General features: G+C 60.8%; 45 protein-coding genes and 1 tRNA gene. 18 read left to right on the top strand and 28 right to left on the bottom strand.

Annotation, left to right across the window (positions count from 1 at the left end; all coding sequences use genetic code 11):
* Positions 1 to 117: 117 nt before the first annotated feature.
* Positions 118 to 432: a BA14K family protein gene (locus P9236_RS28900; protein ID WP_278077979.1), complete on the bottom strand. Its 315-nt coding sequence runs from the start codon at positions 430 to 432 to the stop codon at positions 118 to 120.
* A 156-nt stretch (positions 433 to 588) separates the two neighbouring features.
* Positions 589 to 756, bottom strand: a complete 168-nt coding sequence (locus P9236_RS28895) for a hypothetical protein (RefSeq protein WP_278077978.1) — start codon at positions 754 to 756, stop codon at positions 589 to 591.
* Positions 757 to 1,028: 272 nt separating this feature from the next.
* Here P9236_RS28895 and P9236_RS28890 point away from each other — a divergent pair.
* Positions 1,029 to 1,104, top strand: a tRNA-Thr gene (locus P9236_RS28890).
* A gap of 108 nt (positions 1,105 to 1,212) precedes the next feature.
* A complete protein-coding gene (locus P9236_RS28885; RefSeq protein ID WP_278077977.1) occupies positions 1,213 to 1,611 on the top strand; it encodes a hypothetical protein in 399 nt (132 codons plus the stop codon).
* Positions 1,612 to 1,618: 7 nt separating this feature from the next.
* On the opposite strand, the gene P9236_RS28880 is transcribed toward P9236_RS28885, so the two are convergent.
* The 13 genes from P9236_RS28880 to P9236_RS28820 all read right to left on the bottom strand — a co-directional run bounded on the left by P9236_RS28880 (position 1,619) and on the right by P9236_RS28820 (position 13,611).
* Complete coding sequence (locus tag P9236_RS28880) at positions 1,619 to 2,047, bottom strand: hypothetical protein (RefSeq protein ID WP_278077976.1); 429 nt, start codon at positions 2,045 to 2,047, stop codon at positions 1,619 to 1,621.
* Positions 2,048 to 2,124: 77 nt separating this feature from the next.
* Entirely contained in the window at positions 2,125 to 2,745 is a 621-nt protein-coding gene (locus tag P9236_RS28875; protein ID WP_278077975.1) for a hypothetical protein, read from the bottom strand.
* Positions 2,714 to 3,424, bottom strand: coding sequence for a hypothetical protein (locus P9236_RS28870; protein ID WP_278077974.1), 711 nt, complete (start codon positions 3,422 to 3,424; stop codon positions 2,714 to 2,716). The genes P9236_RS28875 and P9236_RS28870 overlap by 32 nt, the downstream gene beginning before the upstream one ends.
* 269 nt (positions 3,425 to 3,693) lie before the next feature.
* Positions 3,694 to 4,557 (bottom strand): ATP-dependent DNA ligase, encoded by an 864-nt coding sequence (locus P9236_RS28865; RefSeq protein WP_278077973.1) that lies wholly within the window; start codon positions 4,555 to 4,557, stop codon positions 3,694 to 3,696.
* A 386-nt stretch (positions 4,558 to 4,943) separates the two neighbouring features.
* Positions 4,944 to 5,702: a hypothetical protein gene (locus P9236_RS28860; protein WP_278077972.1), complete on the bottom strand. Its 759-nt coding sequence runs from the start codon at positions 5,700 to 5,702 to the stop codon at positions 4,944 to 4,946.
* A gap of 75 nt (positions 5,703 to 5,777) precedes the next feature.
* Positions 5,778 to 6,086: a hypothetical protein gene (locus P9236_RS28855; protein ID WP_278077971.1), complete on the bottom strand. Its 309-nt coding sequence runs from the start codon at positions 6,084 to 6,086 to the stop codon at positions 5,778 to 5,780.
* A complete protein-coding gene (locus tag P9236_RS28850) occupies positions 6,086 to 6,526 on the bottom strand; it encodes a hypothetical protein (RefSeq protein ID WP_278077970.1) in 441 nt (146 codons plus the stop codon). Before P9236_RS28850 ends, P9236_RS28855 begins: the two co-directional genes overlap by 1 nt.
* A gap of 109 nt (positions 6,527 to 6,635) precedes the next feature.
* Positions 6,636 to 6,998: a hypothetical protein gene (locus P9236_RS28845; RefSeq protein WP_278077969.1), complete on the bottom strand. Its 363-nt coding sequence runs from the start codon at positions 6,996 to 6,998 to the stop codon at positions 6,636 to 6,638.
* A 762-nt stretch (positions 6,999 to 7,760) separates the two neighbouring features.
* Positions 7,761 to 8,342: a hypothetical protein gene (locus P9236_RS28840; protein WP_278077968.1), complete on the bottom strand. Its 582-nt coding sequence runs from the start codon at positions 8,340 to 8,342 to the stop codon at positions 7,761 to 7,763.
* 104 nt (positions 8,343 to 8,446) lie between these two features.
* On the bottom strand, positions 8,447 to 10,807 hold the full coding sequence (locus tag P9236_RS28835) for a DUF5906 domain-containing protein (RefSeq protein ID WP_278077967.1): 2,361 nt from the start codon (positions 10,805 to 10,807) through the stop codon (positions 8,447 to 8,449).
* Positions 10,808 to 10,968: 161 nt separating this feature from the next.
* A complete protein-coding gene (locus P9236_RS28830) occupies positions 10,969 to 11,286 on the bottom strand; it encodes a hypothetical protein (RefSeq protein ID WP_278077966.1) in 318 nt (105 codons plus the stop codon).
* A 155-nt stretch (positions 11,287 to 11,441) separates the two neighbouring features.
* On the bottom strand, positions 11,442 to 12,719 hold the full coding sequence (locus P9236_RS28825) for a site-specific integrase (protein ID WP_278077965.1): 1,278 nt from the start codon (positions 12,717 to 12,719) through the stop codon (positions 11,442 to 11,444).
* Positions 12,720 to 13,047: 328 nt separating this feature from the next.
* Positions 13,048 to 13,611, bottom strand: a complete 564-nt coding sequence (locus tag P9236_RS28820; RefSeq protein WP_278077964.1) for a DUF2569 family protein — start codon at positions 13,609 to 13,611, stop codon at positions 13,048 to 13,050.
* A 124-nt stretch (positions 13,612 to 13,735) separates the two neighbouring features.
* Here P9236_RS28820 and P9236_RS28815 point away from each other — a divergent pair, with 124 nt between their 5' ends.
* Complete coding sequence (locus P9236_RS28815; protein WP_278077963.1) at positions 13,736 to 13,936, top strand: DUF2905 domain-containing protein; 201 nt, start codon at positions 13,736 to 13,738, stop codon at positions 13,934 to 13,936.
* 27 nt (positions 13,937 to 13,963) lie between these two features.
* On the opposite strand, the gene P9236_RS28810 is transcribed toward P9236_RS28815, so the two are convergent.
* Positions 13,964 to 14,578 carry a TetR/AcrR family transcriptional regulator gene (locus tag P9236_RS28810; protein WP_278077962.1) on the bottom strand — a complete coding sequence of 205 codons (615 nt, stop codon included), beginning with the start codon at positions 14,576 to 14,578 and terminating at the stop codon, positions 13,964 to 13,966.
* 93 nt (positions 14,579 to 14,671) lie between these two features.
* On the opposite strand from P9236_RS28810, the gene P9236_RS28805 reads away from it, so the two are divergent.
* From P9236_RS28805 to P9236_RS28775, 7 genes are all read left to right on the top strand, one after another.
* Positions 14,672 to 15,754 (top strand): spermidine/putrescine ABC transporter substrate-binding protein, encoded by a 1,083-nt coding sequence (locus P9236_RS28805; protein ID WP_278077961.1) that lies wholly within the window; start codon positions 14,672 to 14,674, stop codon positions 15,752 to 15,754.
* A 7-nt stretch (positions 15,755 to 15,761) separates the two neighbouring features.
* Entirely contained in the window at positions 15,762 to 16,607 is an 846-nt protein-coding gene (locus P9236_RS28800; protein WP_278077960.1) for an ABC transporter permease, read from the top strand.
* 2 nt (positions 16,608 to 16,609) lie between these two features.
* Positions 16,610 to 17,392 (top strand): ABC transporter permease, encoded by a 783-nt coding sequence (locus tag P9236_RS28795; RefSeq protein WP_278077959.1) that lies wholly within the window; start codon positions 16,610 to 16,612, stop codon positions 17,390 to 17,392.
* Positions 17,389 to 18,453, top strand: coding sequence for an ABC transporter ATP-binding protein (locus P9236_RS28790; protein WP_278077958.1), 1,065 nt, complete (start codon positions 17,389 to 17,391; stop codon positions 18,451 to 18,453). Before P9236_RS28795 ends, P9236_RS28790 begins: the two co-directional genes overlap by 4 nt.
* Before the next feature lie 3 nt (positions 18,454 to 18,456).
* Positions 18,457 to 19,218, top strand: coding sequence for an MBL fold metallo-hydrolase (locus P9236_RS28785; RefSeq protein ID WP_278077957.1), 762 nt, complete (start codon positions 18,457 to 18,459; stop codon positions 19,216 to 19,218).
* 442 nt (positions 19,219 to 19,660) lie between these two features.
* Entirely contained in the window at positions 19,661 to 20,434 is a 774-nt protein-coding gene (locus P9236_RS28780; protein WP_278077956.1) for an NAD kinase, read from the top strand.
* Positions 20,435 to 20,624: 190 nt separating this feature from the next.
* A complete protein-coding gene (locus P9236_RS28775; protein WP_278077955.1) occupies positions 20,625 to 22,166 on the top strand; it encodes a DEAD/DEAH box helicase in 1,542 nt (513 codons plus the stop codon).
* 112 nt (positions 22,167 to 22,278) lie between these two features.
* On the opposite strand, the gene P9236_RS28770 is transcribed toward P9236_RS28775, so the two are convergent.
* From P9236_RS28770 to P9236_RS28735, 8 genes are all read right to left on the bottom strand, one after another.
* Entirely contained in the window at positions 22,279 to 22,887 is a 609-nt protein-coding gene (locus P9236_RS28770; protein ID WP_278077954.1) for a hypothetical protein, read from the bottom strand.
* 251 nt (positions 22,888 to 23,138) lie between these two features.
* The gene (locus P9236_RS28765; protein WP_040969274.1) at positions 23,139 to 23,789 is read right to left on the bottom strand and encodes an OmpA family protein; all 651 of its coding nucleotides are present in this window, start codon (positions 23,787 to 23,789) and stop codon (positions 23,139 to 23,141) included.
* A gap of 102 nt (positions 23,790 to 23,891) precedes the next feature.
* A complete protein-coding gene (locus P9236_RS28760) occupies positions 23,892 to 24,260 on the bottom strand; it encodes a GFA family protein (protein WP_278077953.1) in 369 nt (122 codons plus the stop codon).
* Between the two features lie 280 nt (positions 24,261 to 24,540).
* Positions 24,541 to 24,918 (bottom strand): hypothetical protein, encoded by a 378-nt coding sequence (locus P9236_RS28755; RefSeq protein WP_278077952.1) that lies wholly within the window; start codon positions 24,916 to 24,918, stop codon positions 24,541 to 24,543.
* A gap of 298 nt (positions 24,919 to 25,216) precedes the next feature.
* Positions 25,217 to 25,621, bottom strand: coding sequence for a GFA family protein (locus tag P9236_RS28750; RefSeq protein WP_278077951.1), 405 nt, complete (start codon positions 25,619 to 25,621; stop codon positions 25,217 to 25,219).
* Between the two features lie 126 nt (positions 25,622 to 25,747).
* A protein-coding gene (gene prfB, locus P9236_RS28745) for a peptide chain release factor 2 (RefSeq protein ID WP_278077950.1) occupies positions 25,748 to 26,879 on the bottom strand; the annotation gives its coding sequence in 2 pieces (ribosomal slippage) (positions 25,748 to 26,812 and positions 26,814 to 26,879; 1,131 coding nt in all).
* A gap of 128 nt (positions 26,880 to 27,007) precedes the next feature.
* Positions 27,008 to 29,464 (bottom strand): penicillin-binding protein 1A, encoded by a 2,457-nt coding sequence (locus P9236_RS28740; protein WP_278077949.1) that lies wholly within the window; start codon positions 29,462 to 29,464, stop codon positions 27,008 to 27,010.
* Between the two features lie 233 nt (positions 29,465 to 29,697).
* Positions 29,698 to 30,897 carry an N-acetylmuramoyl-L-alanine amidase gene (locus P9236_RS28735; protein ID WP_278077948.1) on the bottom strand — a complete coding sequence of 400 codons (1,200 nt, stop codon included), beginning with the start codon at positions 30,895 to 30,897 and terminating at the stop codon, positions 29,698 to 29,700.
* Between the two features lie 691 nt (positions 30,898 to 31,588).
* Here P9236_RS28735 and P9236_RS28730 point away from each other — a divergent pair.
* Positions 31,589 to 34,543: an Rne/Rng family ribonuclease gene (locus P9236_RS28730; protein ID WP_278077947.1), complete on the top strand. Its 2,955-nt coding sequence runs from the start codon at positions 31,589 to 31,591 to the stop codon at positions 34,541 to 34,543.
* 191 nt (positions 34,544 to 34,734) lie between these two features.
* Here P9236_RS28730 and P9236_RS28725 read toward each other — a convergent pair whose 3' ends face one another.
* Entirely contained in the window at positions 34,735 to 35,664 is a 930-nt protein-coding gene (locus P9236_RS28725) for a glutaminase (RefSeq protein WP_278077946.1), read from the bottom strand.
* A 6-nt stretch (positions 35,665 to 35,670) separates the two neighbouring features.
* On the bottom strand, positions 35,671 to 36,819 hold the full coding sequence (locus P9236_RS28720) for an aminotransferase class I/II-fold pyridoxal phosphate-dependent enzyme (RefSeq protein ID WP_278077945.1): 1,149 nt from the start codon (positions 36,817 to 36,819) through the stop codon (positions 35,671 to 35,673).
* 212 nt (positions 36,820 to 37,031) lie between these two features.
* Here P9236_RS28720 and P9236_RS28715 point away from each other — a divergent pair, with 212 nt between their 5' ends.
* The 6 genes from P9236_RS28715 (at position 37,032) to aat (ending at position 42,465) form a co-directional block, all read left to right on the top strand.
* Complete coding sequence (locus P9236_RS28715) at positions 37,032 to 38,423, top strand: M48 family metalloprotease (RefSeq protein WP_278077944.1); 1,392 nt, start codon at positions 37,032 to 37,034, stop codon at positions 38,421 to 38,423.
* Between the two features lie 57 nt (positions 38,424 to 38,480).
* The gene (locus P9236_RS28710) at positions 38,481 to 39,284 is read left to right on the top strand and encodes a DsbA family protein (protein ID WP_278077943.1); all 804 of its coding nucleotides are present in this window, start codon (positions 38,481 to 38,483) and stop codon (positions 39,282 to 39,284) included.
* Positions 39,285 to 39,428: 144 nt separating this feature from the next.
* Positions 39,429 to 39,863: a type II 3-dehydroquinate dehydratase gene (gene aroQ, locus P9236_RS28705; protein WP_278077942.1), complete on the top strand. Its 435-nt coding sequence runs from the start codon at positions 39,429 to 39,431 to the stop codon at positions 39,861 to 39,863.
* Positions 39,864 to 39,889: 26 nt separating this feature from the next.
* Positions 39,890 to 40,357 carry an acetyl-CoA carboxylase biotin carboxyl carrier protein gene (gene accB / locus P9236_RS28700; protein WP_278077941.1) on the top strand — a complete coding sequence of 156 codons (468 nt, stop codon included), beginning with the start codon at positions 39,890 to 39,892 and terminating at the stop codon, positions 40,355 to 40,357.
* 19 nt (positions 40,358 to 40,376) lie between these two features.
* Positions 40,377 to 41,720: an acetyl-CoA carboxylase biotin carboxylase subunit gene (gene accC / locus P9236_RS28695; protein WP_278077940.1), complete on the top strand. Its 1,344-nt coding sequence runs from the start codon at positions 40,377 to 40,379 to the stop codon at positions 41,718 to 41,720.
* Positions 41,721 to 41,847: 127 nt separating this feature from the next.
* The gene (gene aat / locus P9236_RS28690; protein ID WP_278077939.1) at positions 41,848 to 42,465 is read left to right on the top strand and encodes a leucyl/phenylalanyl-tRNA--protein transferase; all 618 of its coding nucleotides are present in this window, start codon (positions 41,848 to 41,850) and stop codon (positions 42,463 to 42,465) included.
* A gap of 43 nt (positions 42,466 to 42,508) precedes the next feature.
* On the opposite strand, the gene P9236_RS28685 is transcribed toward aat, so the two are convergent.
* Positions 42,509 to 43,072, bottom strand: a complete 564-nt coding sequence (locus tag P9236_RS28685; protein WP_278077938.1) for a DUF2155 domain-containing protein — start codon at positions 43,070 to 43,072, stop codon at positions 42,509 to 42,511.
* A 196-nt stretch (positions 43,073 to 43,268) separates the two neighbouring features.
* Entirely contained in the window at positions 43,269 to 43,667 is a 399-nt protein-coding gene (locus P9236_RS28680) for an NADH:ubiquinone oxidoreductase subunit NDUFA12 (protein WP_278077937.1), read from the bottom strand.
* A 324-nt stretch (positions 43,668 to 43,991) separates the two neighbouring features.
* Here P9236_RS28680 and panB point away from each other — a divergent pair, with 324 nt between their 5' ends.
* On the top strand, positions 43,992 to 44,831 hold the full coding sequence (gene panB / locus P9236_RS28675) for a 3-methyl-2-oxobutanoate hydroxymethyltransferase (protein WP_278077936.1): 840 nt from the start codon (positions 43,992 to 43,994) through the stop codon (positions 44,829 to 44,831).
* Positions 44,832 to 44,901: the final 70 nt, after the last annotated feature.

Genomic DNA, 44,901 nt, shown 5'->3' with positions numbered 1-44,901 from the left:
GACACCGATTTGCCAAGCTCAATCAACCCCCAAAACAAAACCCCGCCGAAAATCGACGGGGTTCGTCAACAGTCTGAGGGGCTGCGCGCAGCCCCTTTTCAGTGTTCCGGCTCCTCTTTAGAGCCTGCAATAGTGCGGGTAGCCGTCGTAGCCGATATAGGTGTCCGAGCCCGGATCGTAGCTGGGGTAGCGGGCCAGGCAGCGGCGGACATGCCAGGAACCGCCGCCATATTCGTCGACATAGACCGGCTGCGGCTGCGGCTGGGAGAGCAGGCTGCCGAGGACGAAACCGCCGACGCCGGCGGCGATGCCGATACCGATTTCGCGGTTGTGGTGATGGCTATGGGCGGCCGAAGGCTGGACGGTGCCGACAAGCGAGCCGGCAGCGACGGAGGTGGCGATAAGGGTGGAAACGAGTGTGCGCTTGAACATGACGATCTCCTTGGTTTCGTGACCGAGGCGATCCATCCGCCTCTTGACCATCAGTCGCGGCGGTTCGGAAAAAGGTTCGAAGATTTTTTGAGGGATTAGGCAGTAGGGAGATTGAAGTTTTACCACTGCCTACTGCCTAATCCCTAGTCCCTCCCTTCACCCCATCCCCGTGACGTGCCGCAGCCAGAAGGCGAGCACGATGAAGCCAACAAAGGTGGCGACGCCGGTCCAGTCGATGTTGGCCTTCTTCAGATCGCTGACGGCCTTCACCAGAAGAAGCCAGGTCACGACGATGATCGGCAGGATGATGACGAATCTGATCATGCGACACCGTTCGATGCGATTGCACCTGCACGGAGATGTAGGAAGCCCCTCGACGCTTTTCAGCAGGCTGGCTAAGCCGCGCCGTCCATTAGTAACCCAAAACGGAGTTTTGTCTTTACTGGCGCACGAAATGTGCTACCGGAGCGCCGTGCCCTTGTAGCTCAGCTGGTAGAGCAGCGGTTTTGTAATTCGCTGGATCAATCGGCTAAGGGGCTGGAAAACCGCGATGTTTTTCAAAACCGCATTTCAGGGGTATACGTAGGGGTAAATGTGCCGCCTTAGCTCAGCTGGTAGAGCAGTAGTTTTGTAAACTATTGGTCGGGGGTTCGAGTCCCTCAGGCGGCACCACCACTCAAGCGCTGGTGCATCTTTCCGTCGCAACCTTGTCGCACTGTGATAGCGAGGGCAAAGCGGTCGGCGATTAGACCTGTCGATCGGATCATTGAGGCTACTTCTGTGAAGACGCTTCTCAAGGTAGTGGTCGTATGCGCTCTAGGCGCGATTGCCCTATTCTGGTTGGTTGCCAACTTTTCCGCGGTTGAATCGCGGTTTCAGTGCGATGGCCAAGTTGCAGTTCAGGGCAAAAGGCAACCCATGACCCTCTATATGAAATTGGAAGAATACCGGCCTTGGGTGAGGCTTTGGAGTGATTCCGATGCCTCTCTCAACTTGGAGGCCCCCAGCCAGTGGGTGGACTACTACGAGCATTTAGAGGCGATTGGGGATCAGCTTCAAATCTACGAAACCTATCCCCAAAAAGCGCTCAGAGGTAATTTCTCGCGACTGAGCAAAACGCTGGCGCTGGACCTCAAAGTCGGAGGGCTCTTCGACGGCGAATGCAAGACGATGAACTAGTGCTGACCTAGTTGAATACCCAGTTTGACCAATCTCGCGGTGGCCCGCGCTTTTCGAACAATTTCAGCAAATCGCCTCTGGCTGCCAATCGAAAGTTGGCCAAATCTTTCTCTTTCATACCGTCAGGCGCTTCTGCATAGCCAAGGACTGCATGCGCCCTGAAATTCTTTAGTCCATCGTCGACTACGCAGATCGCGCCCGACTTCATATTGCCTAGTTGGATGTCTCTGATCTCACGCGCCGTAGCCCAGACGTATCCCCTGTCAATTTTCGAAGGGTCTTTAGCAATTTGCGGCACGACAATGTTCCTTCTGGCCGCCTCGCCATGTCCGTAATTGCCCCGGCAAACGCTAAGGTCAGATTTCCTGAGTTTATCTTTTGGAATCGCTTTCAAGCTCCCGTTCTCAAATTGAACGGGCTCAATCATCGCATACACTATCGGCTCATCGTCGGAGACACGTCTATAGGAATATTTGCTTTGCCGACGTGATTCCTTCGGGCACTCGCACCGATCTACACCTTTTTCAAATAATTCAGCAAATCTGGCGGGAAGGAATTTAAAGAGCCAGTCTCCCGCCCAGGCGAAAACCGCTCCCCATCCAACATCGCATAGCCAACAGTTCCGTCTTCCTCGATGCTCAGGATCGCGTGACGCTTCCCCCATTTCCATTCGAAAGCGATCTCCCCTTCATCACTCCAAATTGCCGGGAGCCGAGCGTCCTCTGGGAAAGTGCTCCACAGTTGCTTAGCCCAAGCCACCATTTCCTCCGGTGCGTCCAAATCCGGGAAAGCAGGCAGGCGAGAAACGGGAGCAGCCGCGATACGCGCGGGCTGATCGACTATCTGGCTAAAGCGCGTCACTTCCATCAGCGTAGGACGAGACGACGCGCCTAGGACTGAAAAAACATCCGGGATCGTCTCTTGCTCTTCCGTTGAGGAGTCGCGACTTGCCGTGTAAATCCCTCCGACCTGAGCGGCGTGGGTCCTTCCGACCTGTGACGGATGAATACGCAAATGACGCAGCGCCACTCCCGTTTCGGCTCCATAGGCTGCCGAACTCGAAGACATGGACATCAAGATGGCGGCGGAGGCGACCGCTGCTTCAATCGTTTTTGATGAGGTATTCATAGCCACCAGATATGCATTCCCGGGTCTCTTTTACAAGGGAATCGAGCAGCGTGTAAGCTGTAGCTTTATCAATTGGTTTATCCACAGGCACAGAGTTAACATCCACCATCCACCCTAAAACGTGGAAATTGTGGGTGAATGGAACTGTTGAAACATTAGAAAATTGCAATATCTGCCTTAGAGCAGATTCCCACCGCAAAAGTCGATTGAGAATAATTTCACCCTTATCGACCTTCTTTCTGCGGTTGACAGAAAAGCTTACGTCCGTCGAATCCTTTGGAACCTTTATGCCAGTTTCTTTGATAAATGCCTCGCAGGCTGCCTCTGCAGAAGGAACACTCTCGAACAAGCTCAGCACCAAAGCTAGTCTAACGACTTCCGTCTTTTCAATTAGTGTCCGAGCCCTAGGTACCAGAAAATCTAAGCCTGCGTTGAGGTCAATTGACTGCATCGTTGCACCTTGCGCTGGAAGTGGTGCAGCAACTATTTCGAGCCGGCCCGGTTGCGAATGCAAGTTAGCGTTGATGGACTGCAAAGGCGCCGATGTGGAAGAACCTACACCGCTCGGATGCGGTTGCATCGCTGTCGCCGGAACGCCGTATACGTCGCGAAACAGCGCGGTTAGGTCGGAGACGTTCGCCTGCCCGAAAACCACGATATGGACGGAATCAGCTTTGTACGGCATCAGAGATTTTCCCCAAGTTCGGACCGACAACTTATTGCTCAAAGGTTTACAGGAAGGAAAGCGTCTTTCGAAGCCCTACGCGCGGCATCAGCCTAAAGGCGACGGAATCCTCCCCGATGCGCTCTGGCGCAGTTTACCCCTCCATGCACCCCTGCGCCGCATCGCCGCACCGATTGCAACGTTGCGCTTTTGAATTCATTGCGAATTCGCCGTCCGTCCTACTGGCTAGCGTCTGTTTGAATGTTTGCTGCTCATATATATCGCCGGGCTTAACGTCGTTCGTCCCAAAAATCCTGCAACGACGCATGGCGCAAATCTTCCTCTCCGCGCAAATGCCGCACACGGCCAATTAAACCCGGCTTGACCCATTGCGTTGCCGGCCGCTTCATCCCCTTCGGCGGCGGTCCCGCATGCTCTTGGACGCGCTTCCAAAGGCGTTCGCGAACCTCCCGATTGGCGTTAATGAATGCGGAGCCGATATATCGGCCCGTGCCGCGCTCCGCCATGAGAGCAAACGCCGGTTTGCCCGGCTCGCGCTCGACGCCTATCAACTCATATTCATCCACGACGTAGCTCTTGGCCTTTAGCCAGGCGGTCGAGGGACCGCTACGATAGACACTGTCCTTGCGCTTCGACACGACGCCTTCAAGTCCGGCCTGCTCGACAAGATGGAACACGGCGGAGCCGGTACCGGGCAACGCCTCACTGAATTGGATGCGAGCGCCACTTGGGATCATCGCTTGAAGAATGTCGCGCCGGTCCAAAAGCGGCATGTCGCGCAGATCGTGGCCGTTTAGGTGGAGCAGATCAAAGGCGACAAAATATAGGTCATGCTGCCGGCGAGTGATCGCCTTGCGTAGCTCCCCAAAGTCCGAATGTCCGGCATCGTTCAGAACGATGATTTCGCCGTCGATGATGGCGTTTTCAGAATTCAGCGCCGCAGCGGCTTTGGACAGATCGCGGTATTTTGCCGTCCAATCGAAGCCGCGACGGGTAAAAATTCGAACGCCATCGTCGTCCCGAACGATCTGCGACCGGAAGCCATCGAATTTGACTTCATGAATCCATCGGTCGCCCTCCGGTGGCCTATCAACCAACGTTGGCATTAACGGCGGAATGAAACTCAGAGGCATGCACAACGCCCAACAACCGCGATTCAAAACGCGGCGGCTAATTTAGTTCCGGAACATTTTAGGCAAATTGAATGTTCGAAGGGTATGACGAAATTATCGGACCTTGGACCGCCAATCATCGGTACTCGACATGCCAAGCAGCCGGCGTCCGAAGTCGAGCATTTTCATCGCTGCCCCATCTGCGGGCAAGCGGTCGATCGGCGAGACCTGCGCCAAGTCATTTGGCACGAACAACCGGACCATAAGCCACTAGAACCAGATGCCTGAACGGTCATGGCGGAGGACCAGACAGCCTTTCTCGTTGGTTTTGCTGCTTAAATTGTCGCGACTAGCCAAAAGACGTGGCCAACGTGCGCGCGCCTCAAGATGACAGGAGCCTCTCGTCTCTAGTTTTTAACAACGGAGTCGTTGAGGCATTGTGACCCATCGTCAGCCCTTTCACGTTGAAAATCCGTAGAACGAACGGCTAATATGACTTTCTTTACTTCTCCACGGGGAAAAAATAATGTCCTTCCAGTGCAATCGAGAGTGATTACGAAGTCGGAAAGCATCGCATAGACGCCTACCCTGTAACATTTGTCGGTACAAACCTGATCGCTAATTGATAAAAAGTTTTTCTTTAACTGCCCTAACGCGACCCCCATGGCAAATCCGCCCCCAATAATAAAAAAGGCAGCAAGCATGTAGGGCGTGACTATGCCCTTTCGCATGATATAAAGGTACAGGTTTGGAAGAACAAAGCACGTAAGAACATAGCCGATTAAGAAACTGGACATGTACGACGGAAACATCCAGTTGTAAAATATTACACTCATAAATGACGCGATAACGGCGATAAATGTTATCCTTGATACTAATCCGATTATATCGTTGCCAAGCATCGCCGTGTATTTTTCGCGAATTTTGATGCTAGAGTATACAATTCCAAACGTGCACGAGAAAAACATTGCGGCAATGATTGAGAAATTTATAAAGTCGACGTAATTTACTATTTCAATGGCACTCGACCCAATTGGGAATAAATAGCCGGAAGTGTAACAGGCACCAGCAGCAACCGGAATAATAGCGAAAAGAACGTAATGGTCCTTTGCGAACGCAAGCAGCCTCTTTTCATCCATGTTAAGGTCCTCAATGGGCTTTGACATAAGGCGACCTCGTGTCACTATCTCTGCCTGAGTCCGGGCTCTCAGTCACAAGAAAAATCCGGCAACTGGATGCGGCTAGTTTCGTGCCAGCCAATCGCGCCATTTGTTTTGTGCAGTTTCCGGCTCGTCGGTCAGATTAACAACTCTCCCAATTGACGCCATTGCGTTGATCTGGAAAAGCTTCGCGACTAATGCCGCGCCGTCCGCTGTGAGGCTGTAGGCGTATCGGGCGACCGGATCGGGAAGCAATTTCAGTGTAATGTTGAAGGCGTCCAGGAACGCCGCTTGATCGCGGCTTAGCCGTTCGGTCGAGAATTGCCGATCACTCCCGGGCGCCAACTTATCGAGACGTTTAGCCAGGGCGGCGCGAGCGGCTGGACGCATTAGCGCTTGGCCGATTCCAGTTGCTCGACGCGACGCAATAGGTCGGCGTCCTCGATAATTCCTTTGGATGCCGTGATCGCTTCGAGCAATTGCTTGGCTTCATCGGGTGATATCTCGCCGGCCCACGCGGCTTGTAAGACCGTTTTAGCGAGTTGCTCCGGCGTTGGATTTTCTGGAACGTCTGGGAGCTTTACCGGTCGATTTTTCGGCAAGAACGCATCAACGCCGTAGCGGAGCAAAATTTCTGCGGCGCGAATATCGCCAGCCATCATCTTACCGACAAGCATGGTCATCGCTGTGGCTGCATGTTCATTGGCCGTATCGATAGCTTGCCGGGAGACTTTCGACCGCGACCCAACCTTTTTGAAACCCTTGTGACCGGGCAAAAAGCGGCCGGTTACTCGATCCTTGCCGCTTTCTTCATCGTTCTCGGTCGTCATCGTCTTTCGCCATTTTATGGGAAGTTTATGACCGGCCCGGGTCAATTTCAGAGGGACGGAAATTTGATCCGGGCCGGTCCGACACGCTTAAGCAGATCAGGAAAACTGCCTAAGCGGCTTTACCTAGTAGCAAGTCGAACGCTTGTTGCGGATTCAGGTTTGCCGACTGCACGACGAAATTAATTGCGGCAATCAGCAGTTTGTTCGCCGCGTCTACCGCCTCCTCCCGCAGATCGATCGAATCGATCTTTGCTTCGGCGAGCATCCGGACGCTCTCAGAGTCTTGCCGATTTTTTATCGGATCGGCCGGCGTGGAAAAATTGTCGGACGGTTCGTTGCCCATAAGTCGGATTTGTTTCCGGATGGCGAATTCGCGGGCGAGTTGATCCGACAAACCCTTGTCGTCGGCGAAGGGGGTGAGCGCCATTGCCGGAACGACCGCGTTGAAAATATCGATGCCTTCGCTGGACATGATCCACTCGAAAGCGGCCCCGAGGTTGCTGCCAAATTTTGTCCAGCCTCTTTCGGACTTCCTGCCGTTGCAGGGAATCGATAGCTGCCGAGTATGGAGTGGCGTTCGGACGCTCGACCGGCTGAAGCAGAGACACGCGGATGGCTCTCACAGCGTCCCTGTCCGTGATCGCTTGTTGCCGCGTTGCCCGCCACGCAGGGGCCAGATAGCGGCTGGCCGCCTCGGCGGAAACTGTCTCGACCTCCGAAACTTGACGAAAGCGCGTCGCTGCCGCTTCGATCGAAGCGGCAGCGGCGGACAAGCCATTGCCGAGCGCAACGGCCGCATTGTCGAGATCGGCAGCGACGCCGCTGTAGCTGGCGGGCCAATACAAGCTGCCTTGCCCACCGGAGGATACGGTCCAGTTAAAAAGAATGCCCCGTGTGTCGCCAGGCACGCGTCGGAACCCAGAGATAGCCATTGATGTAATTCCTTCTGATTATTTCGGGAATCAGAAATACCTTTAATAGTAAATACAGTCGAATATTAGTGATTATCTATCCACAGCCAATTAATTATTCCGATATTATTTTCAATAGCTACCGCATAAGCACTTTACGGACGCCCGGCGGATTGGTCGTTTTCCGCCAATTTACCCCCGCGATTACCCCTGCTCGCGCCTATGCGCCAACGGGCATTGTTGATTATTGAATTCGTTGCAGAATTGTCGCCACTCCACCTAGCTAGCGTCTGTTCAAACATTTTATGCTCCACTCTCGGCACTCAATTAACGCTCCCGATATTCTTACCCGGTGCGGACCAATTACGCTCATCCCTCGACCGGTAGCCGAGCCGGACGAGTGCTCGGATTATTGCCAGTGGCAGCGCCTTGGTTTCTTGCGCTACTCTCGTCGTCGGGAAATCTCTCCACGGTTGCAACTGGCGATCGAGCATTTCGGACACGATTGCGCTCGATGATCGCTCAAATTGCCAATTGTCGGATTGGTCAACCGAAGCCGAGATAACTCCGTTGATTACCCCGAAGGAAAAATGGGACGAACTGACTGTCATATCGTCGGCACAACCGCCCAAGGTTCCCCAAACAACAAACGGCTGCCCGTCGATCTTGGCCGCGTCGAACAAGAAGGAATAGGACCGGTACGTCCGATCGAAGCTGAACGTCGTCCGGATATTCCCTTCGTAGCAGGAAACCATGTCCAGGCAGTCGTCGCAGTATTGGAACTCTGAGGGGTTGGCCGGCGACGCCCATTCGTGCGCTCTGCTCGAAAGCCACGCAAAAACGTGGTCCGCGATGTGCCTTAGCTTCACGAAATTTGTGTGATCGTTGGCTGCTCTAATTTTCATAATTTGCATCCTTAAATTGCATAATTTTCCATAGACAGGGTTAGACAGGGTCTTAGTCCTTCCTGAGAAAGTCAGGATTTTACCCATAGGCTTTAAGACCCTGTCTAACCCTGTCTGAAGCTATATTTTCCACGAGCATTCACCGCTTCGGCGTACGCCCACTGTGGATTTGTTTCGACTTGCTGAGCGCTATAATCGCGGACGACCACGAACCGATATTTGTTCGTTCCGATGGAAATTCGCTCGACAAGCTTCATCCCGGCTTGCTCGATCAGTTTGTTGATCGTTTTTTCGCCCGGTAACTTGGCGATGCTGACTTGCAGATAACTTATGATGTCGCTTCGTTCGGCGAGCGGTCCCGGCCATTCGTCTTTGAACGCGGCAAGTAAATTATCCAGGTCCGATGCCATCGCGCTAAGCGCCTTGCGCTTGGCCTCGTTCATGTCAGGGATAGCGCCGGGTTTGAATGCTGTTACGTCTAGCAGCTCCAGCCGATTTCGGACCGCCGCGACGAATGCCGGGTTGGCAATCTGCCCGTAAATTCGTTCGTAGTATTCCGGCGATTGCCTGCGCGTGGGATTGGCAATGACGTTGAAGCGCCTATCCGAAGCGTCGAACGGAAGCGCGTCCCAATTGTTGCTGAAAAATAGCCATCGGCAGCAATTCCACTCGACGTATTCAAGACCATGCTTTTCGTTGATCCGGCGCATTTCCGGATTGATCATCGCCTTGAGCTTTTCACTGTGGCTCCAGCGGCTGTAGCCCTGCATTCCGGCTTTCGCCTCGTCCACAACGGCAAGCAATTTCCGGCTCAATCGACCGTTGAATGTCCCGTCGAGCATTTCTTGTATGTCGATGCCGGCAGCGACGTAGCCGCGCAGAACGCGTACAAGGACACTGGAAAGCCAATTTCGACCTATCCCTGTCTCTTCGGTGATGAACAGATAGGCGGATTGGGGAAGCTCTTCCGGGCGCTGGAGAATGTGTGCAAGCCATTGCTCGAAACGAACTCGCTCCGCTTCGATCGGAACAAGGTACGCCAAGTGTTCATTCCAGACTTCGACAAGTGATTGAGCGTTGTCGGGTAGCCGATAGGGCTGAAACCCGCGCCAAGTATTGAACCCAATCCCTTGGCTTTCTGGCGCTTCGCAAATGATCGGTCCGTTTGGCTTCCAAGTTACAACGTCAACGGACTTCCTTGCCGGCGACTGCTCCCACTGATTGAAGACCGGTAGATAGCGCTTTTTGAAATCACCGGTCTTCGGATCAATGGTGTTGGTGGCGACCTCATACCGTGAGGCTGAATATTCGCGCTGAGCCGTCGCGAACGGCAGCACGTTTAGCGTCTTGGAATCGGCAATTGCTCCGCCGGATTTGCTATGTCGAACAAACCAAAGATCGGAGAGCATGTCGTCAACCGTCATGACGCGCGTGTGGATATCGGCTCCGATGTCGCTCCCTATTTTTCTGTTTTCTTCGATCTGTCGGGATCGGCGTTCTCGGTCGTTGCCGGTGTAGACCGTGCGACATGAGCGGATGGCCGAATTGACGGTGGCGTTCCTGTAGCTGGCGCGAGCGGTCCATTTCTCGCGCCTGCCGAGTGCCGATTGGCCGAAGAGACGAATGATCCGCGCATAGTCGCGCCCGGTCCAAAACGCCAAGACATTCGCCAACGCTTGATCGGCGCTCGAATGGTCAAACGGCTTGCCTGTCGTGGACGGAAAGTATTGCGCGAGCGCTCCCGCGTGAGCTTCCCATAGTTGGAGGTTTGTCGGCGACGCCTGGAGCTTGGCCTTTGTGCCTCCTGTCGAGGCGAGGAAGCGCCGCAACAGCTCTTCGTCGTCCTCTGGACCGTTCCAGCGAGGATCGCGCTCTGCGGCCTCTGGCGTGACCTCGGTTTCGCTTGCCGGTCGGTACGGGATCAGGCAGGCCAGCACATTCGTCCAGTCGAGATCGATATTCCCCTGAATGCCACCCGGTCCGAACGCTACGAAGCGTTGCGTTCGGTAGCACTCCAGCCAACCACCCCAGCGGTTCCGGAAATTAGCGAGCGCTTGTTTGTCGCAACGTCCGAAAATGTGAAGACCCTCTTGGCTTTGCGAAAGCTCCCACGCTGCTCCGTTGAATTGAGAGCATATCGCTTGCGCTTCGGGAGATAATTCGCCGGTCGTGGCGTCTCTGCATCCGTCCAAATCCAACAGAAAGAAGGGGTCGGCATCGGTAAACACCCAACCGACTCCGGCATATTGACCGGATGCCAGTGCCATAATTGCCGATGCGTAATCCGACCATGTGGCTGGATCGGTCGTGCTCGCGGCTTGCCCGGTCGTGGGATTGAAGGGAAGCTTGGCCGGCTTTGGTTCGCCGGGTCGCTGCACAAGCCTCCAGACAACGAATTGCGGGTAGGCTTTGAGTGCGCCGGGGACATTGCCAGACAGCGCCGCGGGCGCTATGTGAGCGTTCATTGGTATTGTCTTTCTTGGCCGGCAGCGTTGCAGCGCTCGCCGGCTTTTCTTTGAGCAGCGGTTACGTGATATGCCGCTCTGCTTCTGAAAATTGTTGCTAACTCAATTACTTGCTAAAAACGCAGACCCGCCAAACGTGGCGCGGGTAAGCCACGGGGTGACTAGTCGACCGTCCGGGCGAGCATGAACCGCTCAATTTCGTCGCGCACCCAGTAGCGGCGCTTATTGATGACGCGAGGTTTGGGGAAGTCGGCAACGGGCGGTGTTACCTTTCCCGTTCGGGGATCGCATGAGCCGTTCAGCCAGCGGTAGAGCGTCATATCGGTGATGTTGCCGCAAGCGGCGCGCACGGCGGGCGCGGGAATGAGTTCCACGGAAGACATGGGACAGACCTTGTTAAATGAGGGAATCGCTCGGGAACCTGGCTCGCAACGTCCGTTGCGCAGCGCCGGGTCGTTTCCCGGCTTCGGGTCGTCCAACCCCTATCGCCACGTCTTCCTCGCGGCCTTGGGCCGTCCAGCCCCTCACACCATCGGTCGTCCAACCTTTGGCATGGGCAACTGCCTATAACAAAGGTCAATGGTCAAGAACTGACCGCAAAACACCCTGTGGATAAGTTTAGCCTTCCCCCATCCTAAGCGGTCTTTTTCAGCATTATTACATTGTTTGCGATAATTGCTTTGATGCGCATCGCCAATTGTTCCAACGCATCGCGCTTTTCGTCTTGGTAATCATACCGGTTATAGATCGCCGCAACGCCGGACACTTTACCGGTTTTATGGTTTAGGATTGCTTCGGTCACTTCCTGTTTAATTCCAAGCTTGGCCAGTTCGGTCGCGCAAGTGCGCCGCAGATCGTGCAAATGCCACTCAGGCAGCGCCGGTTCGCCGCAATGTTTGTCAAGCGCTTTCTTACCGTTACTGAATCCGCTGAAAGGCGTCGCCGCTGTGGTAGTGAACACGTATTCGGAAGGGTTGCCGTCCGCGTCGTGCATCTTGGGCAACGCTTCAATTATCATCATTGCCAGCGGTGCGAGCGGAACGATATGGGGTCGTGAATTTTTGGTGCGAGTCGCTTCAAGCGTGATTGCGTCCATGTCGTCAGATATTTCGGACCATTTCAGCTCCGCTATTTCGTCGCGCCTCTGACCGGTGAGCAACAGCAATTGGACCATGGGGCCGAAAGGATAGCCGCATTTTTCCGCAGCTTTCCAAACGGTTTTGATTTCCTCATGCGACAGGACGCGATCCCGGCTTTGTGGCTTTGCCGGCGCTTCCGCCAATTCGACAATGTTCCGCCCCATGGCACGCGCAACCGGTTTCCACCGGAAAAAGGCCGACAGCACCGCAAATGCATTTCGGCGAGCACCCGGTGTCAGCTTCGCCAAGAGCTTTTCAACGTCCCGATAGTCGACCGTCCGAATGTCGGTAACGTGCTTCCAATGCGGTTTGATGTTGGTCGTGATAATCCGATCGTATTCGTCCGCAGTTGATGCCTTCACCGGCCGGCCTTTGAAACCGGTCGTCCTGGCCGTTTTGATAAAATCATCGAACCAAGCCGAAACGCTCGTCTTGTCGATCTTCTGTTGCCGGGGATCGTTGCCGCGCCGCGCATCTGCAACCACCTTTTCGGCGAGCGCCCGCGCTTGGGTGACGTTGAGCGCTTGGGTTGCCGATACGATAATTGCACCGCGTTCGACGCTGCCGGTTTCGTCATAGCGGCCGATTGTGACCTTTGCCGCCTTCCCTTCAATTTTCGTGCGAACCGCCCACGACAAAGCCCCGCTTGGTTGCATGACCAGATAGAGCCCGGATTGAGTGCTGTCCGGTATTTCTTGCCGCGTGGTTGCCGGCTTCAAATTGCTGATGAATGCAGCGGCCTTTTTGAACTGGCCGGGGATCGAATTAAGCATCGGTTTCGGCTCCGGGGTAACATCAGGGGTAAACTGGGGTATGTGATATTACGTTATGGACCGTTATGCAAACCGATGCTCAGCCGCACACAAAGTCGGATTAAACTATGCAAAATCAGTGTGTTGACTGATGCCAGCGTTAGGCAACTTTATGCTTCGGGGTATGCTGGCATAAAATTTGTAAACCGAAGGTCGCGGGTTCGATCCCTGCCGGGGGCACCATCCTTCGCCCTTCGAGCTTTGGATGGCAGGCCACCCGAAGATTGTTGGACGAGGACGGTTCGATTCCGCAAGACAATTGGCTGGCATGCGAACAACTCAGGGCAACCTACGAGGCCGTTGCAATTTCGCCGGCGGCTGTCCCACCGAACGTGTTCCTTACCCTTACCGACTTGAACACATAGGCAACCCAAATCCCGGTCAGAACAAATCCGGCGATAGGTGCGACAAGTGCATCTCCCGCGAGAACCTGACTGATTGGTGCGCCTAGAATCGTGGAGGTCCAAACAGCGTCGAGCGCGAATACAAATGGGATGGCGATCCACTGATAAAGAAACAGCCGCTTGAAACGAAGGCTCCGCCGCAGCATTGCGACAAGAACAACCAATTGCAGCAGTGTAAACCCCAGCAACAGTACGACTTCGCCACAGACGGCCAAAGGGCCATTGGGTAGCGTCATGAGTTGGTGGTAACCCTCGCTCGAGGAAAACAGCTCGACCAGCGTGCGGAACGGCGCCAAGGTCTGGCCGATTGCCAAAAGCAACAACCAGCCTCCAAATCCCACCAAGTTGCCTGGATTCCGCGACGGCTTGGCCGCCGAGCGGACGGCGAAGAAGACGGGCACACCGACCAACAACAGCACGATTGCCCAATGCCAGATAGGAAACTGCATTCAACCCCTCCTTAATGCCCGTTTCGGTTGTAGCAGATTTCAATTTCAACTCAAGAGGAAACCTGCCGGCAAGACCCATCGTGCTATATGTCCGGCAGAATGTTGTTCCGACAGGGATGCCGCCATGTCACGCACTCTGATCGTCGCTGGTCTCTGCATAGTTGCCGTGGGCCTGCTGTGGCCCTGGGTGACCAGGATCGGCCTTGGCAGGTTGCCTGGTGATATCGTGATCGAGCGCGAGAACTTCAGGCTCTACGTTCCCATCACCACGGGAATACTGATCAGCGCCGTGGTCTCGGCAATCCTGTGGCTGATCAACCGTTAGGGGCGCTTCGGCGGCAGCGATTTCGCTTCACACCCCAATCGCCGTCACCACTATCCTATTCTGCCTTCGTATCGCGGCCCTCAGCTCCGGTATCCTCGCCTCGTCGCGCTTCACGAACTCGATGAACATCATGTTCATGTTGTTGAAGATCAACTCGCCCACCGCCGGCCCGTCGATGTCGGCGCGCACGAGACCGATCTCTTGCAGCCGCACGATCAGGGCGCGGATCTGATCGGTCAACGCGCGGTCGAGCGCGGTGTAGGCCTGACCGAAAGGACTGTCGGGCAATTGCGTCGAGATCGCCATCGCCTGCCGCCACATCTCCTTGCTGAGATAATTCAGCGAGTGCTCGATATAGATGCCGATCAGCGTGTCCAGCGCATCGCCGACATTGGCGGGCGGACTGGCGACCACCCCTCGCCCGGCATTCAGCACCTCGTTGACCTCCATCGACACGATGGCGCCGAGGATGTCGCCCTTGTTCTGGTAGTAGTTGTAGATCGTGCCGATCGAGACCTCGGCTTGTGCTGCGATCGCCTCGATCTTGGCCCCCTCATAGCCGACCTCGCGGAAAAGTTCCGTCGCCGCATCGATGATACGACGGTGCCGGTCCGCCTTCTGTCGTTCGCGCAGTCCGCTCATATCCGCCTCTCTGCCACAAAATCATAATTGACTCAATTTTAGAATTGGTTCAACTTTTCTCCCAACAAGCCAGCAAGGCAGGGAGAACACTCGATGACCGTCAATGACCGGAATCCGCTTTCCACCCTGAAGTCTCGTCTCGGAGCCGCCTGCGCGGCCGCTGCGCTGCTCATCGCCGCGGGCGGCGCCGAGGCCGCCGATCTCAATGCGCTGATCTGGTGCGACCATTCCGATCCGGCGCTGCTGCAGCCCTTCGAGGCAGCCAACAACGTCAAGGTCAACGTCAAGGAGTTCGAGGGCACCGGCGCCGGGCTCGCCATCGTCGATCAATCGCAGCCAGGCGACTGGGACGTGATGGTGATCGATTCCATCGACGTGCCGCGCGGCGTCGAGAAAGGCCTGTTCGAGCCGCTGCCGGAGGACAAGCTGCCCTTTGCCGACCTCTTCCCGGAAGTGAAGATGGACAAGTCGACCATCGTCGACGGCAAGCGCTACGGCATCACCGAAAAATTCGGCTACAACACGATCGGCTTCAACAAGACCAAGGTCGATCCGGCCGACATGCAGTCGCTGGCCTCACTCACCAGCGACAAATACAAGGGCAAGATCGCGATCTACGACTACTACCTGCCGGTGATCGGCATGGCGGCTCTGGCCATCGGCAAGAAGACCGCGGATCTCACCGAGGCCGACCTGCCCGCCCTCAAGGCGGAGCTGGTCAAGATGAAGGCCAACGCCAAGCTGGTCGGCGAAGTCACCGCCAGCCAGACGGCTTTAGCCACCGGCGAGGTGGACGTCCTTGTCGGCGGCGGTGAATGGGTCACGGCGGGCCTCGCCAAGGAAAACCCGGCACTCGACTTCTCTATCCCGAAGGAAGGCGCGGTGCTGTGGTCGCAGTCGCTCGCCATGTTCAAGGATTCCAAGAACAAGGACATGGCGCTGAAGTTCATCCAGTACATTCTGAGCCCGGAAGGCCAGGCGCGCCTTGCCACCTCCTCCTGCTACTGGGGCATGCCGGCAAACAAGAAGGCGGCGCTGACCGACGAGCAGAAGAAGATCCTGCGCTTCGACGAGCAGCCCGGCTTCCTCGCCCGCGCCCAGGCCTATCCGGCGCCCAACGCCGACCTCGACAAGAAGATGCAGGATATGTGGACCGAAATGCTGCAGGCGCAGTGATCGGCCGATGAGCGTTTCCGGAAGCAATTCGCGTGTCCTGCCCTGGGCGCTGGTCACGCCGGCGCTGGCGTGGACGTTGCTGTTCTTCGTGCTGCCCTTCATCGCCATGGAGCTGTCGAGCCTCACGGCCCACGAAGGCGGCGGCTTCACTTTAGCCAATTACAGCCAGTTCTTCACCGATCCGTCCTACTGGCGGGCGATGGTGAACTCGCTGGAGGTGACGGCGATCGTCACCGTCATCTCGATCCTGCTCGCCTATCCTTTCGCCTGGATCCTGGCGGAACAAGTGCCGGAGCGCTGGCAGCGGCTGGCTTTGATGCTGGCCGTGCTGCCGTTCTGGACGTCCTATGTCGTGCGCTCCTATTCCTGGCTGCTGGTGCTGGCGCAGAACGGCGTCATCAACCGGGCGCTCACCGGCATGGGTCTCACCGCCGAGCCGCTGCAGCTCGCCAACACGCGTTTCGCCACCGTCACCGGCTTCGTGCATTTCTTCGTCATGCTGTTGACGCTGACGATCTTCGCCAATCTCAAGCAGCTCAGCCCGAGCTACCGCAAGGCCGCCGCCGATCTCGGCGCCGGGCCGGTGCGCACCTTCCTGCATGTCGTTCTGCCGCTCACCCTGCCCGGCATCATGGTCGGCGCCTTCCTCACCTTCGTGCTCTGCATCGGCGACTACATCACGCCGCAGATCCTCGGCGGCAACAACGAGCTCGTCATGCCGCAACTGGTGATGATGCAGATCGGCCGGCGCGGCGATTTCCCGCTGGCTTCGGCGCTGTCGATCATCCTGATGGCGGTCGTCACCATCGCCTACCTCGCCTGTGCCCGCTGGCTGAAGATCGAGCGGGCCTGACGATGCGTGCGATCGTCCGTCTCGCCGCCTGGCTCTATGCGATGGCCATATATGGCTTCATCTTCCTGCCGGTGGTCGTGCTGGTGCTGTTTTCGCTGCAGGCGACCTCCTTCCCCATCCCGCCCTTCACCGGCCCGTCGCTGCGCTGGTACCAGGCGGTGCTGTCCGATACGCGGCTCACCTCGGCGCTGATCAATTCGCTGCTGGTGGCGGTTCTGTCCTCGTTCGCCTCCGTCACGCTCGGCTTCCTCTCCGCCTGGGGTTTCGCGCGCTTCGTGTTGCCGGGCTCGGCGCTGCTGCGCGGGCTGATCACGCTGCCGCTCACCGTCAGCTATCTCATCATCGGCATGGGCTTGCTGGTGCTGTTCAACTGGGCCGGCGTGCCGAAATCGCTGCTTGCCGCAGGCATCGGCCATGTCGTGATCAACCTGCCGCTTTGCTTCGCCATCATCTACAGCCAGATGGGCGACCATCAGATCAACATCGAGCGCGCTGCGCGCGACCTCGGCGCCTCCGAATGGAAGGTGCTTTTGATGATCACCGTGCCGGTGATGGCGCCGGCTATCTTCGCCGGCTTCTTCCTGTCGATGACCTTCTCCTGGGACGAGTTCGTCATCTCCTTCCTGCTCACCCGCTTCGAGACGACGCTTCCCGTGGAGATCTGGAACCTCTTGCGCTCCGGCCTCAATCCCAAGACCAATGCCGTTGGCTCGCTGGTCTTTGCCGTTTCCATCGCCCTGGTGGTCTTTTTCGAACTGACGCTGCTGCGGAGAAAGCCGGCATGAGCGCGCCATTGGTCGATATCCGCAACGTATCGCACCGCTTCGGCCAACTCCCGGTGCTGAAAAGTGTCTCGCTCGTGATCGAGCCAGGCAGCTACACGATCCTGCTCGGGCCATCGGGCTCGGGCAAGACGACGCTGCTTTCCATCCTCGGCGGCTTCGTCACGCCAAGCGAAGGCAGGGTGTTCATCCGCGGCGAGGACTGCACCGCCGTGCCGCCGGCCAAGCGTCCGACGACCACCGTGTTCCAGGATTACGCGCTGTTTCCGCATATGAGCGTCGGCACCAATGTCGGCTTCGGGTTGCGCATGCAAGGTGTCGACGGCGTGACGCGGGCCGCTAAGGCGCGCGAAGCGCTGGCGCTCGTCGGACTGGCGGCCGCTTTCGACAAGAAGCCGCATCAGCTTTCCGGCGGCCAGCGCCAGCGCGTGGCACTGGCCCGCGCGCTCGTCATCGAGCCGGCAGTGCTTCTCCTCGATGAGCCGCTCGGCGCCCTCGACTTGAAATTGCGCCGGCAGATGCAGGACGAGCTGAAAGCGATCCAGAAACGCGTCGGCACCGCCTTCGTCCATGTCACGCACGACCAGGAAGAAGCGATGGCGTTGGCCGACCACTGCGTGGTGATGAATGACGGCCGCATCGAGGACGAGGGACCGCCCGAGCGCGTCTATGCGCGGCCGAAGACGCGCTTCTCGGCCACCTTCATGGGCGAGAGCACCATCCTTGCCGGCAAGCCCGGCGATTGCCGGGATGGCCGCGTCACGGTCGCGACAGGGCTCGGCCCGATCTCGCTGCCCGGCACATCGCCCGCCAGCGCCAATGTCGCTCTTGCCATCCGGCCCGAGCACCTGGTCCTTGGCGAAGCGAAGGGCGATGTCGCGCTGGGCACGGCCAAGGTCAGCGACGTCGTTTTCCAGGGCAGCTTCAAGCGCGTGCTGGCCAACTCGCTCCAGGATCCGGTGTTGCAGTTCATCGCCAAGGCACCCGCCTCCGCTACCATTCAGGCAGGCGACACAACAGCCGTTTCGTGCAACGCTCAAGACATCATCCTGCTGGCGGACTGAACAATGGGCACGCTTCCGGTCATCGAGGCTCCGGACTGGTACGAAACCATCCGCATGGGCGACGACGTCACGCTCATCCACGAGCCATGGATAAAACCGTTCTTCCGCTGCAACATCTGGTATGTGCGCGGGCGCGATCGTGACCTTCTGTTCGATACCGGCCTTGGCCATTTCAGCCTCAGGCGACACGTGCCTCTGGTGACCGAGCGCAAGCTGGTCTGCGTCGCCAGCCACACGCATTTCGATCACATCGGCTGCCACCACGAATTTCCGGATCGCTGCGTCCATTCCGCCGAAGCCGAAATCCTCGCCGATCCACGCAACGAATGGACGGTCGCCGACCGCTACGCCAATGAGGAGATGTTCGACGGCGCACCGGAAGGGTGGGAGACAGCACGCTACCAAATCCCGCCTGCCCCAGCCGGGCGCCTGCTCGAGCATGGCGACGTGGTCGACCTCGGCGATCGTGCCTTCGAGGTCATCCACACGCCCGGTCACTCACCTGGCGGCATTGCGCTCTACGAGAAGAAGACCGACATCCTGCTGTCCGGCGATATCGTCTATGACGGGCCGCTGATCGACGATGTCTATCACTCCGACATCGAGGACTACGTCGCGACGCTGCTCGCCATGCGCGACCTCGACGTCTCGGTCGTCCATGGCGGCCATTTTCCGAGCTTCGGTAAGGTGCGCTACCGCCAGCTCATCGACGAGTACCTGGCGCAAAAGCGCAAGGCCGGCTGCCACCTGAAGCAGAGTCGTTGAGCCATCTCAGGCCGATGTGATTGTGGGTTAAAGCGCCCTTTGCGGGCAGGGCATTCCGGCGGCGTCACCGCAGCGGGAGGCGGCAGGCTGCTGCGGCCTCATGCTCATTTCTTCCGAATGACGCACCAGTTCGGCGAACATGAGCGCGAAACTTCCCATCATCAGGAAGACTATGATCAAGCGCGTTACCGGCAATAGACAGGTCTCTCGACTGGCCAGCCCCCGCCAACCCATCCACTGTCGGCTAACATGAGCGCTTCGGCTTTACGAGTGTTTAAGCCCCGTCTTAACCATTACGGCCATCACATTCGTTGCACGCCTGTCATGAAGCGCGAGCGCAGGCCCTGTCCGCACCGCATGGCGTGCCGCCCTTTGCAGATGCGGGCAGCGCATGCTACGCCGTCGCCGGCGCGACCCAGCAGGCGGTCGCCCTCCGGGAGCCATGAGCAAAGTCGCCAGCCGTTTCGCCTTCGTCTCTTCCGACACCGACGACGCCCGCGCGGCGCTGCAAAGCCTGTCGGCGCGCTACGGGCAGATACCGGTCGCCGAGGCTGACATCATTGTTGCGCTCGGCGGCGACGGGTTCCTGCTGCAGACGCTGCGCGACACGATGAGCACGGGCAAGAAGGTCTACGGCATGAACCGTGGCACCATCGGCTTCCTGATGAACGAATACCGCGCCGGCGGACTTGAGGAGCGCATCTCGAGGGCAGTATCCGAGACGATCCGCCCACTGGAGATGCAGGCGGTGACCCACGAGGGCGAAACGGTCTCCGCGCTGGCGATCAACGAGGTGGCGCTTTGGCGCCAGTCCTACCAGACGGCGAAAATCCGCATCACCGTCGACGAGCAGGTGCGGCTGGAGGAGCTCAACTGCGACGGCGTGATGATCGCGACGCCCGCCGGCTCGACAGCCTACAATCTCTCGGCGCACGGACCGATCCTGCCGCTCGACGCTCCGCTCCTGGCGCTGACGCCGGTGAGCCCCTTCCGGCCCCGGCGCTGGCGCGGCGCGCTTCTCTCCAACAAGGCGATCGTGCGCTTCGACATACTGGAGTCGGAAAAGCGCCCGGTGAACGCCGCCGCCGACCACACCGAGGTCAAGGCGATTGCCTCGGTCACGGTGCGGGAATCGCCCACCGCGACCGCGACACTGCTGTTCGACCCCAACCATTCGTGGAACGAACGCATCCTTGCCGAGCAATTCCGCTATTGAGCCGGCGCAAAGATACTGTTTCGATTAAGCATCGCGATTAAGCCTACGTCTTCACGATCGCCGGATTTCTGGCCGTTTCTGTTGACAAATCGCGGACTTGCGCCTAACTGCAACCGCGATCTTGCAGGCGCGCGGCGCCTGCCGCAACACGTGTTGCGATTTTCCTGAAGCAGCCAAAGACAACAAACACTTGTCCTCAGACACCACGACCGCTCAAGAAGCGTTGACATTCACGGACCTCGGCCTGTCGCCGAAGGTCCTCTCCGCAGTCACCGATGCCGGCTATACCAAGCCGACCCCGATCCAGGCCGGCGCCATCCCGCATGCGCTGCTCGGCAAGGACGTGCTGGGCATCGCCCAGACCGGCACCGGCAAGACCGCGTCCTTCGTTCTGCCGATGCTCACCCGCCTGGAAAAAGGCCGGGCGCGAGCTCGCATGCCGCGCACCCTGATCCTCGAGCCGACGCGCGAACTGGCGGCGCAGGTCGAGGAGAACTTCATCAAATACGGCAAGAACCATAAGCTCAACATCGCGCTGCTGATCGGCGGCGTCTCCTTCGAGGAGCAGGACAAGAAGCTGGAGCGCGGCGCCGACGTGCTGATCGCGACGCCCGGCCGCCTGCTCGACCACCGTGAGCGCGGCAAGCTCCTGCTCAACGGCGTCGAGATTCTCGTCATCGACGAAGCCGACCGCATGCTCGACATGGGCTTCATCCCCGATATCGAGCGCATCTGCGAGATGATCCCGTTCACGCGCCAGACGCTGTTCTTCTCGGCGACCATGCCGCCAGAAATCACCAAGCTCACCGAAAAATTCCTGCACGCGCCGGTGCGCGTCGAGGTCTCAAGGGCCGCGTCCACCGCGACCAGCATAACGCAGCGCTTGGTGAAGTCAGGCTCGAAGCCTTGGGAGAAGCGCGAGACGCTCCGCAACCTGATGAAGGCCGAGAGCGATGAGCTGAAGAACGCCATCATTTTCTGCAACCGCAAGGTCGAAGTGTCGGAGCTTTTCCGCTCGCTCCTGAAGCATGATTTCGATGCCGGCGCGCTGCATGGCGACATGGACCAGCGCGCGCGCATGCAGATGCTCGCCAATTTCCGCGACGGCAAGCTGCGCTACCTCGTCGCCTCGGACGTCGCCGCGCGCGGCCTCGACATTCCGGACGTCAGCCACGTCTTCAACTACGACGTGCCGATCCACGCCGAGGACTATGTCCACCGCATCGGCCGCACCGGACGTGCCGGGCGCTCCGGCAAATCCTTCACCATCGCGACACGATCCGACACCAAATATGTCGACGCCATCGAGAAGCTGATCGGCACCAAGATCGAATGGCATGACGGCGACCTGTCGACCGTGACCGAGAGCGAAAGCGAGGACGCGCCCCGCCGTGGCCGCGGCGCCCCGCGCCGCGCCGGCCGCAGGGACGAGGATCGCAAGGATCGCGGCGAGCGCAAGAAGGACCGTCACGCCAGGCATGACGAGACGCCCGACCCCGCACCCGAGGAGCAGCCCGTCGCCGAGATCGCCGACATCGCCGAGCGGCGCGCCCGCAAGGATGCGATCCGCTCCGAGAACGACCGCAAGGGTTCGGCCAACCGCAACGAGCAGCGCGGCGATGCCCGTCCGCAGCGCGACCGCCCCAACCGCCATCGCCAGGAGGAGGACGACGCGACCGTCGGCTTCGGCGACGACGTGCCGGCCTTCATGCGGATCGTCGCCAAGGTCTGACCTCGTACTTGCATCGATGAAACCAAGGAAACGGCCCCGAACGGGGCCGTTTCCTTGTTGCGCTTCGCTTGAAGGTTCAGCCACGCACCTTTATGCAATTACCCGCCGCGGCTTACATCGGCCCAGGCATCATCTTGGTCGGTTTCTCCAGCATCGGAAACTCGGCCTTGTTGCATTTCACCTTCGGGTTTGTCGGACTGAACATGCCGTTCGGATTGTCGCTGAACAGCCAGGCGTGAAGGTCGTAGTGCACGAACTCCTTCGGGATCAGCGGATAGTGCCCCTCCATCGGCCCCATGAATTTCTGGCCAAATAGGCTCGGCGCTTCCTTGACGTCCGGCGTCAGCGGCACCAGCCATTCCACCGCGACCAGCTTCAAACCCTTCTTGGTCGGCTCGTAGATCAGGACGTTGGGCTTCATCGGGTCGAGCTTCTTGCCGACGCTTGGGACGTTGACGAAATGGACGCCCATGGCGCCCTTCGGATAGTCCATCGCGCCCGGTATCTTTTCACCGCTGTAGTAGACGCAGCCTTCGGTCGACAGATAGAGGTCGCGGATAGCGGCCTGGTAGTCTTCGTATTTGGCCAACGATTTTTTCAGGGCTTCCAGGTCGGCCTTATTGGCGTCTTCGGCCTGAGCCGTGGCGGCGCCGAGCCAGGCGCCAAAAAGACCAGTCAAAACGAGGGCGCCACAGCGCCCTAAGCGAGCCGTTCTTGTCATGCATTCCTCCCAGACTTTGATCTGGCCGTGCAAGACCGAGGCGAAATGTTGATAGCGCGGCCAGTTGTACCGCCTCATCCCCTCTGGAACAGCGTCGATGCTAGTCTTTTCCCTGGTTCTGGAAAAGTGCCAATTAGAAGAAGCTAATGTCCTAAGACTTTTGATCTAAGTTGGGAGCAGGCCGAACAAAAACGGCCCCCGAAGGAGCCGTTTTGCTTGATGGGGCCGCTCTCCGCTGGAAGCGGCTTTTCTCAGGTGAGCGGCGACAGCTGGATCTCAACGCGCCGGTTCTGGGCGCGACCGGCGGCGGTCGCGTTGGAGGCGATCGGACGCGTCTTGCCGAAGCCGGTGACCGCAAAGCGGCGGGAATCGACGCCCTGGCCGGAGAGATAGTTGGCGACGGCGAGGGCGCGGCGCTGCGACAGGTCGAAATTGTGCTCGTCGCCGCCGGTCGAATCGGTGTGGCCGAAGACGTCGACAGTGGTCTGGCGGAACTTGTTCAACACCAGCGCCACCGAGTTCAGCACCGGGTAGAAGCCAGGCTTCACCGCGTCCTGATCGACGTTGAAGGTGATGTCGGACGGCATGTTGAGGATGATCTGGTCGCCGCTGCGGGTGACGCTGACGCCGGTGCCCTGCAGCTGGCGGCGCAGCTCCGCCTCGTTCTGGTCCATCGTCGCACCGATCGCACCACCGGCGAGCGCGCCGATGCCCGCGCCGATCAACGCGTTGCGGCGATCATTGCCGCCGGCAAGCAGACCAAGGCTGGCGCCTGCCAGGGCGCCGAGGCCGGCGCCGGCCGCCGTGTTGGATATCTTCTGGTCACCGGTATACGGATCGGTAGTGGTGCAGGCGCTCACGAGCACAGCCGTCGCCACGACGACGAGCACGGTCTTCTTCATAAGATTGTCCCTCTCCAAATCGCGGCCATCGCGGCCGCGCCAAATCAACCCTTCCGCATGCCTTGTAACATGAATTGCGGCAAAAAGCGGAACGGCAAAGTGCTACCAGAGGTTCTTGCCGTCGATCACCACCACTTCGACCTTGTCGAGGTCGAAATCGTCGAACAGCCGGGAGTTGACGCTGATCTTCGGGTTGTCGAAGTCAGGCTCACCGGTCGACCAATCAGGGGTTTCGGTGAAAGTACCGCAGCCGCAAGTGGCGCAGAAGCCGTGTTTGATGGTTTTCGAGCCCCAGCGGTAGAAGGAGACGTTCTCGGGCGGGCTGGTGAGCTTGAATTGCGACGGGACGTAATATGCCCAGAGCGATCCACGCTTGGAGCAGAAAGAGCAAGTGCATTGCGTTACAGTCTGCGGCGGCTCGGACACTTCGAACGTCGTCGCCTTGCAATGACAGCTTCCCTTGATGGTCATGAACGTCACCTCTCCGTTGTCCGCCGCCCGTCTGGAATTGCTCCAGCGGCGGCAAGGCAACATAAAGAAGCGGTCCTGACAACCGTCCTCAGCAGGGTCGAGGGCACTGCCCTACCCCGGGTCAGCCCGTCACGCGCTTTTGACCGGGCACACAGCCCGGCCAGGTGTTCAAGAGCCTAGAGCATGTCTCCCGAAAGTGGGAACCGGTTTCGGGATAAAGACATGCATAAGATCAAAAACCTAAAGCGCATGGAGCGAACCTGAAAGATCGCGACGCGCGTTAGTAGGACGGCGGGGGCACGAACAGGCAGATGGTCTTGCCGGCATCGAGCCCGGCCTGGTGCGCGCACCAGTGATATTCGCCGTCGGGCGAATTCTTGACCCGCTTGTCGCTGTAGGCGACCACCTCGCCCGTGCCTTTTATCACATAGCCGTCTGGCCGCTCGCCGATCGATGTCTGCGGCACCTCCTTGCAATCATAGTTGGCGCAGCAGGCAAAGGGGTAGCTCCAGCCTTGCGGTAGCGCCGCCGTGGGTTTGGCGTCGTGCGCGACGGCGGTTGCAGTCAGCGTCACCATCCCAACCGTGACGAACAGGGAAAACAGGAGTCGGCCGGCCGGGCGAACGGCTCGGGCCGATCTTGACTTGGCAGCAGACATCGAAGCGTTCCTTTCGAGCTTCAAGCGTTTTCGCTTGCCCGTTCCCGGAACGTGTCTTCCCAGTGGCCGGATCGTCAGTCGCAGATAAGCCGCGTCCGGCCATAAATGCTTCTATCCCCCAGCCCGAATGCTGGGCTGATTCCTTGGCCGGCGCAAGAAGTGGGCGCGCCCTCGGATCGCACCGGGGCTGCAGCATCGGCCGCAAAAAAGGTGCGCCGACTTGGTTAATGAGAATTGAACGACAAGCCTGCGACCAGGGTGCCTAAGAACGAAATTCCGCTAATGGAAGTTCCGGCTGTCAGCCGGTGACATGTTCACGATATTGCGGCAGGTCGTCCGTAATCGTGAACCATGGCGCCTTGGAACCGACGAAGATGTGTGCATTCGGGCGAATGCTGGGGGCGTCCGTCAACGTCCCCATGGCTACATGGACGTAGGCGCCCTCACGCACCAATGAATAGAGCAGCGAGCCGCATTGCCCGCAATGCGCGTCGTGACCGTCGGCATCACCGTGGATCAGCAGCCTGTCGTCGCCCGCGGTGAGACGAAACTTGTCGCGCTCGATGCCGGCGAAGGGTTTGAAGGCCGAGCCCGTGGTGCGACGGCAGTTCGAGCAATGGCAATTCGCGGCGTAGACGAACTCGTCGGCCACCTCGTAGCGAGCCTGGCCGCAGAAGCACTTTCCTGTAAGCGTTCGAACCATTGGCTCCTCCGTCGCCGTGGTATGTGGGGCCCTAACGCATGTCTCCCGAAAGTGGGAACCGGTTTCGGGAGACATGCGCAAAAAACCTAAAGCGTATGGAGTGAATCTGAAATATCGCGACGCGCTTCAATCGAGGTCCGCCACCGCCTCGCCGGCGCCGCCCTCGATGCGATGCGACAGCGAGGCCTCCATGAACTCGTCGAGGTCGCCGTCGAGCACGCTTGACGGGCTGGTGTTTTCGACGCCGGTGCGTAGATCCTTCACCAACTGATAGGGCTGCAGCACATAGGAGCGGATCTGGTGGCCCCAGCCGATGTCGCTCTTCGATGCCTCGGTGGCGTTGGCGACCGCCTCGCGCTTCTTCAGCTCCTCCTCGTAGAGCCGGGAGCGCAGCATTTCCCAGGCCTTGGCCCGGTTCTTGTGCTGCGAGCGCTCGGCCTGGCAGGCGACCGCGATGCCGGTTGCGAGATGGGTGATGCGGACCGCCGAGTCGGTCGTGTTGACGTGCTGGCCGCCCGAGCCGGAGGAACGATAGGTGTCGATGCGCACGTCGGATTCCGAGACATTGATCTCGATCGAATCGTCAATTACCGGATAGACCCAGACGCTGGCGAACGAGGTGTGGCGGCGGGCATTGCTGTCGTAAGGCGAGATGCGCACCAGCCGATGGACGCCCGATTCCGTCTTCAGCCAACCATAAGCGTTGTGGCCCTTGATCAGCACGGTGGCCGACTTGATGCCGGCCTCCTCGCCATCGTGGACTTCCAGCACTTCGACCTTGAAGCGACGCCGTTCGGCCCAGCGCGTGTACATGCGCAGAAGCATCGAGGCCCAGTCCTGGCTCTCGGTGCCGCCGGCGCCGGCATGGATTTCGAGATAGGTGTCGTTGGCGTCGGCTTCGCCCGAGAGCAGCGTCTCGACCTGGCGGGCCTTGGCCTCGCCCTGCATGGAGCGCAGCGCGGCTTCGGCTTCGGCGACGACGCCTTCGTCGCCCTCTTCCTCGCCAAGCTCGATCAGGCCGATATTATCCTCGAGCGCCTGGGTCAGCCCCTTGACCGCCCCAATGCCTTCCTCGAGGCCCTGGCGCTCCCGCATCAGCTTCTGCGCTTCGATGGGGTCGTTCCAGAGGCTGGAATCCTCGGCGCGCGAGTTCAGGTATTCAAGCCGCTTTATGGCCTGATCCCAGTCAAAGATGCCTCCTCAGCAGGGTTATCGCCTGCCTGATCTCGTCGACAATGTTCTGCGTTTCCGCGCGCATGGGTCTTCGTTCTGTCCTGTGCTTCTCGTTCTGTTCGGAATCGGCGCGATACATAGGCACGGCACCGCCGCCTGTAAAGCGAAATGGGCCGGCGTCGACGCGCCAGCCCATTCCAGAATTCTGAAATTCTAGTAGAGGCCGCCGCCGCCGTCCTGGATGGCCTGGTTGGCCTGCGGCGACAAGGCACCGCCGGCGCCGTTGGAACCGTCCGCGCCCATGCCGATGACCCAGTAGCTGTCGGCCGGACCGGTGCCGGGCTTGAACGCCTCGATGATGGTGTTGGGATCGCCCTCGGCTGCGCGCATGCCGGTCTTGCGGTTGATGGCGATCAGCTTCATGCCTTCCGGAACCTGGAAGTCGACATTGGGCGTGCCGTCGAGAGCGACGCGCATGAAGTCCTTGAAGATCGGCGCGGCGAGACCACCACCCGTGGCGCCCTTGCCGAGGCCGCGCGGCGTGTCGTAGCCCATATAGAGACCGACGACGAGGTTCGGCGTGAAGCCGATGAACCAGGCGTCCTTCTCGTCATTGGTCGTGCCGGTCTTGCCGGCGATGTGGCGGCCAAGCTCGGCGATGGTGGCGCCGGTGCCGCGCTGCACGACGCCTTCCATCATCGAGGTGATCTGGTAGGCGGTCATCGGATCGAGCACCTGCTCGGAATTGTCGACCAGCTCCGGCTCGGGCTGGTTCTTCCATTCGGTGGCGTTGCAGCCCTCGCAGCCGCGTTCGTCCTGCTTGAAGACGGTCTTGCCATAGCGATCCTGGATGCGGTCGATCAGCGACGGTTTGATCGACTTGCCGCCATTGGCCATGATCGAATAGGCCGACACCATGCGCATGACGGTCGTCTCGCCGGAGCCCAGCGCCATTGGCAGGTACGGCGCGAGATGATCGTAGACGCCGAAGCGCTCGGCGTACTCGACGACCAGCTTCATGCCCATGTCGTTGGCCAGCCGTACGGTCATCAGATTGCGCGACTTCTCGATGCCCGAACGCAAGGTGGCGGGGCCGGCGACCGTGCCGTCATAGTTCTTCGGCGTCCAGGTCGTGTTGCCGCTCTGGATGGTGATCGGGCCGTCCATGATCACGGATGCCGGCGTGTAGCCGTTGTCGAGCGCCGCCGAATAGACGATCGGCTTGAACGAGGAGCCCGGCTGGCGCATCGCCTGCGTCGCACGATTGAATTCCGACTGCGCGTAGGAGAAGCCGCCGACCATGGCCAGCACTCGCCCGGTATGCGGGTCCATGGCAACCAAGCCGCCTTCCACCTCGGGCACCTGGCGCAGGCTGTAGGCATTGTCCGAGCCGTCGTTTTTCTGCACGAAGATGACGTCGCCCGGCTCCAGCACTTCCGCCGGAGATTTCGCCCTGACGGACTTTCCGTTGACGAAATGGCGCATGGCGAAGCCCATATCGTCCTTGCTGACGGTTCCCTCGACACGGTCCTTGACGAGGTCGCCGGAGACCTGACGCGCCGGCTGAATGCCGATGGTCAATCCGTCGGCCGAACTGTCAAGCACGACGGCCAGCGTCCATTCCGGCACGTCCTCCAGCCCCTTGACTGCACCGAGCGGAACGCCCCAGTCGCCGGAAATGTCGATATGGGTCACCGGTCCGCGATAGCCGCGCAGCATGTCGTATTTCAGCAACCCGTTCTGCATCGATTTGCGGGCGATCAGCTGGATCTTCGGGTCGAGCGTCGTGCGCACCGACAGGCCACCCTCGTAGAGCGCGTTCTCACCGTAGCGGGCGATGATCTGGCGGCGCACCTCCTCGGTGAAAAATTCGCCCGCGAACAGATAGGAGCCGTTGCGGCGCGGCTTAACGCCGAGCGGCTCGGCCTTGGCCTTCTCGCCCTCGTCATGGCTGACGTAACCGTTCGCGACCATCTGGTCGATGACCCAGTTGCGGCGCTCGAGCGCGCGGTCGGCATGCTTGAACGGATGGTAGTTGTTGGGGCCCTTGGGCAGCGAAGCGAGGTAAGCGGCCTCGGCGACGGTGAGCTCATTGACCGACTTGTCGAAATAGGTGAGCGCGGCGCCGGCGACACCATAGGCGCCGAATCCGAAGAATATCTCGTTGAGGTAGAGTTCGAGGATGCGGTCCTTCGAATAGGCCTGCTCGATGCGGAAGGCCAGGATCATCTCCTTGATCTTGCGCTCGTAGGTCTGGTCGGCGGTAAGCAGGAAGTTCTTCGCCACCTGCTGCGTGATCGTCGAGGCGCCGACCTGACGCCTGCCGGAGCCGAAATTCTGCAGGTTGACGATGATTGCGCGACCAAGGCCGGTGATGTCGATGCCGGGGTGGTTGTAGAAGTTCTTGTCCTCGGCCGACATGAAGGCTGCCTTGACGCGATCCGGGATCGCCTGGATCGGCAGATAGAGGCGCCGCTCGCGCGCATACTCAGCCATCAGCGAGCCGTCGGACGCATGGATGCGCGTCGTCACCGGCGGCTCGTATTTGGCCAGGACTTCGTAGTCGGGCAGATCCTTCGTCAGATGGCCGATGTAGATGGCCAGGCCGGCAGCGACCAGCAGCGCCAGCGTCGTGCCGATGCCGAAGAAATAGCCGATGAGACGAATCATGCCCGCTCCAGTCACAGGTTCGGGATTTTCCTAGACGAAGCCAACAGTCGCGCAAGCTTCCCGGGGCGGTTCCCAATCCGCAATGAAAAACCCATGTCGCCACCATGTGGACAAAATACGGCAGCGCCAAATTTCAGGACTCGGTCCGACAAACAATAACGCCACGTGTTGTCGTCGCGCAACGCCGCTTGTGGTTGTGGAACGGCTTGTGGTTGTGGGCGGGTGCAGTCCCGTCAGCCGCCAGCCCGGGCTCCGGCCTTCGCCGCGGCGAACAGTGCGACGGCATTGGTTATGCTCTGGGCCGCCTTGCCGCGCCAGTCGGCGCTGAGCAGCTGCGCCTCGTCCTTGCTGTTGGACAGATAGCCAAGCTCGACCAGCACGGAGGGAACGTCAGGCGCCTTCAGCACCTTGAAGCCCGCCGAGCGCTGCGGATTGTTGATCAGTCCGACACTGGTCGACAGCTGGCCGACCAGCATGTGGGCAAAACTCATCGAGAAGCCGTGCGTCTCGCGGCGGATCAGGTCGATCAAGATGTCGGTGACGTCCTTGTTGTCGTCCTCGATCTTCATGCCGGCGAACTGGTCAGACAGGTTTTCGCGGTCGGCTTGCGCCTGAGCCTGGGGATCGGAAGCCTTGTCGGAGAATGTATAGACCGTGGCGCCCCGGAGGCCCTTCACGGCGATCGTATCGGCATGGATGGAGATCAAAAGATCCGCCTCATGCTGGCGGGCGATGCGCACGCGCTCGTCGAGCGGCAGGTACGTGTCGTTGTCCCGCGTCATAAACACATCATAGCTGCCGACCGCGGCCAGCTTGTCGCGCAACTCAGCGGCGAAGGCGAGCGTGACGTTTTTCTCAACCGTGCCGCCAGGGCTCTCCGCGCCGCCGTCGACGCCACCGTGGCCAGGATCGATGACGACCGTGAAACGGTGACCCGGTGCGGAGACCGGCCCCGTGCCGACGCGGCCGCCCTTGTCGGTGGAAACGGTCGAGCCGGTCGTCAGCGACTGGTTGGCGAGGGCTTCGTCGAATTCCCGTGCCGATGCGGCCGACATGTCGATGGCGATGCGATAGCCACTTCCGTCGTCATTCTTCAGCACGTCAAGCTTGTCGACGACGAAAGGCCCCTTGCCCGTGAGGATCAGCCGCGAGCCTTTGCCCTGATCGCCGTAGCGAACGGCGCGGACGAGCCCGCGCGGCTTCACATCCTTGGCGTTGAGAGCGAATCGCGTGCGCGGCAGGTCGACGACAAGGCGGTTGGGGCCGCGCAGCAGGAACCACTTCACGTCCGGTTCGCGGTCGAAGGTCACGACGATGCGCATCCTGGTGGCGTCGCCGGCCATCTTGTAGCCGGTTGCGCCAAGCAGCCCATCGGCCCGCGCGGCGGCGGTCAGGCCAAGCAGGACCGCCAGCAGGAAAAGGGTTCTTGCCATCTGTCGGAGATGGCCGGCGGCGCCTCGCCACTTGTCTGCGGTGCCTGCCAGTCCCATCTCTTGTCCGTCGCTCCCGGTTTGGCGCCATGCGCCGGGTCGTTTCGCAGAAGGGCCTGTCTGGCCGCCAACTCGATTAACGATTGGTATCCAGAGAAGGTTAACCAAGCCTTTTCATGCAGCGGTGGAGCGCAACCTTCCCCAACGGAAGCGCTTTTTGCCGGCATCCGAAATCAGGGTTGCCTTCCACCCCGCCAAATCATAAAAGCGACATTGGATCACTGCAATCCTGGAACCGCCCGCCTCTGCATTTCCCCCAAGGGTAAGATATGAAGGCGCTTCCGGGTTTCAGGTGATCGCGACGATTTTCGTAGGCGCACTCCCGTGGCGGGGGATCGCTTGCGCGATGAAAACGGCCGGGATGTCCCGTGCCGGCTCTGTATGAGCAAACAAGCTGGTCCGGTTAAGCCCGGGCTTTGGTTCAAAAGGTTCTGCTGGGTGCCGATGGCTTCAAGCGCAATCATGGAAAGGTCCGCATCGAACCGCGCCATTGTGGCTGCGGGCGGCACCGCCATCGCGTTGAAGCAGCGGCCGGCGGACATTCAATTATCCGGCATCCACACATATTCAGGCACACAGCGGCGGGGTATGCCTCGCCAGCTGCGGCTGATGGCTGCCGGGAGGAAACGAAATAATGCCCAACAAGATGCTGATAGACGCCTCCCACCCGGAGGAAACACGCGTTGTTGTCGTTCGCGGTAACCGCATCGAAGAATTCGACTTTGAATCCCAGGACAAGAAGCAGCTCAAAGGAAACATCTATCTCGCCCGCGTAACCCGCGTCGAACCTTCCCTCCAGGCAGCCTTTGTCGAATATGGCGGCAACCGTCACGGTTTTCTCGCCTTCAGTGAAATTCACCCCGACTACTACCAGATCCCGGTCGCCGATCGTCAGGCACTGCTGCGCGCCGAAGCGCAGGAGGCCGAGGACGAAGACGACGAGGAGGTCGAGGCTGGCGAGGAACAGCAGGCGCGCGATCGCGGCAGCCGCCGCAGCCGCCGGCGCGGCGGCAAGAATCGCGACCGCGCCGAGCAGAAGCGCGGTGCTGAGGCTGCCGGTTCCGAGGAAATCGGCGAAAACGCCGTGGAGACCGCGGCTTCGGGCGATTCCAACAATGCGCCCGGCGATGCGGCCGATGCCCCGACGGAGACCGCCGAAACAGTCTCCGAGACCGTCGAGGCCGTGACCGAGGCATCTGACGAAGAGGGGAACAAGGCTCCCGAGGCCAGCAGCAGCGAGACCGCCGAAAGCGAAGCCGTCGAGCACACGGATGACAAGCCGTCCGAGGGCGGCCCCACCTCGATGGCTGCGAGTGTCGACGCGGACGTGATTTCGGAAGCGGTGCCGCAGGCCGAATCCGACAGCGAGGTCGCTCCTGCCAGCGAAGCCGCCCCTAGCGACAACGATCGCGGCATGCTCGAAGAGGTGCAGTCGGCGCACTCCGACGAGCACGAGATCGAATCCGTCGGCGCCGAGGATGCGCTGGAAGAGGTCCGCAACCGCCGTAAGCCGGTCCGCCGCCAGTACAAGATCCAGGAGGTCATCAAGCGCCGCCAGATCCTGCTGGTCCAGGTCGTCAAGGAAGAGCGCGGCAACAAGGGTGCGGCGCTGACCACCTACCTCTCGCTCGCGGGCCGCTACTCGGTGCTGATGCCCAACACCGCGCGTGGCGGCGGCATCTCGCGCAAGATCACCAACGCCCAGGACCGCAAGCGGCTGAAGGAGGTCGTCGCCGACCTCGAAGTGCCGCAGGGCATGGGCGTCATCCTGCGCACCGCCGGCGAAAGCCGCACCAAGGCCGAGATCAAGCGCGACTACGAATATCTGATGCGGCTGTGGGAAAACGTCCGCAGCCTGACGCTGCAGTCCACGGCCCCTGCCCTGGTCTATGAGGAAGGCAGCCTGATCAAGCGCTCGGTGCGCGACCTCTACAACAAGGATATCGACGAAATCCTGGTCTCCGGCGAGGACGGCTATCGCGAGGCCAAGGACTTCATGCGCATGCTGATGCCGAGCCACGCCAAGGTGGTGCAGCCTTACCGTGACACCACGCCGATCTTCGTGCGCAACGGCATCGAGGCGCAGCTCGACCGCATGCTGCAGCCGCAGGTGACGCTGAAGAGCGGCGGCTACATCATCATCAACCAGACCGAGGCGCTGGTCTCGATCGACGTCAACTCCGGCCGCTCCACCAAGGAGCATTCGATCGAGGACACCGCGCTCCACACCAATCTGGAGGCTGCGGAGGAAGTTGCCCGGCAGCTCAGGCTGCGCGACCTTGCCGGCCTCATCGTCATCGACTTCATCGACATGGAGGAGAACCGCAACAACCGCTCCGTCGAGAAGCGGCTGAAGGATCACCTCAAGAACGATCGCGCCCGCATCCAGGTCGGCCGCATCTCGCATTTCGGCCTGATGGAGATGTCGCGCCAGCGCATCCGCGCCAGCGTGCTGGAATCGACGATGAAGCCTTGCCCGCATTGCGGCGGCACCGGCCACGTGCGCTCGGACTCTTCTGTGGCGCTGATGGTGGTGCGGGCGATCGAGGAATTCCTGCTCAAGGATTCGCGCAGCCACATCACCGTGCGCACGCCTGCCGCCACCGCGCTCTATGTGCTCAACCACAAGCGCGCCAACCTGGTCGAGCTCGAGGCCCGGTTCGGCCTGACCATCACGCTCGAAGCCGACGAGACGCTGGGCGCGCAACACTACGCGATCTTCCGCGGCGCCGTGGCGGAGAAGCCGGAAGGTTTCGTCGAGGTGCGCAGCCTGCCGACCTATGTCGAGCCGGAGGAACCCGAGGACGAGATCGTCGTCGAGGAGGAAGAAGAGGTTTCGATCCAGGCCGAACAACCGCGCCACCCGCAGCAGGGACAGCAGCGATCCGAGGACGGAGAAGGCGGCCGCAAGCGCCGCAAGCGGCGGCGGCGGCGCGGCGGCAAGGATCGCGATCGCGAGCACCAGGCCCATGGCGATGCCGTTTCGGCCCCAGCGCCGGCGGATGCAGCCGCGGCGTCAGGCGAAGCAACGGCCGAGGTAACGGCTGAAGCACCGGCCGGCGCGGAAGCGGCCGAAGAGGATCACGGCAAGAAGCGCCGTCGCGGCAAGCGTGGCGGCAAGCGCAATCGCCGTGAGGAAGGCGAAACCGGGGCCGATGCCAGCGCCGGCGATGGTTTCGAAGGCGGCGAAGCGGAAGTCGAAGCTCCCGAAGGCGCGCCGCCGGTCGCAGCGGCCGAAGAGCAGGCCGCGCCCTCGCCCGCCAATGACGATGCCCCGGAGACGGAGAAGCCGAAGAAGCCGCGCCGTGCTTCGCGATCAAAGAAGGCTGCCGAGGAAAAGGTGGCCGAGACCACTCGCGAGCCGGTCGAGGAGACCGCCGCGCCTGAGGTTGCCGAACCGGAACTGGCAGCAGCCGCTTCCATGCCGAGCGAGGCCGAGCCGCCCGCCAATGCGCACCCGACGCGGCGCAAGCCCCAGTCGATCGACGCGCCGGTCGTTCCCATCGTTTCGTCCAACGTCTCCGAGGAGGCCAAGGCCGAAGAAAAGCCGAAGCGCGCCGGCTGGTGGCAGCGGAAAGGCTTTTTCTAGAATTTTTCAGTCGACCAGGCTGATCTTTTAACAAAAATCCCGCGCCACCCCGGCGCGGGATTTTTGTTTTCGATGCGTTTCGATTTCTGATGCCGAACCCTTAGGGCGCGTCGCGGATCCACGCGCGCCGCGCCTTAAGCTTTTGTCTTGATGCTTCTCCGCTGCGCATTTTTTGGGCGACATGCATTGGCTCAAGGCGCGAAGATCGACCAGTTCATCATCCTGGCTAGCTTCTCCAGCGCGATGGAGCCGAGCTTGGAGTTGCCGTACTCGTTGAGGCCTGGCGACCAAACGGCGAGCGAAGCCACGCCCGGCACGATCCCGAGAATGCCGCCGCCGACGCCGCTCTTTCCCGGAATGCCGACGCGGAAGGCGAAATCGCCGGAGCCGTCATAGTGGCCGCAGGTCAGCATCAGCGCGCCGATGCGGCGTGCGCGCTCGCCGGACACCACCGAATGGCCGGTTGCCGGATTCTTGCCGCCATTGGCAAGAAAGCGGCCGGCCATGGCGAGCTGCCGGCAGCTCATCGCAATGGCGCAATGGTGGAAGTAGACGCCGAGCGCCAGCTCCGGCTCGTGATGGAGATTGCCGAAGGATTTCATGTAGTTGGCCAGAGCGAAGTTGCGGTAGCCGGTGGCGCGCTCGGAGGCCGCGACCTCGCGGTCGATGATGATGGTGTCGTCGTCGGCCAGGAACTGGACGAAGCGCAGGATTTCGCCGATCGCCTCGCGCGGCTGATGGCCGGCTAGCAGGACGTCGGAAACGACGATGGCGCCGGCGTTGATGAACGGATTGCGCGGAATGCCGTTCTCATGCTCGAGCTGGACGATCGAATTGAACGGATTGCCGGACGGCTCGCGGCCGACGCGATGCCAGAGCGCATCGCCAACTTTGCCCAGCGCCAACGTCAGGGTGAACACCTTCGAGACGCTCTGGACGGAAAACGGCTGATCGGCGTCGCCGGCAAGGATGACGTGGCCGTCATTGGTCACCGCGGCAATGCCGAATTTCTTCGGATCGACCTTGCCGAGCTGCGGGATGTAGGTGGCGACATCGCCGCGATCAGTACGCTCCGCCATTTCGGCGGCCACCTCGGCCAGCGCTTGCTCGAGTTCCGGCATGGCTTTCTATTTCAGCCAGCGTTCGATGCGCGCCAGCGCCTCGGCCATGTCGTCGTGGCTGCCGGCATAGGAAAAGCGCATGGTGCGGTGACCCTGCAGCGGGTCGAAGTCGCGGCCCGGCGTAGCCGCCACATGCGCCTCGGCCAGCATCCTGCGCGCGAAGGCCATGCTGTCATTGGTGTGCCGGGTGACGTCGCAGAAGGCATAGAAGGCCCCGTCCATGGGAGCCGCTAGCGCAAAGCCGAGCTCCGGCAGGCGCTTCATCAAAAGGTCGCGGTTCCAGGCATAGCGCGCCTTCACCGCTTCCAGTTCCTCGGTTGCCTTGAACGCCTCGATCGCCGCGACCTGCGACAATTCCGGCGGCGAGATGTAGAGGCTCTGGGCGATGCGCTCGACCGGCCGCACCAGTTCCTCCGGCAGCACCATCCAGCCGATGCGCCAGCCGGTCATGCAGTAGTATTTCGAAAAGGAGTTGATCACCGTCACGCCGGCGCCATGGGCGAGCGCCGTGACATCGGGCGCGGCATAAGCCAGACGATGGTAGATCTCGTCCGATATCACCGCGATGCCGAGCTCGTCGGCGGTCTTCACCAGCGCGGAAAGCTCGTCGGCCGGAATGACCGCTCCGGTCGGATTGGCGGGGCTGGCGAACAGCACGCCTTTCAGCGGTTTTTCGCGATGCGCGGCCTTCAGGTGGTCGGCATGCAGATAGGCGTCCGAGCCAAGCTCGATCTCGACGATCTCGATGCCGAGCGCGGCCATGATGTTGCGGTAGGCCGGATAGCCGGGCGCGGCGATGGCGACGCGGTCGCCCGGATCGAACATCGCCAGGAAAGCAAGGTTGAAGGCGGCGGACGAGCCCGTGGTCACGGCGATGCGGCCAGGTGCGACATCGATCCCGTAGTGCTCGCCATAGTGCTCGGCGATCGCCTTGCGCAGCTCAGCCAGCCCCAAAGCGTCGGTGTAGCCGATGCGGCCATGTTTGAGCGCAAGAGCCGCAGCCTCACGGACTCCGGCCGGCGCGGGGTCCGACGGCTGGCCGACCGCCATCGACACCACGGGAATGCCGGTAGCCTTCAGCCGGTTGGCTTCGGCCAGAATATCCATGGCATGAAACGGCTCGACCTCGCCGCGGCGTGAAAGCGAAACGACCATTTGACCTCTCGTCCAGCCTGCCTTTTTTGTGGAGCAATTCCGCGTGGAAAACCGCTGCGCGGTTTCTGGAATTGCCGCAGTTCGGCGGCAGCGCCGCACAAATGCCCGATTGATGTGGGGATCACAAGCGCGCAGGAAGTTATCGGCGCCGACTTTTCATCCTTCGCCCGCTCGTCTACCAGTGGACCTGTCATGTTGAGCCGACCCGAACGATGATTGGCAAATCGACCGCAATAAAGCGAACCGCGCGTGGATTCGCGACACTTCTGCTTGCTGCCGCAGTCGCGGTATCGACTTCCGTGAATGCCTTCGCACAAGGCGTTCCGGTGGTGCGCGACGCCGAGATCGAAGCGCTGGTGCGTGACTATGCCCGGCCGATCTTCAAGGCGGCAGACCTCGCCAATGACGGCATCGACATCGTTCTCGTCAATGATTCGAGCTTCAACGCCTTTGTCACCGGCCGCCGCCTGTTCATCAACACCGGCGCGCTGGTGACGGCCGAAACGCCGAACGAGATCATCGGCGTTATCGCGCACGAAGCCGGCCATATCGCCGGCGGCCATCAGCAGAAGCTGCGCGACCAGCTCGACCGCGCCAAGACGATGGCCATCATCGCCACGCTGCTCGGCGCCGGAGCGATGGTCGCCGGCGCCACGACCAACAGCCGCGGCCTTGCCGGCGCAGGCATAGGCGTCGCCGCCGGCGGCGGCGAGATGGCGCAGCGCATCATCCTTGCCTATCAGCGAGGCGAAGAGATCACCGCCGACCGCTCGGCGATCACCTATCTCAACGCCACCGGCCAGTCTGGCATGGGCATGCTGAAGACCTTCTCCCGCTTCCAGAGCGCGCTTTCGCTGTCAGGCACCCAGCTCGATCCCTACCGGATCAGCCATCCGATGCCGCAGGAGCGCATCGCCAACCTCGAAGTGCTGGTCAAGGCGAGTCCATACGTCAACCAAGTCGACCCACCGGCGCTGCAACAGCGGCACGACATGATGCGCATCAAGATCGCCGCCTACATGCAGGGCCAGGCGGCCGTGGCGCGGCTGATGCGCAAAAACCCGACCAGCCTCGCCTCGCGCTATGGCGACGCGCAGCAGACATATCTCTACGGCAATCCGGGCGCAGCGCTGACCAAGACGGCGGCGCTGATCAAGGAGCAGCCGAAGAACCCGTATTTCCAGGAATTGCGCGGCGACATCCTGATGAAGGTCAACAAGCCCAAGGATGCCGCGGATGCCTATGCCAAGGCCGTCAGCCTCGATCCGGCGCGATCCGGTTTGCTGATGGTCTCGCTCGGCCAGGCGTTGATGGCGGTCGGCACGCCGGATTCGATCAAGAAGGCGGTGACCCAGCTCAACAACGGGATCGGCCGCGACAAGGAAAATGCGGAAGCCTACCGCTATCTGGCGCAAGCCTATGGCGAATTGGGGCAAATACCGGCCGCCGATCTTGCGACGGCGGAAGGCCATTACTATTCGGCCGACTACAAGAATGCGAAGATTTTTGCCATGCGCGCTCAGCAGAAGTTGAAGCGCGGCGAGCCTGGCTGGCTTCGCGCGCAGGATATCATAAACTACACGCCATCGAACAAGCTCAAATGAACCTCCTGGCCGTGCGCGGCGACTAGAGTGGCCAGGGACAGGCAGAAGGAAATGATCATGAACAAGGCAATCCTGCTCGGCAGCGCCGGCGTAGCGGTAGCGCTCGGCATGCTGGCATTCGGCTTCGTGGCAGGAAGCCCGCAGGCCGCGAAGGCCGATACGACGCAGGCAATCCAGGTGGCTTCCACCGACACCAAGGTCGACCGCAAGGAGGTCGAAGGCATCATCCGCGACTATCTGCTGAAGAACCCGGAGGTTCTGCTCGAGGTTCAGGACGCGCTCGAGGCCAAGCAGAAGGAGGAGCAGCGGCTCGCCGCGCTCGGCGTCATCAAGAACGCGAAGGACGAGATCTTCAACTCCACTTTCGACGGCGTCGTCGGCAACCCGAAGGGCAAGGTCACCATCGTCGAGTTCTACGATTACAATTGCGGCTTCTGCAAACGCGCCATCGAAGACATGAAGGCGCTGACCAAGGCCGACCCGGACCTGCGCTTCGTTCTCAAGGAATTCCCGATCCTTAGCCCGGATTCACAGAAGGCCAGCATCGTGTCGATGGCCTTTCACCTGATGATGCCGGAGAAGTACGGCGAATTCCACACCGCGTTGCTTGGCGGCCAGGGCCGCGCCACCGAGGCGACCGCCATGAAGGTCGCGCTTTCGCTCGGGGCCGACGAGGCGAAGCTGCGCGAGAAGATGAAGGATCCGAGCATCAACGAGGCGCTCTCGCGGACCTACGACCTCGCCACCAAGCTGTCGATCACCGGCACGCCGTCCTATGTCGTCGGCAATGAGGTGGTGTTCGGCGCGCTTGGGCAGCAGGTCCTGGCGGAAAAGATCGAAGAGGCCAAGAGCGCGCTCTGAGCTGTCGCGGGCTGCGCCAACAGGCGGTTTTCCGCCTGTTGTGGACAGCGAAAGAACGCACTTGCGCTCTTTTCGCGGGCGGCTATGCCCATTATAGAGGTCCGGCGCGCCGGCTTGGGGCCGGCGTCGAAGAAGGTCGGCATTTTGAAAACGATATTCGTCCTCAACGGTCCCAACCTCAATGCACTCGGCAAGCGCGAGCCGGGGATTTATGGCGGCAAGACGCTTGCCGCCATCGCGGAGGATTGCAAGGCCGCCGGCGCGGCGCTCGGGCTCGAGATCGATTTTCGCCAGTCCAATCACGAGGGCGACCTCGTCGACTGGATCCAGGAAGCCGGCGACAAGGCTTCCGGGATCGTCATCAATCCAGGTGCCTACAGTCACACCTCGATCGCCATCCATGACGCCATCCGCGCCGTCGCGCCGTTGCCCGTTGCCGAAGTCCATCTTTCCAATATCCACGCGCGGGAGCCTTTCCGCCACGTCTCCATGGTCGCGCCGGTCGCAGTCGGCATGATCTGCGGGTTCGGGCCACTCGGCTACACGCTTGCGCTGCAGGCACTGGCGGCACGCCTGTGACCGGCTCCCAAACAGAAGGCTCGAAAATGTCGATAAAGAAGAATGGTGTTGACCAGCAGCTGATCCGCGACCTGGCGGGCATACTGAACGACACCAACCTGACCGAGATCGAGGTCGAGCTCGGCGACCTGAAGGTGCGTGTCTCGCGCCAGTCGCAGGGGGCCGTCCATGCGGTCGCCGCGCCACTTCCCGTCTCCGCACCGGTCGCAATGACGCCGGCCCAGGCGGCCGCAGCGCCTGCGGCCACAGCCGATCCTGCCAAGAACGCCGTACCCTCGCCCATGGTCGGTACCGCCTATCTGGCGCCCTCGCCCGACGCCAAGCCGTTCGTCGAGATCGGCCAGAAGGTGAAGGAAGGCCAGACGCTGCTCATCATCGAAGCGATGAAGACGATGAACCAGATTCCCTCGCCGCGCGCCGGCACGGTGACGGCGATCCTGATCGAGGACGCCCAGCCGGTCGAATACGGCATGCCGCTCGTGGTCATCGAGTAGAGCCGGGAACAGCGGAGAGATGTTCCAGAAGGTCCTCATCGCCAATCGCGGCGAAATCGCACTTAGAGTGCTGCGCGCCTGCAAAGAGCTCGGCATCCAGACGGTGGTGGTCCATTCGACGGCCGATTCCGACGCCATGCATGTGCGGCTTGCCGACGAGAGCGTCTGTATCGGTCCGCCGCCGTCGCGCGAAAGCTATCTCAACATCCACCAGATCGTCGCCGCCTGCGAGATCACCGGCGCCGACGCGGTGCATCCGGGCTACGGCTTCCTGTCGGAGAACGCCAAGTTCGCCGACATTCTCGCCGCCCACAACATCACCTTCATCGGCCCGTCGGGCGACCATATCCGCATCATGGGCGACAAGATCGAGGCCAAGCGCACGGCAAAGCGCCTCGGCATCCCTGTGGTGCCGGGTTCGGACGGCGCGATCAGCGACGAAAAGGAAGCGAAACGCGTTGCTGCCGGGATCGGCTATCCGGTGATCATCAAGGCCTCGGCCGGCGGCGGCGGCCGCGGCATGAAGGTGGCCCGCTCGGAAGCCGACCTGGAAGTCGCGCTGCAGACGGCAAGGTCGGAAGCTGGCGCCGCCTTCGGCGACGACGCCGTCTACATCGAGAAATTTCTGGAAAAGCCGCGCCATATCGAATTGCAGGTGTTCGGCGACGGCGCTGGTCGCGGCGTGCATTTCGGCGAGCGCGACTGCTCGCTGCAGCGCCGCCACCAGAAAGTCTGGGAGGAGGCCAACTCCCCCGCCCTCAATTCCGAGGAGCGCGCGCGCATCGGTGGCATCTGCGCCAAGGCGATCGCCGATCTCGGCTATTCCGGCGCCGGCACCATCGAATTCCTCTACGAGAACGGCGAGTTCTATTTCATCGAAATGAACACCCGCCTGCAGGTCGAGCATCCGGTGACGGAAGCCATCACTGGCATCGATCTCGTGCACGAGCAGATCCGTGTCGCCTCCGGCGGCGGACTGTCGGTCAGGCAGGAAGACATCAAGTTCAACGGCCACGCCATCGAATGCCGCATCAATGCCGAGGACCCACGCACCTTCACGCCATCGCCCGGCACCATCACGCATTTCCACACGCCGGGCGGCCTCGGCGTCCGCGTCGATTCCGGCGTCTATTCCGGCTACAGGATCCCCCCCTATTACGACAGCCTGATCGGCAAGCTGATCGTGCATGGGCGCAACCGCGTCGAATGCATGATGCGGCTGCGCCGAGCGCTCGACGAATTCGTCGTCGACGGCATCAAGACCACGCTGCCGCTGTTCCGCGACCTCGTCGGCAATCCGGATATCGCCAATGGCGATTACGATATCCACTGGCTCGAAAAATATCTGGCCGAGGACGATTAAAGCGCGTCGCGCTGAAGCGGATTTCAGCGACGCGCTTCAATCCTTTCGTTTGATGCATGCCGTCACCTCAAAACCGCCGCGCACTTTTGGGCGACGCGCTTTAAGGTCTTGCGGTTATAATGGCGCAATGACTCGTCCCTATGCGCCCGGCTACCGCATCCCGACCGACCTGCTGCTGAAGGCCTATGCCTCGGGCGTGTTCCCAATGGCTGAGAGCGCGACCGACCCGGAAGTGTTCTGGGTGCGGCCGGAAACGCGCGGCATCATCCCGCTCGACGGGTTCCACACGCCTCGCAGCCTGAAGAAGACGATCCGCAGGCATCTCTTCGACATCCGCTATGATTTCGATTTCGAGGCTACGATCGACGGCTGCGCCGAAAAGCGCGACGAGCGCCGCTCGACCTGGATCAACGCGCCGATCCGCGAAGCCTATGTCGAGCTCTACCGGCTGGGCCACTGCCATTCCGTCGAGGCGTGGCGCGAGGGCCGGCTGGTCGGCGGCCTCTACGGCGTGTCGCTCGGGCGCGTCTTCTTCGGCGAAAGCATGTTCGCCCGGGAAACCGACGCCTCGAAGACCTGCCTCTATTATCTCGTCGAGCGGCTTAACGAACGCCGCTTCGCGCTGCTCGATACACAATTCACCACCGAGCACCTCAAGCGCTTCGGCGCCGTCGACGTGCCACGCAGCCGGTACGAAAAGATGCTGGCCGAGGCCCTGAAGGGCGACGCGGTTTTTTTTCCTTGAGAAAACTCGTCCGGCGGACGGACGGCGCGCGGGCGCCGAAGGATCAGTTCTGGTCCGTTGTGTCGGCACCGTCCGGCGCGGGCGCTGCGTCCGTCGGCTCAGGCGCGGCGTCGGCCGGTTGCTCCTGCGCGGGTGCCTTCGGCTTGGCGGCATTCGTCTTCGGCTTGCCCGTATCGGCCTTGGCGGCGGTCGGCGGCGGCACATCGGACTTCTGCTTGCAGCCCTTCAGCCAGACGTCATAGACGGCATGCTCGACGGCGTTGAGGCCGGGGCTTTCGGCGAACATCCAGCCGGTGAAGATGCGGCGGATCTTGCGGTCGAGCGTGATCTCGTCGACCTCGACGAAGGAATCGGTCTTCGGCTGTTCCGTCTCTGGCCGTGAATAGCAGACGCGCGGCGTCACCTGTAGAGCACCGAACTGCACCGTCTCGTCAATATAGACGTCGAAGGTGATGATGCGGCCGGTGATCTTGTCGATGCCGGCGAATTCGGCGACCGGGTTGGTGATGCGGTCCGAGACTGGCGGTGCTGCCGGTGCCTGCGGGGCGGCAAACACTGCCGTCGAGGCGGCCAGAACGGAAGCTGCCGCGACCAATCCCGTCGACATTCGGCTTGGAGCCTTCGAGCGCAATTCCGGACGGAAAACCGCCGCGCACTTTTCCTGGAATTGCTCGAAGAAGCTCATGCAAGGATACCGGTGGTTGCGCCCGGGTGATTCTCTCAATCGCCCAAGGCTAGTCGTGGCTGCGATATCGGCAAGCAGCTAAACGCCAATTGTGGCGACAAAGGACCGAAGAACGCGTTTACGAGCCGGGCGTCCAGGCGTCGTAGTCGCCGGTCACCTGCGGACGGTGCTGGTTGGTCAGGATGGAACCCTGCGGGCGATAGGCGCCGGGCGTTCCGGTGAGGTTCGCCCGATGCGGCTTCTGCCACTCGCGAGCTTTGTAGCTCTCGCCCGATGGGGGCGTGTCGACGCGATGATGGATCCAGCCGTGCCAGCCCGGCGGGATTTTCGAGGCTTCGGAATAGTCGCGATAGATGACCCAGCGCCGGGTGCGGCCTTCCGAATCGATGCCGCCTTCGTAGTAGACGTTGCCGGCCTCGTCCTCGCCGACCTTCTTGCCGAAGCGCCAGGTGTGGAAGCGCGTGCCCAGCGTCTGGCTGTTCCACCAGGTGAAAAACTGCAGCAGGAAAGTCTTCATCCAGGTCCTCGTGGCGGCAGCGGCCGCGCTGTTTCCTGCTTATGGCGTCAGGTCACCGCGAAGGCAAGGGTTTTGCCGCGCCCGCGATGTAAATGCTTCGTGCGCTAAAGTGCGTCGCGCTGAAACCGATTCAGGCGACGCGCTTTGGTTTTGCTTTATGCATGTCGTTTTCCCGAAACCGCTGCACACTTTTGCGCGACATGCATTAATCGATACACGCGCGGAAGACGCGGCAGCCCTGCTTGCCAAGCGTTGCCTGTGTTTCTAAAGCTCGCACGCCCGGCAAGCGGGCGCCTGGCCCGCGCCGGTTGAGGGAGGTGAGGATTGGCCCAAGAACGGTCCACCGGCAATCGCATTGGCGCCGAAGACATTCGCCGCCGCAAGGGTGGCGTGCCGATCGTCTGCCTCACCGCCTACACCTATCCGATCGCCCGCATGCTCGATCGGCATGTCGACCTGCTTCTGGTCGGCGACAGCGTCGCCATGGTGCTGCACGGCCACGCCACGACGCTCGGCGCCTCGCTGGAGATGATGATCGCGCATGGGCAGGCGGTGATGCGCGGCTCGGCAAAAGCCTGCGTGGTCGTCGACATGCCCGCGGGCAGCTACGAAGCCTCCCCGGCGGAAGCCGTGCTCTCGGCAAGGCGCATCGTCGGCGAGACCGGCTGCCAGGCGGTGAAGCTCGAGGGGGGCGTCGACATGGCCGCGCAGATCGCGGCAATCGTCGCCGAAGGCATACCGGTAATGGGTCATATCGGCTTGCAGCCGCAATCCGTGGAAAAGGACGGCGGCTACAAGATCAAGGGCCGGACGGAGGAAAACATCGCCGCGCTTTTTCGCGATGCCGAGGCGGTCGAAAAGGCCGGCGCCTTCTCGGTGGTCATCGAGGGCACGGTGGAGTCGGTGGCGTCGGACCTCACCCGCCATATCTCGATCCCCACCATCGGCATTGGCGCCAGCGGCGACTGCGACGGCCAGATCCTGGTGATCGACGACATGATCGGCATGACCGTCCACCGCGTGCCCAAATTCGTCAAGGAATACGCAACCCTGCGCGACACCGTTTCGGACGCGGCAGCGCGCTACGCCGCCGAGGTGCGCAGCCGCGCATTTCCGGGGCCGGACCACGTCTTCTCGGCGGCATCGGACAAGGACAAGGCATGAGACTTCCTGTGTCAACCTGTTGTGAGCAAGGCGTTTGCGGCGGGGTGTTTTTGGGGATCGTAAGGGGTGC

It is taken from the genome of Mesorhizobium sp. WSM4884 (genome assembly GCF_029625675.1).
GTDB lineage: Bacteria > Pseudomonadota > Alphaproteobacteria > Rhizobiales > Rhizobiaceae > Mesorhizobium.
This window is presented reverse-complemented; position numbering and strand designations above follow the sequence as displayed.

Bases quoted from the DNA above. Each gene is read 5' to 3' on its own strand.
- P9236_RS28900 (WP_278077979.1), bottom strand. From the start codon at position 432: ATGTTCAAGCGCACACTCGTTTCCACCCTTATCGCCACCTCCGTCGCT.
- P9236_RS28895 (WP_278077978.1), bottom strand. From the start codon at position 756: ATGATCAGATTCGTCATCATCCTGCCGATCATCGTCGTGACCTGGCTT.
- P9236_RS28870 (WP_278077974.1), bottom strand. From the start codon at position 3,424: ATGCCGTACAAAGCTGATTCCGTCCATATCGTGGTTTTCGGGCAGGCG.
- P9236_RS28865 (WP_278077973.1), bottom strand. From the start codon at position 4,557: ATGCCTCTGAGTTTCATTCCGCCGTTAATGCCAACGTTGGTTGATAGG.
- P9236_RS28860 (WP_278077972.1), bottom strand. From the start codon at position 5,702: ATGTCAAAGCCCATTGAGGACCTTAACATGGATGAAAAGAGGCTGCTT.
- P9236_RS28855 (WP_278077971.1), bottom strand. From the start codon at position 6,086: ATGCGTCCAGCCGCTCGCGCCGCCCTGGCTAAACGTCTCGATAAGTTG.
- P9236_RS28850 (WP_278077970.1), bottom strand. From the start codon at position 6,526: ATGACGACCGAGAACGATGAAGAAAGCGGCAAGGATCGAGTAACCGGC.
- P9236_RS28845 (WP_278077969.1), bottom strand. From the start codon at position 6,998: ATGTCCAGCGAAGGCATCGATATTTTCAACGCGGTCGTTCCGGCAATG.
- P9236_RS28840 (WP_278077968.1), bottom strand. From the start codon at position 8,342: ATGAAAATTAGAGCAGCCAACGATCACACAAATTTCGTGAAGCTAAGG.
- P9236_RS28835 (WP_278077967.1), bottom strand. From the start codon at position 10,807: ATGAACGCTCACATAGCGCCCGCGGCGCTGTCTGGCAATGTCCCCGGC.
- P9236_RS28825 (WP_278077965.1), bottom strand. From the start codon at position 12,719: ATGCTTAATTCGATCCCCGGCCAGTTCAAAAAGGCCGCTGCATTCATC.
- P9236_RS28820 (WP_278077964.1), bottom strand. From the start codon at position 13,611: ATGCAGTTTCCTATCTGGCATTGGGCAATCGTGCTGTTGTTGGTCGGT.
- P9236_RS28815 (WP_278077963.1), top strand. From the start codon at position 13,736: ATGTCACGCACTCTGATCGTCGCTGGTCTCTGCATAGTTGCCGTGGGC.
- P9236_RS28810 (WP_278077962.1), bottom strand. From the start codon at position 14,578: ATGAGCGGACTGCGCGAACGACAGAAGGCGGACCGGCACCGTCGTATC.
- P9236_RS28805 (WP_278077961.1), top strand. From the start codon at position 14,672: ATGACCGTCAATGACCGGAATCCGCTTTCCACCCTGAAGTCTCGTCTC.
- P9236_RS28800 (WP_278077960.1), top strand. From the start codon at position 15,762: ATGAGCGTTTCCGGAAGCAATTCGCGTGTCCTGCCCTGGGCGCTGGTC.
- P9236_RS28795 (WP_278077959.1), top strand. From the start codon at position 16,610: ATGCGTGCGATCGTCCGTCTCGCCGCCTGGCTCTATGCGATGGCCATA.
- P9236_RS28790 (WP_278077958.1), top strand. From the start codon at position 17,389: ATGAGCGCGCCATTGGTCGATATCCGCAACGTATCGCACCGCTTCGGC.
- P9236_RS28785 (WP_278077957.1), top strand. From the start codon at position 18,457: ATGGGCACGCTTCCGGTCATCGAGGCTCCGGACTGGTACGAAACCATC.
- P9236_RS28780 (WP_278077956.1), top strand. From the start codon at position 19,661: ATGAGCAAAGTCGCCAGCCGTTTCGCCTTCGTCTCTTCCGACACCGAC.
- P9236_RS28770 (WP_278077954.1), bottom strand. From the start codon at position 22,887: ATGACAAGAACGGCTCGCTTAGGGCGCTGTGGCGCCCTCGTTTTGACT.
- P9236_RS28765 (WP_040969274.1), bottom strand. From the start codon at position 23,789: ATGAAGAAGACCGTGCTCGTCGTCGTGGCGACGGCTGTGCTCGTGAGC.
- P9236_RS28760 (WP_278077953.1), bottom strand. From the start codon at position 24,260: ATGACCATCAAGGGAAGCTGTCATTGCAAGGCGACGACGTTCGAAGTG.
- P9236_RS28755 (WP_278077952.1), bottom strand. From the start codon at position 24,918: ATGTCTGCTGCCAAGTCAAGATCGGCCCGAGCCGTTCGCCCGGCCGGC.
- P9236_RS28750 (WP_278077951.1), bottom strand. From the start codon at position 25,621: ATGGTTCGAACGCTTACAGGAAAGTGCTTCTGCGGCCAGGCTCGCTAC.
- P9236_RS28740 (WP_278077949.1), bottom strand. From the start codon at position 29,464: ATGATTCGTCTCATCGGCTATTTCTTCGGCATCGGCACGACGCTGGCG.
- P9236_RS28735 (WP_278077948.1), bottom strand. From the start codon at position 30,897: ATGGCAAGAACCCTTTTCCTGCTGGCGGTCCTGCTTGGCCTGACCGCC.
- P9236_RS28730 (WP_278077947.1), top strand. From the start codon at position 31,589: ATGCCCAACAAGATGCTGATAGACGCCTCCCACCCGGAGGAAACACGC.
- P9236_RS28725 (WP_278077946.1), bottom strand. From the start codon at position 35,664: ATGCCGGAACTCGAGCAAGCGCTGGCCGAGGTGGCCGCCGAAATGGCG.
- P9236_RS28720 (WP_278077945.1), bottom strand. From the start codon at position 36,819: ATGGTCGTTTCGCTTTCACGCCGCGGCGAGGTCGAGCCGTTTCATGCC.
- P9236_RS28715 (WP_278077944.1), top strand. From the start codon at position 37,032: ATGATTGGCAAATCGACCGCAATAAAGCGAACCGCGCGTGGATTCGCG.
- P9236_RS28710 (WP_278077943.1), top strand. From the start codon at position 38,481: ATGAACAAGGCAATCCTGCTCGGCAGCGCCGGCGTAGCGGTAGCGCTC.
- accB (WP_278077941.1), top strand. From the start codon at position 39,890: ATGTCGATAAAGAAGAATGGTGTTGACCAGCAGCTGATCCGCGACCTG.
- accC (WP_278077940.1), top strand. From the start codon at position 40,377: ATGTTCCAGAAGGTCCTCATCGCCAATCGCGGCGAAATCGCACTTAGA.
- aat (WP_278077939.1), top strand. From the start codon at position 41,848: ATGACTCGTCCCTATGCGCCCGGCTACCGCATCCCGACCGACCTGCTG.
- P9236_RS28685 (WP_278077938.1), bottom strand. From the start codon at position 43,072: ATGTCGACGGGATTGGTCGCGGCAGCTTCCGTTCTGGCCGCCTCGACG.
- P9236_RS28680 (WP_278077937.1), bottom strand. From the start codon at position 43,667: ATGAAGACTTTCCTGCTGCAGTTTTTCACCTGGTGGAACAGCCAGACG.